This is a genomic window from Promicromonospora sukumoe 327MFSha3.1, from assembly GCF_000385135.1.
GTDB classification, from domain to species: Bacteria; Actinomycetota; Actinomycetes; order Actinomycetales; family Cellulomonadaceae; genus Promicromonospora; species Promicromonospora sukumoe_B.
Map to the genome: position 1 here is coordinate 115343 of NZ_ARQM01000015.1, position 57671 is coordinate 173013.

General features: G+C 71.9%; 50 protein-coding genes (2 of these 50 running past the window's edge). 10 read left to right on the plus strand and 40 right to left on the minus strand.

The features are described 5' to 3' along the window. The 9 genes from nrdE to H291_RS0124240 all read right to left on the minus strand — a co-directional run. Nucleotides 1-489: the start of a class 1b ribonucleoside-diphosphate reductase subunit alpha gene (gene nrdE, locus H291_RS0124195; protein WP_198012581.1), read on the minus strand. Its footprint begins 1617 nt before the window's first position; 489 of the gene's 2106 nt are visible here — the first part of the coding sequence; its start codon is at nucleotides 487-489; the stop codon falls past the left edge of the window. A gap of 38 nt (nucleotides 490-527) precedes the next feature. After that, nucleotides 528-962, minus strand: a complete 435-nt coding sequence (gene nrdI, locus H291_RS0124200; protein ID WP_020017612.1) for a class Ib ribonucleoside-diphosphate reductase assembly flavoprotein NrdI — start codon at nucleotides 960-962, stop codon at nucleotides 528-530. A gap of 35 nt (nucleotides 963-997) precedes the next feature. Then, nucleotides 998-1240 carry a glutaredoxin-like protein NrdH gene (gene nrdH / locus H291_RS0124205; RefSeq protein WP_020017613.1) on the minus strand — a complete coding sequence of 81 codons (243 nt, stop codon included), beginning with the start codon at nucleotides 1238-1240 and terminating at the stop codon, nucleotides 998-1000. A gap of 470 nt (nucleotides 1241-1710) precedes the next feature. Further along, nucleotides 1711-3135 carry a serine hydrolase domain-containing protein gene (locus tag H291_RS0124215; RefSeq protein WP_033327891.1) on the minus strand — a complete coding sequence of 475 codons (1425 nt, stop codon included), beginning with the start codon at nucleotides 3133-3135 and terminating at the stop codon, nucleotides 1711-1713. A 129-nt stretch (nucleotides 3136-3264) separates the two neighbouring features. Further along, entirely contained in the window at nucleotides 3265-4749 is a 1485-nt protein-coding gene (locus H291_RS0124220; RefSeq protein ID WP_051109625.1) for a GH1 family beta-glucosidase, read from the minus strand. Next, nucleotides 4698-6974 carry an alpha-xylosidase gene (gene yicI, locus H291_RS0124225; RefSeq protein ID WP_020017617.1) on the minus strand — a complete coding sequence of 759 codons (2277 nt, stop codon included), beginning with the start codon at nucleotides 6972-6974 and terminating at the stop codon, nucleotides 4698-4700. The genes H291_RS0124220 and yicI overlap by 52 nt, the downstream gene beginning before the upstream one ends. Before the next feature lie 46 nt (nucleotides 6975-7020). Then, on the minus strand, nucleotides 7021-7908 hold the full coding sequence (locus tag H291_RS0124230) for a carbohydrate ABC transporter permease (protein ID WP_020017618.1): 888 nt from the start codon (nucleotides 7906-7908) through the stop codon (nucleotides 7021-7023). A 1-nt stretch (nucleotide 7909) separates the two neighbouring features. Next, a complete protein-coding gene (locus tag H291_RS0124235) occupies nucleotides 7910-8887 on the minus strand; it encodes a carbohydrate ABC transporter permease (RefSeq protein ID WP_084468405.1) in 978 nt (325 codons plus the stop codon). Then, nucleotides 8880-10187, minus strand: coding sequence for an ABC transporter substrate-binding protein (locus H291_RS0124240; RefSeq protein WP_020017620.1), 1308 nt, complete (start codon nucleotides 10185-10187; stop codon nucleotides 8880-8882). The genes H291_RS0124235 and H291_RS0124240 overlap by 8 nt, the downstream gene beginning before the upstream one ends. 233 nt (nucleotides 10188-10420) lie before the next feature. Between H291_RS0124240 and H291_RS0124245 the strand changes: the two genes are divergently transcribed. Then, a complete protein-coding gene (locus H291_RS0124245; protein ID WP_020017621.1) occupies nucleotides 10421-11437 on the plus strand; it encodes a LacI family DNA-binding transcriptional regulator in 1017 nt (338 codons plus the stop codon). A gap of 20 nt (nucleotides 11438-11457) precedes the next feature. On the opposite strand, the gene H291_RS0124250 is transcribed toward H291_RS0124245, so the two are convergent. From H291_RS0124250 to H291_RS0124260, 3 genes are read right to left on the minus strand one after another with little or no spacing between them, the layout of a single operon-like run. Next, a complete protein-coding gene (locus tag H291_RS0124250; RefSeq protein WP_020017622.1) occupies nucleotides 11458-12480 on the minus strand; it encodes a carbohydrate ABC transporter permease in 1023 nt (340 codons plus the stop codon). Beyond that, nucleotides 12477-13430: an ABC transporter permease gene (locus H291_RS0124255; protein ID WP_020017623.1), complete on the minus strand. Its 954-nt coding sequence runs from the start codon at nucleotides 13428-13430 to the stop codon at nucleotides 12477-12479. Before H291_RS0124255 ends, H291_RS0124250 begins: the two co-directional genes overlap by 4 nt. After that, nucleotides 13427-15079 (minus strand): extracellular solute-binding protein, encoded by a 1653-nt coding sequence (locus H291_RS0124260; RefSeq protein ID WP_020017624.1) that lies wholly within the window; start codon nucleotides 15077-15079, stop codon nucleotides 13427-13429. Before H291_RS0124260 ends, H291_RS0124255 begins: the two co-directional genes overlap by 4 nt. A 255-nt stretch (nucleotides 15080-15334) precedes the next feature. Here H291_RS0124260 and H291_RS0124265 point away from each other — a divergent pair, with 255 nt between their 5' ends. Continuing rightward, entirely contained in the window at nucleotides 15335-17785 is a 2451-nt protein-coding gene (locus tag H291_RS0124265; RefSeq protein WP_020017625.1) for a beta-glucosidase family protein, read from the plus strand. Here H291_RS0124265 and H291_RS0124270 read toward each other — a convergent pair. The 24 genes from H291_RS0124270 to secA all read right to left on the minus strand — a co-directional run bounded on the left by H291_RS0124270 (nucleotide 17778) and on the right by secA (nucleotide 42765). Further along, complete coding sequence (locus H291_RS0124270) at nucleotides 17778-18431, minus strand: GNAT family N-acetyltransferase (RefSeq protein ID WP_232216164.1); 654 nt, start codon at nucleotides 18429-18431, stop codon at nucleotides 17778-17780. The two genes, H291_RS0124265 and H291_RS0124270, sit on opposite strands and share 8 nt — an antisense overlap. Nucleotides 18432-18526: 95 nt before the next feature. Beyond that, a complete protein-coding gene (locus tag H291_RS0124275; protein ID WP_033327893.1) occupies nucleotides 18527-19147 on the minus strand; it encodes a DUF402 domain-containing protein in 621 nt (206 codons plus the stop codon). A 24-nt stretch (nucleotides 19148-19171) separates the two neighbouring features. Continuing rightward, nucleotides 19172-20455, minus strand: coding sequence for an N-acetylglucosamine-6-phosphate deacetylase (locus H291_RS0124280; RefSeq protein ID WP_020017628.1), 1284 nt, complete (start codon nucleotides 20453-20455; stop codon nucleotides 19172-19174). Between the two features lie 58 nt (nucleotides 20456-20513). Then, nucleotides 20514-21209, minus strand: a complete 696-nt coding sequence (nucS, locus tag H291_RS0124285) for an endonuclease NucS (protein WP_020017629.1) — start codon at nucleotides 21207-21209, stop codon at nucleotides 20514-20516. Next, nucleotides 21209-21634, minus strand: a complete 426-nt coding sequence (locus tag H291_RS0124290; RefSeq protein ID WP_020017630.1) for a DUF2550 domain-containing protein — start codon at nucleotides 21632-21634, stop codon at nucleotides 21209-21211. The genes nucS and H291_RS0124290 overlap by 1 nt, the downstream gene beginning before the upstream one ends. 12 nt (nucleotides 21635-21646) lie before the next feature. Next, complete coding sequence (locus tag H291_RS0124295) at nucleotides 21647-21907, minus strand: F0F1 ATP synthase subunit epsilon (protein WP_020017631.1); 261 nt, start codon at nucleotides 21905-21907, stop codon at nucleotides 21647-21649. Nucleotides 21908-22011: 104 nt separating this feature from the next. Beyond that, nucleotides 22012-23496, minus strand: coding sequence for a F0F1 ATP synthase subunit beta (atpD, locus tag H291_RS0124300; RefSeq protein WP_026366084.1), 1485 nt, complete (start codon nucleotides 23494-23496; stop codon nucleotides 22012-22014). Between the two features lie 55 nt (nucleotides 23497-23551). Next, complete coding sequence (locus H291_RS0124305; RefSeq protein ID WP_026366085.1) at nucleotides 23552-24448, minus strand: F0F1 ATP synthase subunit gamma; 897 nt, start codon at nucleotides 24446-24448, stop codon at nucleotides 23552-23554. A 3-nt stretch (nucleotides 24449-24451) separates the two neighbouring features. After that, nucleotides 24452-26080, minus strand: coding sequence for a F0F1 ATP synthase subunit alpha (gene atpA / locus H291_RS0124310; protein ID WP_020017634.1), 1629 nt, complete (start codon nucleotides 26078-26080; stop codon nucleotides 24452-24454). A gap of 56 nt (nucleotides 26081-26136) precedes the next feature. After that, on the minus strand, nucleotides 26137-26949 hold the full coding sequence (locus tag H291_RS0124315; protein WP_020017635.1) for a F0F1 ATP synthase subunit delta: 813 nt from the start codon (nucleotides 26947-26949) through the stop codon (nucleotides 26137-26139). Further along, nucleotides 26949-27527, minus strand: coding sequence for a F0F1 ATP synthase subunit B (locus H291_RS0124320; protein WP_020017636.1), 579 nt, complete (start codon nucleotides 27525-27527; stop codon nucleotides 26949-26951). The genes H291_RS0124315 and H291_RS0124320 overlap by 1 nt, the downstream gene beginning before the upstream one ends. Continuing rightward, a complete protein-coding gene (locus tag H291_RS0124325; RefSeq protein WP_020017637.1) occupies nucleotides 27527-27757 on the minus strand; it encodes an ATP synthase F0 subunit C in 231 nt (76 codons plus the stop codon). Before H291_RS0124325 ends, H291_RS0124320 begins: the two co-directional genes overlap by 1 nt. Before the next feature lie 131 nt (nucleotides 27758-27888). After that, complete coding sequence (atpB, locus tag H291_RS0124330) at nucleotides 27889-28728, minus strand: F0F1 ATP synthase subunit A (RefSeq protein WP_332257187.1); 840 nt, start codon at nucleotides 28726-28728, stop codon at nucleotides 27889-27891. A gap of 191 nt (nucleotides 28729-28919) precedes the next feature. Next, nucleotides 28920-29372 carry a hypothetical protein gene (locus H291_RS0124335; protein ID WP_020017639.1) on the minus strand — a complete coding sequence of 151 codons (453 nt, stop codon included), beginning with the start codon at nucleotides 29370-29372 and terminating at the stop codon, nucleotides 28920-28922. Then, nucleotides 29369-30613 (minus strand): MraY family glycosyltransferase, encoded by a 1245-nt coding sequence (locus H291_RS0124340; RefSeq protein WP_157237312.1) that lies wholly within the window; start codon nucleotides 30611-30613, stop codon nucleotides 29369-29371. Before H291_RS0124340 ends, H291_RS0124335 begins: the two co-directional genes overlap by 4 nt. Beyond that, nucleotides 30610-31323 (minus strand): L-threonylcarbamoyladenylate synthase, encoded by a 714-nt coding sequence (locus tag H291_RS0124345; RefSeq protein ID WP_051109627.1) that lies wholly within the window; start codon nucleotides 31321-31323, stop codon nucleotides 30610-30612. The genes H291_RS0124340 and H291_RS0124345 overlap by 4 nt, the downstream gene beginning before the upstream one ends. Nucleotides 31324-31336: 13 nt before the next feature. Continuing rightward, the gene (gene prmC, locus H291_RS0124350) at nucleotides 31337-32320 is read right to left on the minus strand and encodes a peptide chain release factor N(5)-glutamine methyltransferase (protein WP_157237313.1); all 984 of its coding nucleotides are present in this window, start codon (nucleotides 32318-32320) and stop codon (nucleotides 31337-31339) included. 75 nt (nucleotides 32321-32395) lie between these two features. After that, entirely contained in the window at nucleotides 32396-33484 is a 1089-nt protein-coding gene (prfA, locus tag H291_RS0124355; RefSeq protein ID WP_020017643.1) for a peptide chain release factor 1, read from the minus strand. A gap of 115 nt (nucleotides 33485-33599) precedes the next feature. Then, nucleotides 33600-33818: a 50S ribosomal protein L31 gene (rpmE, locus tag H291_RS0124360; protein ID WP_020017644.1), complete on the minus strand. Its 219-nt coding sequence runs from the start codon at nucleotides 33816-33818 to the stop codon at nucleotides 33600-33602. 133 nt (nucleotides 33819-33951) lie between these two features. Beyond that, nucleotides 33952-35796, minus strand: coding sequence for a transcription termination factor Rho (gene rho / locus H291_RS0124365; protein ID WP_020017645.1), 1845 nt, complete (start codon nucleotides 35794-35796; stop codon nucleotides 33952-33954). A 355-nt stretch (nucleotides 35797-36151) separates the two neighbouring features. After that, nucleotides 36152-37168, minus strand: a complete 1017-nt coding sequence (gene thrB, locus H291_RS0124370; protein WP_020017646.1) for a homoserine kinase — start codon at nucleotides 37166-37168, stop codon at nucleotides 36152-36154. After that, nucleotides 37168-38283 carry a threonine synthase gene (thrC, locus tag H291_RS0124375; protein ID WP_020017647.1) on the minus strand — a complete coding sequence of 372 codons (1116 nt, stop codon included), beginning with the start codon at nucleotides 38281-38283 and terminating at the stop codon, nucleotides 37168-37170. Before thrC ends, thrB begins: the two co-directional genes overlap by 1 nt. A gap of 9 nt (nucleotides 38284-38292) precedes the next feature. After that, nucleotides 38293-39585, minus strand: a complete 1293-nt coding sequence (locus H291_RS0124380; RefSeq protein WP_020017648.1) for a homoserine dehydrogenase — start codon at nucleotides 39583-39585, stop codon at nucleotides 38293-38295. A gap of 225 nt (nucleotides 39586-39810) precedes the next feature. Beyond that, nucleotides 39811-42765 carry a preprotein translocase subunit SecA gene (secA, locus tag H291_RS0124385; protein WP_020017649.1) on the minus strand — a complete coding sequence of 985 codons (2955 nt, stop codon included), beginning with the start codon at nucleotides 42763-42765 and terminating at the stop codon, nucleotides 39811-39813. A 309-nt stretch (nucleotides 42766-43074) separates the two neighbouring features. Here secA and H291_RS31535 point away from each other — a divergent pair, with 309 nt between their 5' ends. From H291_RS31535 to mnhG, 6 genes are read left to right on the plus strand one after another with little or no spacing between them, the layout of a single operon-like run. Continuing rightward, nucleotides 43075-46056 carry a Na+/H+ antiporter subunit A gene (locus tag H291_RS31535; protein WP_084468408.1) on the plus strand — a complete coding sequence of 994 codons (2982 nt, stop codon included), beginning with the start codon at nucleotides 43075-43077 and terminating at the stop codon, nucleotides 46054-46056. After that, nucleotides 46053-46565 carry a Na(+)/H(+) antiporter subunit C gene (locus H291_RS0124395; protein ID WP_020017651.1) on the plus strand — a complete coding sequence of 171 codons (513 nt, stop codon included), beginning with the start codon at nucleotides 46053-46055 and terminating at the stop codon, nucleotides 46563-46565. Before H291_RS31535 ends, H291_RS0124395 begins: the two co-directional genes overlap by 4 nt. Then, on the plus strand, nucleotides 46562-48223 hold the full coding sequence (locus H291_RS0124400) for a Na+/H+ antiporter subunit D (RefSeq protein WP_020017652.1): 1662 nt from the start codon (nucleotides 46562-46564) through the stop codon (nucleotides 48221-48223). The genes H291_RS0124395 and H291_RS0124400 overlap by 4 nt, the downstream gene beginning before the upstream one ends. Then, complete coding sequence (locus H291_RS31540) at nucleotides 48220-48834, plus strand: Na+/H+ antiporter subunit E (RefSeq protein WP_232216165.1); 615 nt, start codon at nucleotides 48220-48222, stop codon at nucleotides 48832-48834. The genes H291_RS0124400 and H291_RS31540 overlap by 4 nt, the downstream gene beginning before the upstream one ends. Next, nucleotides 48831-49271, plus strand: coding sequence for a monovalent cation/H+ antiporter complex subunit F (locus tag H291_RS33505; RefSeq protein ID WP_020017654.1), 441 nt, complete (start codon nucleotides 48831-48833; stop codon nucleotides 49269-49271). Before H291_RS31540 ends, H291_RS33505 begins: the two co-directional genes overlap by 4 nt. Further along, complete coding sequence (gene mnhG / locus H291_RS0124415) at nucleotides 49268-49615, plus strand: monovalent cation/H(+) antiporter subunit G (protein ID WP_020017655.1); 348 nt, start codon at nucleotides 49268-49270, stop codon at nucleotides 49613-49615. Before H291_RS33505 ends, mnhG begins: the two co-directional genes overlap by 4 nt. 10 nt (nucleotides 49616-49625) lie before the next feature. On the opposite strand, the gene H291_RS0124420 is transcribed toward mnhG, so the two are convergent. After that, the gene (locus H291_RS0124420) at nucleotides 49626-51299 is read right to left on the minus strand and encodes a cation:proton antiporter family protein (RefSeq protein WP_020017656.1); all 1674 of its coding nucleotides are present in this window, start codon (nucleotides 51297-51299) and stop codon (nucleotides 49626-49628) included. A 25-nt stretch (nucleotides 51300-51324) separates the two neighbouring features. Beyond that, nucleotides 51325-52587, minus strand: a complete 1263-nt coding sequence (locus H291_RS0124425; RefSeq protein WP_020017657.1) for a winged helix-turn-helix domain-containing protein — start codon at nucleotides 52585-52587, stop codon at nucleotides 51325-51327. A gap of 86 nt (nucleotides 52588-52673) precedes the next feature. On the opposite strand from H291_RS0124425, the gene H291_RS0124430 reads away from it, so the two are divergent. Both H291_RS0124430 and hpf read left to right on the plus strand, forming a co-directional pair. Then, entirely contained in the window at nucleotides 52674-53438 is a 765-nt protein-coding gene (locus H291_RS0124430; protein WP_020017658.1) for a ComF family protein, read from the plus strand. Nucleotides 53439-53700: 262 nt separating this feature from the next. After that, complete coding sequence (hpf, locus tag H291_RS0124435; RefSeq protein ID WP_026366089.1) at nucleotides 53701-54369, plus strand: ribosome hibernation-promoting factor, HPF/YfiA family; 669 nt, start codon at nucleotides 53701-53703, stop codon at nucleotides 54367-54369. Between the two features lie 136 nt (nucleotides 54370-54505). Here the strand turns inward: hpf and H291_RS0124440 are convergent, their stop codons facing one another. Next, complete coding sequence (locus tag H291_RS0124440) at nucleotides 54506-56236, minus strand: LpqB family beta-propeller domain-containing protein (RefSeq protein WP_020017660.1); 1731 nt, start codon at nucleotides 56234-56236, stop codon at nucleotides 54506-54508. Continuing rightward, nucleotides 56236-57671, minus strand: partial view of an MtrAB system histidine kinase MtrB gene (gene mtrB, locus H291_RS0124445; protein WP_232216166.1) — the 3' portion only. 337 nt of this gene lie beyond the right edge of the window; the window shows 1436 of its 1773 coding nt (coding positions 338-1773); its start codon lies beyond the right edge, outside the window — the gene reads right to left on this strand; it ends in the stop codon at nucleotides 56236-56238. Before mtrB ends, H291_RS0124440 begins: the two co-directional genes overlap by 1 nt.

The following is a 57671-nucleotide window of genomic DNA, read 5'->3' on the forward strand; positions in this document are numbered from 1 at the left end:
CACGGGCTCGCCGCGCTGCGCCTTGCCGACGTTGAGGAAGGTCGGCGTCGCCGGCTGGAACCGCCCGGAGATGACCTCCTCGACGATGTCGCGGGCCGTCTGCTCCACGCCGTCGGCCAGGCCGAGCGCGACCATGGCGACACGGTCCTCGAAGCGCTCCAGGTACTTCTTGCCGTCGAACGTCTTGAGCGTGTACGACGTGTAGTACTTGAAGGCGCCGAGGAACGTCTCGAAGCGGAACTTCTTCGAGTACGCGAGCTGGAACAGCTCCTTGACGAACGAGCTCGAGTACTTGGCGAGCACGGTCGGGTCGTAGTACTTGGCCTCGACGAGGTGCTCGAGCTTGGCCTCGAGGGTGTCGAACTCGACGGTGTTCGGGTTCACGTGCTGCAGGAAGTACTGGCGGGCCGCCTCGCGGTCCTTCTCGAACTGGATCTTCCCGTCCGGCCCGTACAGGTTCAGCATGGCGTTGAGCGAGTGGTAGTCCATCTGGAGGCTCTCCAGGGGGATCTCGCTCAGGCCTTCGGTCAAGCCGAGAGGCTCAGTGGTTGTTGCTGCCAAAATCGTCCCAATCCGTTGCGGACGCGCGTGACGTCCTGCGCAGTTCCGAGGAGCTCGAAGGCATACAGGTACGGGACATCACACTTAGCGGCGATGATGTCTCCGGTAATGCAGTACGCAGCCCCGAAGTTGGTGTTACCCGCGGCGATGACGCCGCGGATGAGCGACCGGTTGTGTTCGTCGTTGAGGAACTTCCTCACCTGCCGCGGGACGGCCCCGCCCTCGTTGCCGCCACCGTAGGTGGGGGCCATGAGGACGTAGGGCTCGTCCACGCGCAGGAAACCGTCGGCCGGGCGGAGCGGGATCCGGTGCACGGACATCCCCAGCTCTTCGAGAGCGAGCTTCTCGACGAACCTGTGCGTGTTCTCGGACACGCTGGAGAAGTAGACGAGAGAGCCCACGTCACGCCTCCTTGCCGACGTAGCTGTCGTGCAGGTCAGGCCGAAGCGGCCTGAAGCGCGGCGACCGCGCTGATCTGGTCGGGGCGAAAGCCCGACCAGTGGGTGTCACCAGCCACCACGACCGGTGCCTGGAGGTAACCGAGGCCGCGGACCATCTCCAGCGCCTCGGCGTCCTGCGTGATGTCGACGACCGTGTACTCGACACCCTTGCGATCCAGTGCCCGGTACGTCGCGTCGCACTGCACGCATGCCGGCTTGCTGTAGACCGTGACGCTCATGTCCGCCTCCTCTGACCTCGAAGAACACCCGTGAACTTACGTCGGTGTGCTTTGTTCGCGGGTCTGCGTCTCCCGCTGCACCAAACACTACACCTAGGGTCTGACACTCGCTCGGTCACGACATGTAGTGGTTCGGGACGTGGTAGGCCCTACGCCGGGAACGCTCGTGACGCTCATGGACCATGCTGCCACGAGCCTCTGACACCGCCTGGTAGGCCGCGCGCACGGGTTCGCGGGGCGCCGTCGGCGGGGCCGCCGGGACGGCCCGAAAGGGCACCTCGACGGCCTCCCGGGGCCCGAAAAATATCTGAGTCCACGGCGTGTCGCGCCCCTTCGGCGTGTCACCGCGGGCGGAGTTTGTCAGCCTCGCCACACGACGGACGTCCGCCCCCGGGAATACCTCGCCGCCACCCGCACGCGGCGGGCTCGCCGGGCCTGCGTCAGAGCCCGGGCCGCGCCCGCCGGGGCGCCTACCCGACCTGCCCGGGGCGGTGCCAGCCGGCGGCGTCCACGCCCCCGGGCACGGCCGTGCCGGGGTCGTACGGGGCCCGCGTGAAGTGGAAGGTGCCGACGTCGAGCGCGACGGGCGCGCCGCCCGCCTCCACCACCCGCAGCCGCTCCCCCAGCCAGTACCCGCCGTCGACCCCACGGACCTCACCGCGCACGACGTCGAAGAGCGTGCCCCGGCCCCCGCTGTTCTGCGACCGCAGGTCGACCCGCCCCGCCGCGTCGACGCGCACGTCGAACGGGACCGGCCCCCAGTACCAGGTACCGGTGAGCCCGTCGGAGCCCGTCTGCCGCGCCGGACGGGGCTCGTCGGCCACCGGCCCCACCGGCCCGGCCGCAGCCGCCCCATGGCCCTGGAACGCCGCCAGCAGCTCCGTGCCGTCGCCGAACCCGGCCGTGGACGAGCCGCACACCGCGACCACGTCGCCCGTCGTGACGTCCGCCCGCAGGTCGGCGGTGAACCCCGGCACGGAGCCGCCGTGCCCGACCGTGCGGACGGCGCCGTCCTGGCGCACGCGCACCCCCAGGCCGTGCGCGGTGGCCCACGGGCCGCCGGCGGGCCCGGCGTCGTCGACCACCACGCGCGGCACCGCCAGCTGCCGGCGGAGCTCCAGCGGGAGCACGGCCTTGCCGGCGTCCCGGTCCGCCTCGCGGCCGACCAGCCACATCCCGAACCGCACCAGGTCCGACGGCGTGGACCACACCTCGCCCGCCGGGCCCGCCGCGCGGTAGTCGGGGACGGGCTCGTGGTGCACCAGGTCGGCGTCCGGGTGCACGGCGTAGCCGTCGACGTGGGGGCCGACGGGCACCCGGCCGGTGGCCGTCATGCCGAGCGGCTCCCACAGCTCGGCGCGCAGCACCTTGTCCCACGAGCCGCCGCGGACCACCTCGACCAGGCGGCCCAGCACCGCGAACCCGGGGTTGCTGTAGTGGTACTGCTCGCCCGGGTCCCAGAGCTGCTCGACGCCGGAGGCGGCCAGCTCGTCCCACGTCGGCCCGCCGTGCCGCTCCCACCACGGGCCCGGGAACTCGGCCTGCAGGCCGCTCGTGTGCGTCAGCAGGTGCCTGATGGTGGCGTCGGGGGCCGGGGCGTCCGGCAGGTGCCGCCCGATCGGGTCCGCGAGCGCCACGAGGCCCTCGGAGACGAGCCGCAGCACGGCCACGGCGACCATCGGCTTGGTGATCGACCCGATGCGGAAGGCGTGCTCCGCCGTCGGCCGGCCCGCAGGTGTGCCGGCCGCCGTCGTCCCGGCGGTCCACGGGGCCGCGGCCACCTGGGCCCACACCACCTCGCCACCGCGGCCCACGGCCGCGGACAGCGCTGGCACGCGGCGGGCCGCACGGGTCCGCTCCAGCAGGCCGGTCAGGACGTCACCGAGCGAGTTCATGGCCAGAAGGTATACCGCCACGCGCGCCGTCATCGCGACCGCCCGCAGTCGTCAGTACGAACGTAGGGATCGTCGGCGCATACGGGCGCATGCACCGACGATCCCTACGTTCCCTCGATCAAAAGCGCGTCAGGACGGGGAGACCTCCGACGTCGCCGGCAGCGTGTTGGTCGTGGCCAGGCGGCGGTACCAGTGGGCCGAGTCCTTCCACGTGCGCTCCAGCGTGTCGTAGTCCACGCGGATGATGCCGAACCGGCGGTCGTACCCGTAGGCCCACTCGAAGTTGTCGAGCAGCGACCACGCGAAGTACCCGCGCACGTCCACGCCCTGGTCGTGGGCGAGCCCCAGCGCCTCGACGTGGTCGTGCAGGTACGAGACGCGCTCCACGTCGTGCACGCGGGCCACGCCGTCCTCGACCACCACGGTGTCGGCGAACGCCGCACCGTTCTCGGTGACCATGAGCGGCTGGTCCGGGTACGTGTCGCGCAGCGAGACCAGCAGATCCGTGAGGCCTGCGGGCTCGATGTTCCAGCCCATGGCCGTGTACGGGCCGGGCTGCGGCAGGAACTCGACGTCGTCGGCAGCGATCCACGGGGTGCCCGCGGAGTCCTTGTGGCCGTCGGCCTGCTGCCGCTCCCCCTCGCCGGAGAAGTGCCGCACGCGCGCGGTCGAGTAGTAGTTGACGCCCAGCACGTCGAGCGGCTGCTTGGTGATCTCCAGGTCGCCGTCGTGCACGAACGACCAGTCGGTCACCGAGGCGGTGTTCTCCAGCAGGTCCGCGGGGTACACCCCCTCGAGCACGGGCGCGAGGAACGCCCGGTTCGCCAGCGCGTCGACCTGGCGGACGGCGGCCTGGTCGGCCTCGGACGACGGGTCGTCCGGCCGGAAGACGTGCAGGTTCAGCGTGATCGAGGTCTTCGCGGCGTCGCCGAGCACCTCGCGGATCTGCTGCACGGCGAGGCCGTGCGCCAGGTTGAGGTGGTGCACCGCCTGCAGCGCGGCCAGGGACTCGGTGCGACCCGGGGCGTGCACGCCGGAGCCGTAGCCCAGGTACGCCGTGCACCACGGCTCGTTGAGCGTGGTCCAGACGTCGATGCGGTCGCCGAGCTCCTCGGCCATCTTCCGCGCGTACCTCGCGAACGCGTAGGCCGTCTCGCGGTTGGTCCAGCCGCCGGCGTCCTCCAGCTCCTGCGGGAGGTCCCAGTGGTAGAGCGTGACGACGGGCTTGACGCCCGCGGCGATCAGGCCGTCCACGAGGTCCGAGTAGAACCGGATGCCCTCGGCGTTGAACTCGCCGGAGCCGCCCGGCTGCACCCGCGGCCACGCGATCGAGAACCGGTAGGCGCCCAGGCCCAGGTTCTTGATGTGCTCGACGTCCTCTTGCCACCGGTGGAAGTGGTCGTCGGCGACGTCACCCGTGTCGCCGTTCAGCGTCCGGCCCGGCGTGTGCGAGAACGTGTCCCAGATGGACGGGCCGCGCCCGCCCTCGGTCGCACCACCCTCGATCTGGTACGACGCGGTCGCCGATCCCCAGAGGAAATCAGCGGGGAACTTGCGTGCACTCACAGTGCCACCTCTCCCGGGCCGGTGGCCCGAACGGTCTTGCCATCGCATCCGACGCTCCATTCGCCAGGAGCGTCAGCACTGGTCACGTGCACGACGCCGGACTCGTACCGCACACGGAACGTCGCCGGGGCGCCGGTGCCACCGGGGACCAGGATCTCTTCGTCGAACCCTTCGGGCAGACGGGTGCAGCGTAACGTCACGCCCTCGGCCCAGGCGTAGTCGGGCCGGTCGTCGCGCGCCCCGACCGGCAGCACGGTGCCGGGCCGCACGAGCACGGGCAGGGTGTCGAAGCCGTGCTCCTCGGTGACCCAGCGGGAGCCGGAGACGGTCGGGGCCAGGTCGGACGCCGCCACCTCCGGCAGCCGGGTCCACTCCCCCTCGGGCAGGTAGTACTCCGCGCGGGACTCCCCGAACACGGGCGCGACCAGCAGCGACGACCCCAGCATGTACTGCGTGTCCACGGTGGCCGCGGTCCGGTCGGCCGGGAACTCCAGCACCATCGGCCGCATCACGGGAAGCCCCGCCCCGGCGGCCTCGGCACCGGCCCCGCCGAGGTACGGCATGAGCCGCATCTTCAGCCGGGTGAACTTGCGCGTGACGTCGACGGCCTCGTCGTCGAACGCCCACGGCACGCGGTACGAGCTCGACCCGTGCAGGCGGGAGTGCGAGGACAGCAGGCCGAACGCCGTCCACCGCTTGAACACGGCCGGGTCGGGCGTGCCCTCGAAGCCGCCGATGTCGTGGCTCCAGTAGCCGAACCCGGACAGCGACAGCGACAACCCGCCGCGCAGGGACTCGGCCATGGACACGAACGTCGACTCGCAGTCGCCGCCCCAGTGCACCGGGAAGGCCTGGGTGCCCGCCGTGGCGGACCGGGCGAACAGCACGGCCTCGCCCGTGCCGCGCTCCTCCTCGAGCAGGTCGAAGACCGTCTTGTTGTACAGCGAGGCGTAGAAGTTGTGCATCCGCTGCGGGTCCGACCCGTCGTGCCAGACGACGTCGGTGGGGATCCGCTCGCCGAAGTCGGTCTTGAAGCAGTCCACGCCCTGGTCCAGCAGCACGCGCAGCTTGTCCTGGTACCAGGCCGCGGCCTCGGGGTTGGTGAAGTCGACCAGCGCCATGCCGGCCTGCCACTTGTCCCACTGCCAGACGTCGCCGTCGGCCGTGGTGACCAGGTAGCCCTTCTCCGCGCCCTCGGTGAACAGGTGGGAGCGCTGGGCGATGTACGGGTTGATCCACACGCAGACCTTCAGCCCGCGGTCGTGCAGCCGCTCCAGCATGCCCTCGGGGTCCGGGAACGTGGCCGGGTCCCACACGAAGTCGCACCAGTGGAACTGCCGCATCCAGAAGCAGTCGAAGTGGAACACCGACAGCGGGATGTCCCGCTCGGCCATGCCGTCGACGAAGCTCATGACCGTGGACTCGGAGTAGTCCGTGGTGAACGACGTGGACAGCCACAGCCCGTACGACCAGGCGGGGACGACGGCGGGCCGCCCCGTCAGGGCCGTGTACCGGCGCAGGATCTCGGCCGGCGTGGGCCCGTGGATCACGTAGTACTGCAGCGTCTGCCCCGGCACGGAGAACTGCGTGCGGCTGACCACCTCGGAGCCCACCTCGAACGACACCTTCTCCGGGTGGGCCACGAACACGCCGTAGCCGCGGTCGGTCAGGTAGAACGGGACGTTCTTGTAGGCCTGCTCGCTCGCGGTGCCGCCGTCCTCGTTCCAGACGTCGACGCTCTGGCCGTTCTTCACGAACGCGCCGAACCGCTCGCCCAGCCCGTAGACGTGCTCGCCCACGGAGAGCCCGAGCTGCTCGTGCACGAAGTCGCCCTCGGGCGTGCTCGCCAGCCCGACGCTCCGGGCGGACGACGTGGTGAGCACCTCGCCGCCGGCCACGAAGTCGACCTGCCACTCGCCGTCCGTCGACACGCGCGCGGTGAGGCCGCCCGACGTCAGCTCGGCGGGGCCCTCGCCCGGAGCGGCGGGCGTCACGACCTTGACCACGCCCGGCTCCCGGTTGACCGCGAAGTGCGGCCCGGGGTCGCGGCGGCCCTGGTGGTGCTCGATGCGCACGCCGATGACGTCGTCGGCCGGGGCGTCGAACGTGACGGTCACGAGCGGACGGTTCAGGGTGTCGCCGCGCTTGGTGATCGGCGCGGTGGGCGCGTACACGGTCAGGGTCTCGTCGCCCGCCTCGACGGAGTCGATGTCGCGGGGGCGGAGCACCTCGACGCCGGGGCGCAGCTGCCAGTAGCCGTCGGTGAATCTCATGGGTTGGGCCTCACTCGTCTCTGGTTGGCCGTGTGGTGGAACGGGGTCACTTGACCGCCCCGGCGGTCACGCCCCGGGTCAGGGTGCGCTGGAAGATCAGGAAGAAGATGACGGCCGGCACCAGCGACACGAGCGAGCCCGCGTTGATCGTGGGCGCGTCCATCATCCGGTCGCCCTGCAGCGAGGCCAGGGCGATGGGGATGGTCTGGGTGTCGTTGCTGGTGAGCATGACCAGCGGGATGAAGAACTCGTTCCAGGTCCAGATGAAGAAGAAGATCATCAGCACCGAGAGCGTGGGCCGCACGATCGGGAACACGACCTGCCAGAGGATGCGCCAGCGGCTCGCGCCGTCCAGCGCGGCCGCCTCCAGCAGCGCGGGCGGGAACGTGCCGAGCACCGACGAGAGCAGGTAGGTGCCGAACGCCGACTGGATGACGGTGAAGATGATGATCACCGACCACTGCGAGTTCGACAGGCCCACGGACTGCGCCATGGTGAACAGCGGGTAGATCAGGGCCTCCTGCGGCAGCATGTTCGCCAGGAGGAACAGCGCGATGATCCACAGCCGCCCCTTCACCCGGCCGATGCCGATCGCGTACGCGTTCAGCAGCGACAGCAGCGCACCGCCCACGGCCACGAGGGCCGAGATGAACACCGAGTTCCACAGCTTGACCGGGAAGTCGGTGCGCTCCCAGAAGGCGACCACGCCGTCCAGGTAGAGCGACGACGGCCACGACAGCGGCCCGTTCGCCGCGTAGTCCTGCGGCGATTTGAAGGCGTTGAGCAGCATGATCCCGAACGGTGCGAGCACCGCGAGCCCCACGAGGACCGCGGCGGCCAGGACGAGCCAGCGGCCGGCGCCCCGGCGGTACCGGGAGTCGACGGCGGTGGCCCGCACCTGCGCGGGCCGCGGGTCCGTTGCGACGGCGGCCATGTCAGATCCCCTCCCTCTCACGTCGTTCGGCCCGGTTCTGCAGGCCGAGGATGATCAGTGCCACGGCCACGATCACGAGCGTGAGCACGGTGGCGATCGCGGACCCGTAGCCGACCTGGGACTTGTCGAAGAAGTTCAGGTACGAGTAGTAGCTGGGCACCAGCGTCGAGCTCTCGGGCCCGCCCCGGGTGAGCACGTAGATGGGCCCGAACACCTTCAGGGCCGCGACGGTGCAGGTCAGCGTCACCACGAAGGTCTCGGGACGGATCTGGGGCACCGTGATGGCCCGGAACCGGTCCCACCAGCCGGCGCCGTCGAGCTCCGCCGCCTCGTAGAGCTCCGGGTCCACGCGCTGCAGCGCCGCCATGAAGATGACCACGGGGTAGCCCATCTGCACCCAGATCAGCACGAGCATCACCGAGGGCAGGGCCGTGCTGGGGTCACCCAGCCAGTTGGGCGGCGTCTCGACGCCGATCCCGCGCAGGATCACGTTCAGGGCGCCGGTCTGGGAGTTCAGGATCCAGTTCCACAGCACGCCCGCCACGGCGACGGGCAGGATCTGCGGCAGGTAGTAGGTGGCGCGCAGCACCGACGAGACGCGCTCGCCGAACCGCCGCCCGAGGTAGTCGAAGAGCACCGCCGCCAGCACGAGGCCCAGCAGCGTGGGCACGAGCACCATCGCGACGATCATCGCGAGCGAGTTGCCGAACGACGTCCAGAACTTGTCGTCGCCCAGCAGGTCCACGTAGTTGCCCAGCCCGTTCCAGCGCAGCGGCGCCATGCCGCCGCGCCACTTGAACAGGCTGAAGTACACGTTGGTCAGCAGCGGGTAACCGATCACGACGCCGAACGCGACCGCGCCGGGCAGCAAGTAGGACAGGTACCCCACCCACTGCGGCCGACGACGGCGCGTCCCGCGCGACGCTCGCGGGCGGGTGTCCGCCCGCGAGCGCCGTTCGGTCAGGGCGGTGTCAGCCATCGAGCAGGTCGGCCTTGCCCTCGTCGTACGAGCTCTGCAGCCCGTCGAGCACCTCGTCCGGCGTCTTGGACCGGTTGACCAGGGACTGCAGCTCGCTGACGATCACGTCGTAGTAGCCGGCCACGGGCCAGTCGGGGTAGTACGCGAGGCCGTCCTGGTCGAGGATCGCCTGGAAGTTCTCGGTCAGCTCACGGGTGCGCTCGTCCTCGATCACGGACGGGTCGCCCGCCACGGGCAGGCCGCCCTCGGTGGCGAGCACGTTCTGCACCTCGGGGCGCAGCGTGATGTCGATGAACTCCTCGGCCAGGCTCGGGGAGTCGGCGTTCGCAGGGACCACCCAGAGGTTGCCGGACGAGCCGGTGTGCAGCGTGTTGCCGGGGAAGTTGAACTGGCCCCAGTCGGCCTCGGTCTCGGCGGCGAGGCGGCCGAACCACCAGGAGCCGCTGACCATGAGCGGGTAGGTGCCGTCGATGAACGAGACGCCCATGTCCTCGGCCGTCAGCGCCGCGGAGTCGGAGGCGATGTAGCCCTTGTCGATCCACTCGTCGAGCTTTTCGGTGGCCTGCGTCATGGCGTCGTTGTGGAAGTCGACGTCGTTCGCGAAGAGCTGGTAGTCGTCCACGAGCTGGCGGTCGCCGTAGGCGAGCACGAGCTCGTACCAGAGCTGGCCGAGCGGGTACTCGGCGCCGGCCTCGGCCAGGGGCGTGATGCCCTCCTTCTTGAAGGCGGCCAGCACGTCCTCGAACTCGTCGAGGGTGGTCGGCACCTCCAGCCCGAGGTCGGCGAGCATCTCCTTGTTGTAGTAGACGCCCACGAACTCGCCGTAGTTGGGCACGCCGTACCACTCGCCGGAGCCCATCAGGCCCTGCTCGTCGTAGGTGGCCGTGGTCGCGAGCGAGCCGGACAGCTTCTCGTCCCAGCCGCGCTCGGTGGCGGCGTCGGTCAGCGGGGCGAGCAGGCCCTGCGCCGCGAGCTGGCCCGCGGTCGCGTTGCCCTTGTTGAACTCCATGACGTCGGGGACGTCGTCGCCCGTGAGAACGATCTTGGCGTTCTTCTGGATCTGCTCGAACGTCTGCTTCTCGACGTCGACCGTGACGTCGGGGTTCTCCTCCTCGAAGATCTCGATGGCCTTGGCCCAGGCCTTGCCCATCGCCGAGTCCTCGTTCTCGTAGTGCCAGATGGTGAGCGTGCTGTCGTCGGTGTCGCCACCGCCGGTGCCGCCCTGGCCGGTGCAGCCGGCCAGTGCCAGGGCGCCGGCCATCGCCGCCGCAACGGCCGTCATCGTCCGCTTGTGCTTCATTGCATCTCCTTGGTCGCGCCCGGACTCCCGCGTCCGGATCGTCGAAGCGGTTCAACACGCTAGCCCCAGGCCCTCACAGATGTCCAGTGGCATTTCGGGCCGATGGGGCTACTCTTCTGTCGAAGCGCTTCCCCAACATGCGGCACACTGGTGTGCCCGGCACCGCACGACCTGCACCGGGACCAGGAAAACTCACCCGGGCAGATGACCGGTACCGACTCGAATGGAGCACCGTGGCTACGATCGACGACGTCGCGAGGACGGCGGGGGTCTCGACCTCGACCGTGTCGTACGTGCTGTCCGGCAAGCGGCCCATCTCCGCACCGACCCGGGCCCGGGTCGAGCGCGCGATCGAGAAGCTCGGCTACCGGCCGCACGCCGGCGCGCGGGCCCTGGCCTCCGCCCGCACCAACGTCATCGCGCTCATGGCGCCGCTGCGCGTGGGCGTGAGCGTGCCGGTCATCATGCAGTTCGTCGCCGGGGTCGTGACCCGGGCGCGGGACTTCGACCACGACGTGCTGCTGCTCACCCAGGACGACGTGAGCGGCCTGGACCGCGTGACCGGCGGCTCGATGGTGGACGCCCTGGTCATGATGGACATCGAGGCCGACGACCCGCGCGTGCCCCTGGTGGCCGCCGCCAAGCAGCCCACCGTGCTCATCGGTCTGCCGCAGGACCCGGAGGGCCTGAGCTGCGTGGACCTCGACTTCGAGGCCGCGGGCCGGCTCGCCGTACGGCACCTCGCGCAGGCCGGGCACGCCGACGTCGCGCTCATCGGCTCGCCGCCCGAGGTGCTGCGGCGGCACACGTCGTACGCGGAGCGGATGATGCGGGGCCTGCGCGACCAGGCCCGCAGCTCGGGCGTGACGGTCAAGGTGGAGGCCTGCGACTCGTCGCCGGCGGGCGCCGCGACCGCCGTGGACGCGCTGCTGTCCACCGCCCCGGACACCACGGGCATCGTGGTGCACAACGAGGGCGCGCTCCCCCACGTGCTGGCCCGGCTCGCCGAGCGCGGCCTGGTGGTGGGCACCGACATGTCGGTGGTGGCGGTCTGCCCCCGGGACGTGGCGCTGTCCCAGCGCATCCCGATGACCAGCATCGACCTGCCCGCCGAGGACATCGGCAAGGTGGCCGTGGACATGGTGATGGCACGCCTCGAGGGCGAGCAGCCGTCCGAGACGAGGCTGCTCGCCCCCGTGCTGACCGAGCGGGACAGCTCGGCGCCCGGTCCCGCCGCCGACGTCGGCTGACGGCGGGAGCGGGCCGCCGCTCATCCCTTGATGGCCCCGAAGATCACGCCCTTCGTGAAGTGCCGCTGCACCAGCGGGTACACGACCAGGATCGGCACGATCGCCAGCACCATCACGGCCATCTTCACCGGCAGCCCGGTCACGGCGCCGTCGGCGACGTCGACCTGGCCCACGCCGCTGCCGGGCAGCGTCACGCCCTGCAGCACGTAGGACCGCAGCACGAGCTGCAGCGGCCACTTGGCGTTGTCGTTGATGTAGAGCATCGCGTTGAAGAACGCGTTCCAGTAGCCGACGCCGTAGAACAGCGCGACCACCGCCACCACGGCCTTGGACATGGGCAGCACGATCTGCCCCAGGATGCGCCAGTCCCCCGCGCCGTCGATCCGGGCCGCGTCCGTGATGGACCGGTCGATGCCCATGAAGAAAGCCCGCAGGATGAGCACGTTGAACGCGCTCACGGCGCCCGGCAGGATGAGCGACCAGTAGCTGTCGATCAGCCCCAGGTTGCTCACCAGCAGGTACGTCGGGATCATCCCCGCGCCGAAGAACATGGTGATCAGGAAGACGAACAGGATGGGCCGGTGGGCGAAGGAGCCCGGCCGGCTCAGGCCGTACGCCGCCAGCACGGACACCGTGGTCGAGAGCACGGTGCCGACCACGGTGATGCCGATGCTCACGATCGTGGCCCGCGTGACGATCCCGCCGGACAGGATCTGCTCGTAGGCGGCGAACGTCAGGCCGCCCGGCACCGTGACCAGGCCGCCGGACCGGGTGATGTCGGCCTGGGTGGACAGGCTGGTGAGCACCACCGTGTACAGGGGGTAGACCACCGTGGCCACGATGAGCAGCAGCGCCGCCCCCTTGACCAGGAGCCCCAGCGGGTTGGGGTCCTCCTCCCAGACCGGGCGGTTCCGGCCGCGCAGCAGGGCGCGGTACCGGCTCGGGCCGCGCGCGGGCTGCCGCGGCCGGCCGGGCTCGGGTGTCGTGGACGACGGCGCCGGCCGCGTCGTCGTCCCGGTCTTGTTCTCGATGTCGGCACTCATGCGCGCTGATACACCCCCGCCTCGCCCACGAGGTGGGCGAGCTTGTTGGCCCCGAGCACCAGGGCGAGCGAGACCAGGCCCTTGACGAGCCCCGCGGCGGCCGCGAAGGCCCAGTCGCCGTTGACGACGCCCTGGTAGTAGACGAACGTGTCGAGCACCTCCGCGACGTCGGTCCCGACGGCGCCGCGCTGGAGGATGAGCTGCTCGAACCCGACGGTGAGCGCGTCGCCCAGCCGCAGGATCAGCAGCAGGATGATCACCGGGCGCAGGGCCGGGAGCGTGACGTGCCACATCCGCCGCCACCGGCCCGCGCCGTCGACCACCGACGCCTCGTAGAGCTGCGGGTCGACGGTCGCGAGCGCCGCGAGGAAGATGATGATGCCCCAGCCCGCGTCCTTCCAGACCGACTGGGCGGTCAGCAGCAGCAGGAACGTGTCGGGGTTGGTCATCAGGTCGAAGCCTGAGTACCCCGCCTCGCGCAGCCGGGTCGCCACCATCCCGGCCCCGCCGAAGATCTGCTGGAAGATCGTCACGACGATCACCCAGGAGAAGAAGTGCGGCAGGTACACGATCGACTGGATGGTCGTGCGCAGCCCGGGTGACAGCACGCTGTTCAGGAGCAGTGCCAGGACGATCGGCACCGGGAAGAAGAACACGAGCTGGACCGCGGTGATGACCAGCGTGTTCGCCACGGCGTCGAGGAAGAGCGGGTTGGTCAGGACGCGCGCGAAGTTGGCCCACCCGATGAAGGGGCTCTCGCGGATGCCGACGTACGGCGAGTAGTCCTGCCAGGCCACCACGTTGCCGAGCATCGGCACGTAGGCGAACACCGCCAGCAGGAGCACGGCCGGGGCCACCATGATCAGCAGCGAGCGGTCGCGCCGCGCCCGGACGGTCCAGGGGATCCTGCGCCGGGACGGGGCGCCCGGCGGTGAGCTCGTGGCGGTCACTGCTCGTCCAGGATGCCCTGGTAGAACGCCCGCAGCTCCTCACCGCCGGAGCTGGTCCACGTCGCCACGGCCTCGTCGAGGTCCGCGAGGGACTTGCGCCCGCGCGCGATGTCCTTCTCGAGGTCCGCGAAGGGCGTGCTGAGCGACGCGAACTGCGCCGGCTCCGTGATCTGCTTGCCGTAGAAGAGGGGCTCCTCGACGTACTGGGAGGCGTCCGCCATCCAGGTGCAGTAGGCCTCGACGTAGCCGTCGTACTGCACCTGCGCGTTCACCTTGGGCGGGTCCACCAGGAAGATGTACGACGGCGCCACGTCGTCGGCCGCGGCGTCGGTCGCCCGGGGCAGGCCGTCGCCGTCGAGGTCGTAGTGCTCGCCCTCGACGCCGAAGTTGACGAGCTGGAACTCCGTGGTGCCGAACGGCGAGGCGAGGAAGTCCGCGGCGGCGAGCAGCTCCTCGATCTGGGCCTTGTCGTCCCGCTTCTTCAGGAACGAGAACATGTCCGCCGGGGCGCCCTTCCAGACCCGCGGCGTGCCGCCGTCGTGGGCGAACGGGGCGAACGGCCGTGGGTCGAAGTCCGGGTTGCTCGGCAGCACCCGGCCCAGGGACTCGTGCCAGCCGCCCACGCCGTCGTTCACGATGAGGATCTCCCCCGACTCGAAGAGGGGCTTCATCTCCTCGGGCTTGTCGGCCACGGCCGTCGGGTGCACCGCGCCCGACTTGTACAGCCGGGCCTGCCAGTCCAGCGCGGCGCGGTACTCCTCGGACTCGACGCGGTGCACCAGCGAGCCGTCGTCGGCCAGCTTCCAGCCCTTCTCCGGGGGCACCGCGAACATCATGTTCGCCGTGATCCACTGGTCGGCCGAGCCCCAGCGCTTCTTGCCCGGGTCGGTCAGCTCCTTGGCGAGCTCGATGAACTCGTCGGCGGTCCTCGGCTGCTCGGTGATGCCGAGCTCCTCGAGCAGGTCGGCCCGGTAGAACGTCGCCAGGTGGACCAGCTCGCCGGGGAACGGCAGGCCGTAGAGCTTGTCGTTGAAGACGCCGTACCGCCAGGCGTCCGTGGGGATGTTGGCGAGGTTCTTGTACTTCTTGACGTTGTCACCGGACAGGTACGGCGTGAGGTCCTCGAAGAGGGCGTCGACGGCCTGGGCGAACCGCGGCGGGAAGTTCCAGGTGGGCACGCAGACCCAGTCCGGCACGTCCTTGGCCGAGGCGAGCACCGCGGCGAGCTTGTCGCCGTACGTGTTGCCGTCGGAGATCTGGAACTCGACGGTGGTGCCCATCGCCTCGCTCACCGCGTCGAAGTAGGGGTTGCCGGACGTCTTGGGGATGGCGCTCCACAGCGGCGTCATGGCCGAGTAGGTGCCGCCCGACCCGGGCGGCGTCGCGAAGGCCGTGACGAGCTCCTCCGGGATGGACGCGTAGCCGGCGGTGGAGCCGTTCACGGAGGGGAAGTCGGGCTTGACGTACTCGACCGGCACGTAGGTGGGCAGGACGCCGGAGCTCACGGTGCCGCCACCCTGCGCGGTGCTCGCCGGGCCACTGGTACAGGCCGTGAGCAGGGACGGTACGCCGACGACGCCGGCACCGACTGCGAGGAAACCGAGGAACGACCGGCGGCTCAGCCCGCGGGCCAGGTGGGGTGCTGTCATGGCTCTTCACTCCTTTGTGGACAGCGCGGCACGTCTGTGTGCCCGGACACGATGGCGGATCACGCGGTTCTACGTCGAAGCGCTTCGACCTACATCGTTGGCAGAACAGTAGGGCAAACCTTGAACACGAGGCAATGATTCGCCCCAATTGGGCGATTGATCATTGAACCGTTTCGAGGGTTTGGCCTACTCTTCGACCCGACGCCGCAAGCCCGACGCCGCAAGGCCGACCCGACGCCAAGGGAGCACGACGACGTGCCGAACCAGACGCAGCCCCTGTTCCGCGACCCCGCCGCAGCCCTGGCCGACCGGGCCCGCGACCTGCTGGACCGCCTCACCCCCGACGAGCGGCTGAGCCTGCTGCACCAGCACCAGCCCGCGATCGAGCGGCTGGGCCTCGCGGCCTTCCACACCGGCGCCGAGGCCCTGCACGGCGTCGCGTGGCTCGGCCGCGCCACCGTGCTGCCGCAGCCGGTCGGGCTGGGCGCCACGTGGGACGCCGACCTGCTCCGCCGGCTCGGCGACCTGGTCGCCACCGAGCTGCGGGCCAAGCACGCCGCCGACCCGGCGGTCTCCCTGAACGTCTGGGCGCCCGTGGTGAACCCGCTGCGGCACCCGGCCTGGGGCCGCGGCGAGGAGGGGTACACCGAGGAGCCGCGGCTCGTGTCCCACCTCGCGACGGCGTACTGCGCCGGGCTGCGCGGGGACCACCCGACGGTCTGGAAGACGGTCCCGGCCCTCAAGCACTTCCTCGGGTACGGCAACGAGACGGACCGCTCGGCGACGTCGTCCAACCTGTCGGAGCGGACGCTGCACGAGTACGAGCTGCCGGCCTTCCGCGGGCCGATCGAAGCGGGGGTCGCCGGCGCGGTGATGCCGTCGTACAACCTGGTCAACGGGGTTCCCGCGCACACGTCGGGCGACCTGCTGGCCGAGCTGCGCTCCTGGGCGCCCGGTTCGGTGGCGGTGGTGTCCGACGCCGGCGCGCCCACCTTCCTGGTCTCGATCCAGCGGGCGTACGCCTCCCACGCGCAGGCGCACGCGGCGGCCGTGCGCGCGGGCCTGGACTCGTTCACCGACAACGACACCGACCCGACGGTCACGCTGGACCGGCTGCGCGAGGCGCTGGCGGCCGGGCTGCTGACGCAGCACGACGTCGACACCGCCGCACTGCGCATGCTGGAGCTGCGTCTGCGCACGGGCGAGCTGGACGGCGACGCCGACCCGTACGCGGGCATCGGTGCCGACGCGATCGACCTGCCGGAGCACCGGGTCCTGGCCCGCGAGGCGGCGGCGAAGTCCGTGGTGCTGCTGCGCAACGACGGGACGCTGCCGCTGGGCGCGCCCAGGCGCGTCGCCGTCGTCGGGCCGCTGGCCGACCAGGTGCTCACCGACTGGTACTCCGGCACCCCGCCCTACGCCGTCCCGCTCGCGCGCGCGGTCGCGGACCGCTACCCGGACGCCGTCGTGGAGGTCGCCGACGGCGCGGACCGGGTGGCGCTGCGTGCCACGTCGTCCGGCCGGTACGTGAGCGTCACCGATGCGGGCGAGGTGAGCGTGCACGCCGCCGACGCCGGCGTGGCGGCCCACCTCGACGTGACCGACTGGGGCGACGGCGTGCTCACCCTCCGTTCGGTTGCCTCAGGGCGGCTCCTGACGGGCGCGGGCTGGATCGTGCGCGCCGACGCCGAGCGGGTCGGCGGCTGGGTGGTGCAGGAGTCGTTCCGGCGGCACCACCACGCGGACGGCACGTGGTCGCTGCTGCACGTGGCGAGCGGGCGGTGGCTGCGGGTGCAGCTCGGGTCCGAGCTGTTGGTGGCCGAGGCCACGCGCCTGGCGGACGCCGAGCGGTTCGCCTGGCGCACCGTCACCTCGGGGCAGGCCGAGGTGGCGCGCGTCGCGGCGGCCGCGGACGTGGTGCTGGTGGCCGTCGGCAACGACCCGCACCTGGGCGGGCGCGAGACCGAGGACCGGACGTCGCTCGCGCTGCCCGAGCCGATGGCGGAGCTCTGGCGGGTGGCACGCGAGGCGTGCCCGGCGGCGGTGCTGGTGGTGACGTCGTCGTACCCGTACGTGCTGGGGCCGGGGGTGCTGGGGCCGAGCGGGCTCGACGGGTCGCGGGGCGCGCTCGTGTGGGCGGCGCACGGCGGGCAGGAGGCCGGCAACGGTCTGGTGGACGTGCTGTCCGGGGACGCGGAGCCGTACGGCCGGCTCGCCCAGACGTGGCCGGCGGACGAGGCGCAGGCCGGCGACCTGTTCGACTACGACGTGGCCCGCCAGGGCGTCACCTACCGGCACCTGGCGACGGAGCCCGCGTTCTGGTTCGGGCACGGGCTGAGCTACACGGAGGTCCGCTACGAGGGCCTGCGGCTGGTGCGAGCCGCCTCGGACGAGGACGGCGCGGACGGCGGGGCCACGGCCGTCGTCTCGGTGCGGAACACCGGCGAGCGCCCGGTGGACGAGCTCGTCGCCGTGCACGGCCTGTCGCCCGACCTGCCGGTCCCCGCGGCCCGGCGGCAGCTGCTCGGTCACGCGCGGGTGCGGCTCGCCCCGGGCGCGGCGGCCGAGGTGCCGGTCCCGCTGGACCTGGGGGCACTCGCCGTCCGGCACGAGGGCGCGATGGTGCTGCAGCCCGGCACGTACACGGTGGCGTCCGGGCCCTCCGCAGGGGACCTGCGGGTGCGGGCCGAGCTGGTCGTCAGCTGAGCTCGCGCTCCGCGAACTCCCGGTCGAGGATCGCGAACACCAGCTCGGTGGACCACACGCCGTCGCGCACGTCGCTCTCGACCAGGCGGGCCTCCTGCCGCATGCCGAGGCGCTGGGCCACACGGACCGAGCCGAGGTTCTCCTCGTCGATGCGCGCGAACACGCGGTGGAAGCCGTAGGACTCGAACGCGAGCCGGAGCGTGGCCCGGACCGCCTCGGTGGCCAGGCCGTGCCCGCTCACGTCGGGGTGCAGGGCGTAGCCGACCTCGGCCTGCCGGGGCGCGGCCGCCCACTTGAGCATCGTCTCGCCGACCACCTCGCCGTCCGACTCGACGGCGAGCACCTGGACGTCGCCGGCCTCCTCGAACGGGGCGCTGGACCACGTGCGGAGCTTCGTCTGGGCCGTGGCCAGGTCCCACGGCGGCTGGTACATGTACCGCACGACGTCTGGGCTCGACCGCCAGGCGAGGAACGCCTCGGCGTCGTCCGGGGCGACCGGGCGCAGGGTGAGGCGCGCGGTGACCACGGGCCAGCCGGGGTCCGACCGGTAGGCCCGCACCGGCGTGGCGAGCGCGGGCACGGCGTCGGGCGCGGCGTCGGACGTGGAGGGTCTGGGGGCGGAGGCGGGCGGCACGGAAGAGGGCACGATCCGACCGTAGCGCCCAGACCCCGGTATGCCACCGGAATTCGGTCGGTATCGCCCGACAGATCGGCGCGTCCGGCGTGTCCCGGCGGCGGCGCTCAGCGCGCCTCGAACGCCACGCTCTCCCAGCCGGCCGGCACGTCGCGGGGCTCCCACGAGGCGTCGGGCGTCCAGTCCGCCCAGGACTTGTCCCACCAGAGCTTCCCGGCGTCGAGCAGGCCGGCGATCCGGGCGCCCTCCGCGCGGATCTGCGCCATGCGCCCGGGGTACCGCGCGGGGCCGGTCTCCTCGAACTCGGCGACGTCCTTGAACTCGTAGGTCTCGGCGTCGGCCGCCCACCAGACGTCCAGCTCGTGGTCGAGCGTGTCGAACCCCATCGGGGTGCGGCGCGGCGCGTCCTCCAGGTTGAAGTACCAGCCTTGGAACGCGCGCTCGGGGCCGTCCCAGAACAGGAAGAGCGAGTGCTCCACCCCGGTCCAGTGCAGCTCGAGGCGGCCGTGGCCGCGCCACCGCCTGCTGCCGGCGGCCTTCCACGGGTGCTCCCCCACCGGGAACGTGCCGGTGGCCGGGTACGCCAGCGGGGTTCCACCGGGCGTGTAGGTGACCAGCAGGTCGCCGTCGTCCTGCACGCAGACCTGCGGGATCGCGATCCAGGGCTCGCCGCGCATGATCTCGCGGCGCACCACCGTCTGGCCGGGCAGGAAAACTTCAGGCGTCATGCGCGGAACGCTAACAGCGGCGCGTTACGCCCCGGCGACATCCACGTTGACACCGTGGCGCAGCACCCGCAGGGGCCGCAGGTCGGCGTCCGTGACCAGGATGTCGGCGCGCGCGCCGGGCACCAGGGCGCCGACCTCGCCGGTCAGGCCCAGCACCCGGGCCGGCACCGCCGTCGCGGACCGCACGGCGTCGACCAGCGGGACACCGCCTCGCACCGCGCACCGCACCACGTCGACCAGGTGGGCGGTGCCGCCGGCGATCGGCCCCTCCTCCTCGGGCTCGCCCGGCGCGGCCTGGGGCATCGCGATCCGGGCGACGCCCTCGTGCACCACCACCGACATCGGGCCCAGCTCGTAGCTGCCGTCGGCGACGCCGGCCGCTGCCATCGCGTCGGTCACCAGGAGGATCTGGTCCGCGCCGACCATGTCGAACACCGAGCGCACCGTGGCCGGGTCGAGGTGGACGCCGTCGCCGACGAGCTCGACGACCATGTCGCCGCGTGCCGCCGCCGCCAGGCAGGCCGCGATGGGGCCGGGCTGGCGGTGGTGCAGCGGGCGCATGCCGTTGAACAGGTGGGTCGCGGTCATCGGGCCGAGCGGGTGGCGTCCGGTCGTGTGGCCCGCCCCGGCGCCCAGCGCGGTGGTGACCTGCTCGATCAGCGCCTCGGCCTGCTCGGTGGTCCCGTCGGTGTGGCCCAGGGAGGGCAGCACGCCGGCCTCGACCAGCGCCTCGGCGACGCCGCCGGGCCCGGTCACGCCCGGCACCTCGGGGGCGACCGTCATGGTGCGCAGGTACCCGCGGGCGGCCGCGGCCAGGTCCCGCACCAGCTCGACGCTGCCTTCCTGCAGGTCAGCCGGGTTGTGAGCGCCGCGGCGGCGATAGGACAGGAACGGCCCCTCGGCGTGCAGCCCCTCGATCTCGCCGGCCTCGGCAAGCTCGGCCAGCACGCCCGCCCGCTGCACCAGCACCTCGGGCTGGGCCGTCACGAGCGACGCCACCAGGGTGGTCGTGCCGTGCCGGCGGTGCTCCAGCACGCCCGGCAGGGCCTCGGCGGCCGTCGTCACGTCGGGGAACGACGCGCCGCCCCCGCCGTGGTTGTGCAGATCGACGAGGCCCGGCAGCACGTACGTCCCTGGCGCCGGAGCCACCTGCTCCAGCGCGGGGCCGTGACCGGCCTCCAGGGCGTCGACGACGGAGCCGGCGAACTCGACCCGTCCGCCCGAGGCGACCACGACGCCGTCGTCCACCACGGAAGATGCCAGGACCAGCCGACCACGGACGACCACCACTTCGCTCATGCCCGACATCCTGCCATCCACCGGGCAGCGCTCGGCCGGCCGGCCGCTCGGCGGGCCGGGGCCGCGGCTAGAAGAGGCGCGTCGTGGGGTCGTCGACGCCGCGCATGGCGTCGTAGTCCAGCAGGAGCGTGGCGATGCCACGGTCCTTGGCCAGGACCCGGGCCTGCGGCTTGATCTCCTGGGCCGCGTAGACGCCGCGGACCGGGGCCAGCAGCGGGTCGCGGTTCAGCAGCTCCAGGTACCGCGTGAGCTGCTCGACGCCGTCGATGTCTCCGCGGCGCTTGATCTCCACCGCGACGGTGGAGCCGGAGCCGTCCCGCGCGAGGATGTCCACGGGGCCGATCGCCGTGGGGTACTCGCGGCGCACGAGCGTGTGCCCGTCGCCCAGCAGTGCGATCTGCTCGGCGAGCAGCTCCTGCAGGTGCGCCTCGACGCCGTCCTTCACGAGGCCGGGGTCGATGCCCAGGTCGTGGCTGGAGTCGCTGTGCACGGTGAACAGCTCGACCTCGAGCCGGTCGTCCGACTTGGCGTGCTGGACGGTCCACACCTCGGTGACGCCGCGCTCGGCGGCCTCCTCGGAGGGCTCACGCACCGTCAGGGTGCACGGGGGGCTCATCCAGTTGAGCGGCTTGTACGAGCCGCCGTCGGAGTGGATGAGCACGCTGCCGTCAGCCTTGACCACGAGCAGCCGCGTAGCCTGCGGGAGCATCGCGGTCAGGCGGCCCGTGTAGAGGGCGGAGCAGTCTGCCACGACCAGCCGCATCAGAGAACCAGATCCTGTCGTCCGGGAGGGGCGGCCTCGAGCCAGGAGGCGAGGCCGAAGTAGTCGCCGGCAGCGAGGTCGAGCTCGAAGTCGAGCCCGTCGTACCGGCACTGGACGAGGTAGTGGTCGCCCTGACCACGCTCGTCCGGGTCCAGCGGGGTGCGGCTCGTGACGGTGAGCCGCTCCCGGTACCACGTGCGGGCCGGACGGGGTGACAGCGACCAGCACCGCCACCACTCGATCCGGCCCACCGCGTACTGCGCGATGCCCGGCGTCCAGGAACCCTCGGGGTTACCGGTCGCCCGGGCACTGCAGTCGAACGATCCGACCCTCCGGGAGAGGGTCCGCAGCCGGGAGATCCCGGCCGCGATGACGAGCGCGAGCGCCCCCAGTACCGCTATCGCGATCCATACGACGCCGGGCACGCGCGCTCTCCCTCAGACCAGGGAGATCTCGTCGACCACAAGGGTGACGAGGTTGTTGTCCACGGACATGAAGCCGCCGGTGACCGTGGCCTCCACGGCCGGTCCCGACGCCGTGTCCACCTTGATGGTGCCGGGGCGAAGCACTGCCAGCAGCGGCGTGTGGTTCGCCAGGATGCCGATCTGGCCGTCCGCAGACGGCGCGCTCACCTGGGTCGCCGCACCGCTCCAGACCTTGCGGTCCAGGGACACGAGGTCCACGCTCAGCTCTGCCACGAGAGCTCCTTCCGATGTAGCGGGCGTGCTGCCGCCCCTGCCGGGTTGCCCGAGTCTAAGGGGTCCGGCGGGGCGGCATCACGCACGGGGGGAAATACGAGACCTCAGGCCCCGTACTCCTTCTGGATCCGAGCCCAGTTCTCCTCGAGCATCTCGAGGCCACCGATGTTGTAGAAGGCCTGCTCGGCGATGTGGTCGAACTCGCCGGCGCAGATCTTCTTGAACGCCTCGATGGTCTCGGACAGCGGGACCGTCGAGCCCTCGACGTCCGTGAACTTCTTGGCCATGTAGGTGTTCTGGGAGAGGAACTGCTGGATGCGACGCGCGCGCGCCACGACCGTCTTGTCCTCTTCCGAGAGCTCGTCCACACCGAGGATGGCGATGATGTCCTGCAGCTCCTTGTTGCGCTGCAGGATCGACTTCACCTCGGTCGCCACGTCGTAGTGCTCCTGGCCCACGTAACGCGGGTCGAGGATGCGGGACGTCGACGTCAGCGGGTCGATCGCCGGGTACAGACCCTTCGACGCGATCTCACGGGAGAGCTCGGTCGTCGCGTCCAGGTGGGCGAACGTCGTGGCCGGGGCCGGGTCGGTGTAGTCGTCAGCCGGCACGTAGATGGCCTGCAGCGACGTGATGGAGTGACCACGCGTCGAGGTGATGCGCTCCTGGAGGAGGCCCATCTCGTCGGCCAGGTTCGGCTGGTAGCCCACGGCGGACGGCATACGGCCGAGCAGCGTGGAGACCTCGGAACCGGCCTGCGTGAAGCGGAAGATGTTGTCGATGAAGAGCAGCACGTCCTGCTTCTTCACGTCGCGGAAGTACTCCGCCATCGTCAGCGCCGACAGGGCGACGCGCAGACGCGTGCCCGGCGGCTCGTCCATCTGGCCGAAGACGAGGGCGGTCTTGTCGAAGACACCCGCCTCGTCCATCTCGGCGATCAGGTCGTTGCCCTCACGGGTGCGCTCACCGACACCGGCGAACACCGACACACCACCGTGGTCCTGGGCCACACGCTGGATCATCTCCTGGATGAGGACCGTCTTGCCGACGCCCGCACCACCGAAGAGACCGATCTTGCCACCCTGGACGTACGGGGTCAGCAGGTCGATGGACTTGATGCCCGTCTCGAACATCGTGGTCTTCGACTCGAGCTGGTCGAAGGCCGGGGGCTTGCGGTGGATCGGCCAGCGCTCGGTGACCTCGATCTTCTCGCCCTCGGCGAGGTTCAGGACCTCACCGGTGACGTTGAAGACCTTGCCCTTGGTGACGTCGCCGACGGGCACGCTGATGGGCGAGCCGGTGTCGGTGACCAGGGCGCCGCGGACCAGGCCGTCGGTCGGCTTGAGCGCGATCGCGCGCACCAGGGAGTCGCCCAGGTGCTGCTCGACCTCGAGGGTCAGCGTGAACGTGTTCTCGTCCTCGCCCTGGCCCGAGAGGTCGATCTCGACGGTCAGCGCGTTGTAGATGTCGGGGATCGCGTCCTCGGGGAACTCGATGTCCACGACGGGGCCGATCACCCGAGCGACCCGGCCAGTTGCCGGCTCAGTCGGGGCCGCGCCGTGAGGTGATTCCACGGTGGTGGCGGTCATGGTTGCCTCGCTTCGGTGGGCCGGAGGGTCCTCCGGCGGGGAGTCTGTTGGTTGGTCAGGACGCCAGGGCGTCGGCACCGGAGACGATCTCGCTGATCTCCTGGGTGATGTCCGCCTGACGGGCCTGGTTGGCCAGTCGGGTGTACGTGCGGATCAGGTCCTCGGCGTTGTCCGTGGCCGTGTGCATGGCGCGCTGGCGGGCGGCCAGCTCGGACGCGGCGGCGTCGAGCAGGGCCGCGTAGATGCGCTGGTCCACGTACCGCGGCAGCAGTGCGTCCAGCACGGCCTCCGGCGACGGCTCGAAGTCGTAGAGCGGCAGGACCTCGTGCTCGTCCGCCTCCACCACGCCCTCGACGACCTCCAGGGGCAGCATCCGCACCACGTGGGGACGCTGGGTCACCATGTTGACGAACTGCGTGGAGACCACGTGCAGCTCCGAGACGCCGCCCTCGTCCTCGTCCGCGAGGAACTTCTCGAGCAGAGCCTGCCCGATCTCCTCGGCGACCTCGGCCGACGGCCGCTCCGAACCGTACGTCCACGTCCGCACGGCCTCGCGGCCCCGGAACGCGTAGTACGAGACCGCCCGACGACCGGCGACGTAGAGGAGAACCTCCTTGCCCTCGGCCGCGAGCTGCTGGGTCAGCCGCTCCGCCTCACGGACGATCGACGCCGGGTAGGAACCCGCCATGCCGCGGTCCGACGACACCACGAGCACCGCGGCGCGCTTGGCGCCCTCGACCTCCCGCGTGAGCGGGTGATCGATGTCGGTGTGCGTGGCGACCGCCGAGACCGCACGGGTGATCGCCTGCGCGTAGGGTGCCGCAGCCGCCGTCCGCGCACGGGCCTTGCCGATGCGGGACGCGGCGATGAGCTCCTGCGCACGGAACATCTTCTTCAGCGACTGCGTCGACTTGATCCGTGCCTTATAGACGCGCTGGGATCCACCGGCCACGGGTCAGGCCTTCTTCTTGACGACGACCTGTGCCTGCTCGACGTCGACGGGGCCACCCTCGACCTCACCACCGACGAGCGCGGTGCCGTCGGCCCGCTGGAAGCCGGCGCGGAAGTCCTCGACGGCGGCGCTGAGCGCCTCCTCCGTGGCGGGCTCCAGCTTGCCGCTCTCGCGGATCGACGTCAGGACGTCCGTCTTGCGGCGCAGGTGGTCCAGCAGCTCGGACTCGAACCGCTTGACGTCCTCGACCGCGACGTCGTCCAGCTTGCCCTTGGTGCCGGCCCACACGGCCGCGACCTGGTCCTCGACCGCGTACGGCGAGTACTGGGGCTGCTTGAGCAGCTCCGTCAGGACGGCGCCGCGCTGCAGCTGCGCGCGGGAGGCCGCGTCGAGGTCGGACGCGAACATCGCGAACGCCTCGAGCGAGCGGAACTGCGCCAGCTCCAGCTTCAGCGTGCCGGAGACCTTCTTCATCGCCTTGATCTGCGCGTCGCCACCGACTCGGGAGACCGAGATACCGACGTCCACGGCGGGACGCTGGTCGGCGTTGAACAGGTCGGACTGCAGGAAGATCTGGCCGTCCGTGATGGAGATGACGTTGGTCGGGATGTACGCCGAGACGTCGTTCGCCTTGGTCTCGATGATCGGCAGACCGGTCATCGAGCCCGCGCCCAGCTCGTCCGAGAGCTTCGCACAACGCTCGAGCAGACGGGAGTGCAGGTAGAACACGTCACCCGGGTAGGCCTCGCGGCCCGGCGGGCGGCGCAGCAGCAGCGACACGGCACGGTAGGCCTCGGCCTGCTTCGACAGGTCGTCGAAGACGACGAGCACGTGCTTGCCCTGGTACATCCAGTGCTGGCCGATGGCCGAGCCGGTGTACGGGGCGAGGTACTTGAAGCCCGCGGGGTCGGAGGCGGGAGCCGCGACGATCGTCGTGTACTCCAGCGCGCCGGCCTCCTCGAGGGCGCCACGCACGGAGGCGATGGTCGAGCCCTTCTGACCGATCGCGACGTAGATGCAGCGCACCTGCTTGCTGGGGTCGCCGGACTCCCAGTTCGCCTTCTGGTTGATGATCGTGTCGATCGCGATCGCCGTCTTGCCCGTCTGGCGGTCACCGATGATCAGCTGACGCTGACCACGGCCGATCGGGATCATCGAGTCGATCGCCTTGATGCCGGTCTGCAGCGGCTCGTGCACCGACTTGCGCTGCATGACGCCGGGCGCCTGCAGCTCCAGGGCACGGGTGGCCTCGGTGGCGATCTCGCCCAGCCCGTCGATGGGGACACCCAGCGGGTCGACCACGCGGCCGAGGTAGCCCTCGCCCACGGGGACCGAGAGCACCTCACCGGTGCGGCGGACCTCCTGGCCCTCCTCGATGCCGGTGAACTCGCCCAGGACGACCACACCGATCTCACGGACGTCCAGGTTCTGCGCGAGGCCGAGCGTGCCGTCCTCGAAGCGCAGCAGCTCGTTGGCCATCACGCCCGGGAGGCCCTCGACGCGGGCGATGCCGTCCGCGGCGTACGCGACGCGGCCCACCTCCTCGGTGACCGCTTCCTGGGGCTCGTAGGCCTTCACGAAGCTGTCCAGTGCGGCGCGGACCTCGTCCGGCCGGATCGTCAGCTCAGCCATTGATCTTCTCCTGTCGTGGCCGCGAAAGCCGCGGCGGAAGGTTCTTGTTCACGTTTTCAGCCGGCCAGACGACGCTGAGCGTCAGCAAGGCGCGACAGGACGGTGGAGTCGACGACGTCCGCGCCGACCTGGATGCGCAGGCCGCCGACGAGAGTCGGGTCCACGGTGACGTTCAGCTGCACGGGCTTCCCGTACGAGCGCTCGAGGATGGCGCCGAGGCGCTCCTCCTGCTCGCGGGTGAGCACCGTCGCGCTCGTCACGGCGGCCACGAGGCGGTTGCGGCGCTCCGCCGCGACCTCGCCGTACCAGCCGATCGTCTGCACGAACCGGCGGCCACGCAGCGACGAGGTCGCGCGCTGCGCCAGGCGCTGGGTCACGGTGTCGACCTTGCCACCGACCAGTGCGTCCACGAGCGCCACCCGGCGCTCCGGAGCCGTCGAGGCGTCGGAGAGAACCTGCTTGGCCTCCCGCTGGCCGACGAGCGACCGGCCGAGCCGGAACAGCTCGTCCTCGACCGTCTCCAGCGCGCCGCGCGCCTCGGCGGAAGCCAGGACGGCGTCCAGGCCGAGGCGCTCGACGGCGTCCGTGAGGTCGGCGTCGCTCGACCAGCGCGCCCGGGCGAGCCCGGACACGAGGTCGACCACGCGCTCGTCGAAGCCGCCCAGCAGGCCGGCCACCAGGCCCGCCTTGGCCTCGCCCTCGCGGGAGGGGTCGGCGAGCGAGCGGCGCAGCGCGGCGGAGTCGTCGAGCGCCGACACCAGGGTGAGCAGCTGCTCACCCAGGGTCAGCGCGTCCGCACCCGCGGCGCGCAGCACCGGCTCGAAGCGCTCCTGCGCCGCAGTCAGCGATGCACCGCTCGATCCCCGCATCACGCCTCCTTGTTGCTTGCCACGGCCTGGCTCGCCTCGAGCTCGTCGAGGAAGCGGTCCACGACGCGCGACTGACGGGCCGAGTCCTCGAGGGACTCGCCGACGATCTTCGACGCGAGCTCGGTCGCGAGCGTGCCGACCTCGGTACGCAGGGACACGACGGCGGACTGCCGCTCGGCCTCGATCTGACGGTGCGCCGTCTCGGTGATGCGCCCCGCCTCCTCGCTCGCCTTGGCCTTCAGGTCGTTGACGATCGCGGTGCCCTCGGCACGCGCCTCCTCACGGACCTGTGCCGCCTGGGCACGGGCCTCGGCCAGGAGCTCCTGCTGCTGGGCGAGGGCCTCGTCCGCCGCCTTCTGGGCGGCCTCGGCCTTCTCGATGCCGCCCTCGATGAGGGCGGCGCGCTCGTCCAGGATCTTGTTCATCGGCGGCAGGATGAACTTGTAGAACGCGACGGCGATGATCACGAGGACCACCGCCGACCAGAGCAGGTCATATCCGGCGGGCAGGAACAGCTCGATGCCCTGCGGCTCGTCCGTCTGCGCCGCTAGCACGGCGGCGCTCGAGTGCGCCGTCATCACTGGAAGAGGAAGCCGGCGACGAGCCCGAGGAGCGCGAGCACCTCGACGAAGGCGACACCCAGGAACATGGTGGCGCGGAGCTGGCCGGCGACCTCGGGCTGGCGGGCCATGCCCTCGATGGTCTTGCCGATCAGGATGCCGAGGCCGATGCCCGGGCCGGTCGCCGCGAGGCCGTAGCCGATCGCGTTCACGTTGCCGGTGACCTCGGCGAGAGTGGTGACGTCCACTTGCGTCTTCCTTCCGTTGGGCGCCGGACCGGTATTGGTCCGGCGTCGCGTGGTGTGCGAAGGCGCGTGCTGCGCCCGTCGCGGGTTTTCCAGGTGAAGCTATGCAGCGCCGCCCGGAGGAGCGAGCACCGTCAGTGCTCCTCCTCCAGCGACATGTTGATGTAGACCGCGGCCAGCAGCGCGAAGATGTACGCCTGCAGGAACGCGACCAGCAGCTCGAAGAGCGTCATGAAGATGCCGGCCGGCAGCGTCAGGGCGCCGAAGACCATCAGGCCGCTGCCCGCCGAGTCGATCAGGAAGAACTGCGTCGCGGCGAAGCAGAGCACCAGCATGATGTGTCCGGCGACCATGTTGGCCACCAGTCGGACCATCAGCGAGCCCGGCCGGATGATCAGGATCTGCAGCAGCTCGATCGGCGTCAGGATGAAGTAGATCGGCCACGGCACGCCCGGGGGGAACAGGTTCGCCTTGAGGTACCCGCCCAGACCGTGCTTGCGGATGCCGACGGCCCAGTAGGTGACGAACACCCACAGCGCGAGCAGCAGCGGCACGCCGATGCGCGAGGTGGCGGCGAGGTTCAGGCCCGGGATGATGCCGGTGAGGTTGAACGCCAGGATCGTCACGAAGATCGTGGTGAGCATGGGGACGAAACGCTTCGCGTTGTCCTTGCCCAGGATCTCCTCGCCGACCTGCACCCGGACGAAGTCCAGGATGTACTCGACGCCGGCCTGGAAACGGCCCGGCACGACCTTCGCCCGGCGCGCGGCGATCAGGAAGATCGACAGCAGCACGATGGTGGCGATGATCCGGATGATCCAGAGCCGGTCGATCTGGAAGATGGTGCCTTCGAAGAGGATGCCCGACGGGAAGAAGTCGGCGATCGACGGCGTGTGGAAGCCGCCCTCACCCTCGTGGCCTTCAGTGGCGGCGAGGATTACGGACGTCGCATACGTGGACAGGAGGACTCCCAGGTGGTCATTCGGCCCCGCGCGCGTTTCCCGCTGTGTGGCGGAACGGGCGCGCCGTCGGGCCTGGCCGTCATGGATTCGTCGTAAGCCTAACCTATGTCACATGGGGTTTAGGCCGTAGAACCGCATGACGCGGCCCCTTGTGACTTATTGCGCAACCCCGCGTCAGGTCGTGGGTCGCTCATGAGGCTCGGTCAGGGCGTGGTGTCGGTCTCGACGTAGGGCACGCGGCCGTTGCGCACGGCGCGGTAGTCGAGCAGCGCGGAGCCCACGGCCCCGAGCAGCAGCACGACGAACAGGACGACCCGGTCGTAGAAGTCGAACTGCGTGATGATCACCAGGACGACGATCAGCACCACCATCTTGGCGAGCCAGCTGCCCATCACGACGGCACCCATCGTGGTGGCGCCCTTGCCGACGGTGTAGAGCATCGACCACACGGTGGTGGCGCAGAAGAACGCGGCCAGCGCCGCGCCGATCAGGGCGCCCCAGAGGCCGGGCAGGCCCGCGACGAGGAGCCCGACCACGGAGCCCAGCACGGCGAGGCCGCCGACCAGGATCAGGCAGTCACGGAGCGCCGTACGCAGCACCGCCTGCTCGGCAGCGCCCCGCGGGGCGTTGGGGGCATCGGGCAGCTGCTCGGTCATTCGACGGTCTCCTTGGTCTTGACGTGCGCCTTGACGGCGACACGCTCGGTGGCGCTCTCGGTGGCGCTCTGCGGTACGAGGGCGGGCTGCGCCGCGCCGACGGCGGCGGGCACCTTGGGGGTCTGCCCCGACAGCGCCACGTCGTCGTCCAGGAACCGGCCCCGGTGGCGCAGCGGGCCCAGCGTGGCCAGCAGCGCGAGCACCACGAACACGGCGGTCCAGATCAGCACGATCTCCCAGTCCCACCGCACGAGCGCCGCGGCGCTGAAGGCGAACACGGCGGTCCACACGTACAGGATCACGACCGCGCGGCGGTGGGAGTGGCCGAGGGCCAGCATCCGGTGGTGCAGGTGCATGCGGTCCGGCGCCATGGGCGACTTGCCCGCGGCCAGGCGGCGGATCACGGCCAGGCCCATGTCGAGCAGCGGCAGCATGAGCACCGCCACCGGCAGGAGCAGCGGGATGAACGCGGGCAGGGCCTGCGAGCCGGTCATCACGTCGGGCTGTACGTTGCCGGTCACGGTGATGGCCGCGCCGGCCATGACGAGCCCGATCAGCATGGACCCGGCGTCGCCCATGAAGATGCGCGCCGGGTGGAAGTTGTAGGGCAGGAAGCCCACGCACACGCCCACGAGCACGGCCATCATCAGGGACGCCAGGGAGGAGTAGTCCTCCGCCGAGACCTGCTGGGTGAGCCCGTAGGTGTACAGGAAGAAGGCGGCGCCGCCGATGGCGACGATGCCGGCCGCGAGGCCGTCGAGGCCGTCCACGAAGTTAACGGCGTTCATGGCGACCACCACGGCCAGGACCGTGATGACCAGCGAGGTGCGCGACGACGTGATGGTCGTGCCGGCGATCGGCAGCGTGATGAGCTGCACGCCCTGCAGCGCCATGAACCCGGCGGCCAGCACCTGGCCCGCGAGCTTGGTGACCCAGTCGAGGTCCCACTTGTCGTCCGCCCAGCCGAGCCCGCACACGATCGCCGCGCCGCCGACGATGCCCCACGCCTGACGGTCGGAGAAGACGCCGGACAGGAACGGCATCTGGGAGGCCAGCATGACGGAGACGACGATGCCGATCAGCATCGCGAGCCCGCCGAGGCGCGGCGTCGGCACCAGGTGCACGTCGCGCGCCCGGACCGCGGAGATCGCCGAGGTCTTCAGGGCCACCCACCGGGCGAAGGGCGTGGTCAGGAACGTGACCGCGGCGGCCACGAGCATCAGGAGCAGGTACACCCTCACTCGTCGTCCTCCGCGGCAGGGGCGGGGGGCTCGATCGGGTCGTCCTCGGGCGACGCAGCAGGGCCTTCGACGTCGGCGACCTTGCGCAGCTCCGCCAGGCTCACGGCACCCTCGCGGACGATCCGCAGCACGGGGCCGGTCGCGTCCACGATCGTGGAGGCGACGCCGCCGGGAGCCTCGCCGCCGTCCAGGTAGACCGCGACGGACGCGCCGAGCTGGTCGCGCGCGTTCTCCACGTCCTGCGCGGCCGGGCTGCCCGACTTGTTCGCGCTGGACACGGCCAGCGGGCCGGTGCGCTTGAGCAGGGCGAGCGCCGCGGCGTGGTCCGGCATGCGCAGGGCGACGGTGCCGCCCGTGTCGCCGAGGTCCCACTGCAGCGACGGCTGCGCCTGCAGGATGACGGTGAAACCGCCGGGCCAGAAGGCCTCGACGAGCCGGCGGGCCTCGTCGGGCACGTCGGTCGCGAGACCGTCGAGGGTCGCGACGTCACCGACCAGGACCGGCGGGGGCATCTGCCGGCCGCGGCCCTTGGCCGCGAGCAGGGCGGCCACCGCGACCTCGTCGAACGCATCGGCTGCGATGCCGTAGACGGTGTCGGTGGGCATGACCACCAGGGCTCCACGGGAGATCGCGTTCACTGCCTCGTCGATCGCGGGGCCCCAGGTCTGCGGGTCGGTGGCGTCGAGCACGGGCTGCACAGGCACACTCACGCGGACCAGTCTTTCACGCTTCGGGACCCTCCTGATGCCCGAGCCGCCGCGCGACCACCATGCGGGGCCGGCCGGTGAGGTCCTTGCGGGTCTCGGGCTCGCCGAACACGGGCCGTCCGTCGGCGTCGCGCGCGGCCGAGACCATGGCGCGGGCCGCCTCCGCCTGGACCTCGGCGTGCTCCATGACGTAGAGCCCGCCGGGGCGCAGCAGCCTGGCCGCGGCGTCCGTGATGCCGCGCGGCACCTCCAGCCCGTCCGGGCCCAGGCCGTAGAGCGCGACCGCCGGGTCGTGCTCGGCCACCTCCGGGTCGACGGGCACGGCGTCCGACGGCACGTACGGCGGGTTCGAGACGACGACGTCGGCCGTCCCGTCGATCCCGTACAGCGCGGTGCGGGCGTCGCCCTTGACGAGCCGGACGATGCGCTCGGGCGCCTCCTGGGGCCCCGGGGCCGTCTGGTCCGCGACCGTGGCGGGGTCCAGCCCGGCCGCGACGGCGCTCAGGGCGTCCACGTTGCGCGCCGCCCAGGCGTGCGCATCCTTGTCCAGCTCGACGGCGTGCACGCGCGCGCCGGGTACCTCGGTCGCCACGGCCAGCGCGATGGCGCCCGACCCGGTGCACAGGTCGACGACGACCGCGCCCGCGCCGCCGCGTTCGCCGACCACCTTGGCGGCCTCGTCGATCGCCACCTGCGCGACCTCCTCGGTCTCGGGCCGCGGCACGAACACCCCCGGCCCCACGGCCAGCTCCAGGTGCCGGAACGGCGCCACGCCCGTCAGGTGCTGCAGGGGCTCGCGGGCGGCGCGCCGGGCGACCAGCGCCTCGAAGGCGCGCGCGACGTCGTCGGGCACCGGGCGGCCCAGCACGACGAGCCGCCGCAGCTCACCCCGGTCGACCCCCAGCGCGTGCGCCAGCAGCGCCTCGGCGTCGGCCTGCGGCGACCCGACCCCGGCGTCCGCCAGCTCCCCCTGGGCCCACCTCAACAGCTGTGCGCTCACCGCGCTCCTCCGACCACGGCAAAAGCCTGCCCGACCGGGCCCGAAGGCGCCAGGTCCGCCGTGATCCGATACGACTCAGACACCCGAGGCCTCGGCCAGCCGGGCCGCCTCGTCGGCGTCGATCGCGGAGCGCACCACGGGACCAAGGTCGCCGTCCAGCACCTGGTCGAGGTTGTACGCCTTGTACCCCGTGCGGTGGTCGGCGATCCGGTTCTCCGGGAAGTTGTACGTGCGGATGCGCTCGGAGCGGTCGACGGTGCGCACCTGCGAGCGGCGCAGCTCGGCGGACTCGGCCGCGGCCGCCTCCTGCTGGGCGGCGAGCAGGCGGGCCCGCAGCACGCGCATGGCCTGCTCGCGGTTCTGCAGCTGCGACTTCTCGTTCTGCATCGAGACCACGATGCCCGTGGGCACGTGCGTGATGCGCACCGCGGAGTCCGTGGTGTTCACGGACTGCCCGCCCGGCCCGGAGGACCGGTAGACGTCGATGCGCAGGTCGTTCTGGTCGATCTCGAGCTCGCCCGGGTCGTCGACCTCGGGGAACACCAGCACGCCCGCCGCCGAGGTGTGGATGCGGCCCTGCGACTCGGTGACCGGCACCCGCTGCACGCGGTGCACGCCACCCTCGTACTTGAGGCTGTGCCAGACGCCGTCCTCGGGGCCCTGCACGCTCTTGGCCTTGACCGCGACCTGCACGTCCTTGTAGCCGCCCAGGTCGGACGCCGTGGCCTCCAGGAGCTGCGTGGACCAGCCGCGCTGCTCGGCGTAGCGCAGGTACATACGCAGCAGGTCGCCCGCGAACAGCGCGGACTCCTCCCCGCCCTCGCCCGCCTTGATCTCGAGGATCACGTCGCGCCCGTCGTCGGGGTCGCGCGGGACCAGCACGCGGCGCAGCTTCTCCTCCGCGGTCGCCTCGGCGTCCCGCAGCGCGGGCAGCTCCTCGGCGAACGAGGCGTCCTCGGCCGCCAGCTCGGCGGCGGCCTCGGCGTCGTCGTGCGCCTGCTCCCAGGCCTTGTAGGCCCCGACCACCTGGTTGAGCTCCGCGTAGCGGCGGCCCAGCGTGCGGGCGCGACCGGGATCGGCGTGCACGGCGGGGTCCGCCAGCGCCGCCTCGATCTCGGCGTGCTCGCTGAGCAGCGGTCCGACGGCGGCGAACGACTCGGTCACGGTCTCTCCTCGGTACAGGGCCAAACAGGTCTGGGCAAAGCAACAGCGCCGGTGGTCCGGCGCCCGACTGCCCCTGGAGAGGTTGTCGGACCGGACCACCGGCGCTGCGGAGTCGCTACTTGTCGGCGTCCTTCTTGCCGTAGCGCGCCTGGAACCGGGCCACGCGGCCACCGGTGTCCATGATCTTCTGCTTGCCCGTGTAGAACGGGTGGCAGGCGCTGCAGACGTCGGCGGAGATCTTGCCGGACGTCTCGGTGCTACGCGTCGTGAAGGTGTTGCCACAGGTGCAGGTGACCTGCGTGACGACGTACTCGGGGTGGATTCCAGCCCTCATGTTGCTCCTTGGTGAGATGCCGCTGGGTCGCCCTGCAGAACCGCGGGACGTGAACCAGCCAGCCAGCCAATCATTGTGCCACTACCTCGCCCGGATGGGCGAGGCAGTGGGGTGTGACGTGGATCAGGACGAGCTAGACGGTCTCGCCGACGTTCTCGTTCTCCGTCAGACCACCCGGCGTCGTCTTCTGCACGTGCAGCAGGAACTCGACGTTGGTCTTGGTCTTCTTGAGCTGACCGAGCAGCAGCTCGGCGGCCTGCGTCTGGTCGAGCGCGCCCATCACGCGGCGCAGCTTGTAGACGATCGCGAGCTCGTCCTTCGACATGAGGATCTCCTCGCGCCGGGTGCTCGAGCCGTTGACGTCGATCGCCGGGAAGATGCGCTTCTCGGCCAGGGACCGCGACAGGCGCAGCTCCATGTTGCCCGTGCCCTTGAACTCCTCGAAGATCACCTCGTCCATCTTCGAGCCGGTCTCGACCAGAGCCGTCGCGAGGATGGTCAGCGAGCCGCCGTCCTCGATGTTGCGCGCGGCGCCGAAGAACTTCTTGGGCGGGTAGAGCGCGGCGGCGTCCACACCACCGGACAGGATGCGGCCCGACGCCGGGGCGGCCAGGTTGTAGGCGCGCGACAGGCGGGTGATGCCGTCGAGCAGCACCACGACGTCCTGGCCCAGCTCGACGAGACGCTTGGCGCGCTCGATGGCGAGCTCGGCGACCAGCGTGTGGTCCGAGGCGTGCCGGTCGAAGGTCGAGGAGATGACCTCGCCCTTGACCGAGCGCTCGAAGTCGGTGACCTCTTCCGGGCGCTCGTCCACCAGCACGACCATGAGGTGGACCTCAGGGTTGTTCAGCGAGATCGCGTTGGCGATCTGCTGCATCATCAGCGTCTTGCCGGCCTTGGGCGGCGCGACGATGAGGCCACGCTGGCCCTTGCCGATCGGCGCGACGATGTCGATGACGCGCGGCGTCAGCTTGGTCGCCTCGGGGTTCTCCAGGCGCAGGCGCTCCTGCGGGTACAGCGGCGTCAGCTTGGTGAACTCGGGGCGCTCCCGCGCCTCCTCCGGCGTCATGCCGTTCACCGAGTCCAGGCGCACCAGCGCGTTGAACTTGTTGACCTTGGCGTTGCGCCCGGTCGCCTGCTGCGGCGGCTCCTCGCCCTCGCGCGGCTGGCGGACGGCGCCGACGACGGCGTCACCGCGGCGCAGGCCGGCCTTCTTGACCTGGTTCAGCGACACGTAGACGTCGTTGTTGCCCGGCAGGTAGCCCGAGGTCCGCACGAACGCGTAGTTGTCGAGGATGTCGAGGATCCCGGCGACGGGCAGCAGCACGTCGTCCTCGCGCACCTCGACGTTGTCGAGACCCGCGACGTCCGGACCCTGGCGGCCGCGGCCGCGCTTGCGGTCCCGGCCCCGGTCGCGACCCCGGCGGCGGCGCGAGCCGCGCTCGTCGTCGAGGTCGCCGGCGGCGGCGCGGTCGGCGTTCCGGTCCGCGGCACGCTCGGTGCTGCGCTCGGTGCTCCGCTCCGTCGTCCGGGTTCCGGCGCGGTCGGCGGTGCGCTCGTTGCCGCCACGGGTGTTCCGGGCGGTGCCGGACTGGCCGTTGCGGCCCTTGTCGTCGGCGGACTTGTCGGCGGTGCCGTCGGCGGCACCCTGGCCGCGGCCGGAGCGACGTCCGTTCTGCTCGCGCGGCGCCGCGACGGCGTCGGCGAGCTGGGCGAGACGTGCGGCCTTGTCGGCTTCCGTGCTGGCGTCGGCGCGCACGCTCGAGGTGGCGACCTCGGCGGCGGCGACCGGTGCCTCGCTACGGACAGGCTTGTCGGTGGTGGGCTGCTCCGGGGCGGAAGCGGCACGGGCCGGGCGCTTCGTCGCGCCGCCGCCCGTCTTCTCGCGGATCGAGTCCACGAGGTCGCTCTTGCGCATCCTGGAGGTGCCCTTCACGCCCAGGTCTCCGGCGAGTGCCTGGAGCTCGGCGAGGCGCATGCTGCTCAGCGCGCCCGTACCGGCCGCACGGCCGGTGGCTGACTGAGCGTTATCGGTGGTGTCTGTCACGAAGGACCCTTCCCCCTCGAACTGCGGCTGATCGCCTGAGCGCGGGCCGCGGGATAGTGGGCGCCCGGCTCGATGTGGCCAGAACGCGGAAAACCTCGCATCAGTGGTACGACGAAGGGGCTGACGGGGGCGTTGTCTGCCTTCTCGCGAGATGCGGTGGGCCGTGGATCACGGCCTGCTACGGGCACGGCTGAGCGGCTTTGACTGTAGCTGGGTAGGCGGTTGAGGAACCGATGTTGAATCCGTGTTCCCGCCACCATGGCTCAGGACGTGCGATCCCGAAGGTTCACTGCATACTACCACCCCGTACTGCTGGTGATCCTGGTCCGGCATGACTTCTGTCTGCCCCTGACGGACCGGACGATAGCGCACCCGTGTTACCGGTAATTCTCCTGGCCCGCGCGCCCGTCAGATCGATCCCCGGGCTCAGCCTGCGCCAGCCCGCGGTCTCGTCCACCAGGTCCGCCAGGACGGCGTCCCGCGCGGCCCGGTGGCCCGGCCCGGCGAGCACCAGGACGGTCGGCCCGGCACCCGAGACGGTGGCCGGGACGCCCTCGTCCCGCAGTGCCCGGATCAGCTCGCTGGACGCGCCCAGGACACCCGCGCGGTACTGCTGGTGCAGCCGGTCCTCCGTGGCGTCGAACAGCAGCTCCGGACGCCGGGCCAGGGCCTCGACCAGGAGCGCCGCCCGGCCCGCCGTGAACGCGGCGTCGCCGTGCGACACCTGCGCCGGCAGCGCCGCGCGCGCCCGCGCCGTCGCGAGCCGTACGTCGGGCACCAGCACCGTGGCCTCGATGGCCGGGTCGATGTCGAGCCCGACCGCGCGCGGCCCGGCGTCGGTGGTCCACGCGACCGTGGCGCCGCCCTGGATGGCGGGCGCCGCGTTGTCCGGGTGCCCCTCGAACTCGGTCGCCAGCCCCAGCACCGTGGCGGCGTCGATCGCGCGCGGGTCCGCCAGCAGGGCGCGGGCCGCGACGATCCCGGCCACGACCGCGGCCGACGACGAGCCGAGCCCGCGGCCGTGCGGGATCACGTTGTGGCACGTCATGTGGATGCCGGTCGGCACGGCGCCGGCCAGGTCCATCGTGCGCCGCAGCGCACGCACCACCAGGTGGTCCTCCCCGAGGGGGACCTCCCCGGCACCCTCGCCCTCGACCTCCACGACCACGTCGGAGCTCGCCACGAGGCGCACCTCGACCTCGTCGTACAGGGCCAGCGCGAGACCGAGCGAGTCGAAGCCGGGCCCGAGGTTGGCGCTGGTCGCGGGCACCCGGACCCGCACGTGGTCGGCGCCGAGCTGCATCAGAGTGAGAGCGCGTCGGCGATCGAGACGACGTCGGCGGAGACCCGCACGGGCTCCACCTCTCCGCCGTCCGGCGTACGCAGCGCCCAGCCCGGGTCCTTGAGCCCGTGGCCGGTCACCGTGATGGTGATGCGTGCCCCCGCGGGCACCAGGCCGCGCTCGTGGCGGGCCAGCAGGCCCGCGACGCCCGCCGCGGACGCCGGCTCGACGAACACGCCGACCTCGGCCGACAGGATGCGGTGCGCCGCGAGGATCTGCTCGTCCGTCACGGCCTCGATGACGCCGCCGGAGGTGTCCCTGGCCTGCTCGGCGAGCTCCCACGAGGCGGGGTTGCCGATGCGGATGGCGGTGGCGATCGTGTCCGGGTCGTCGACGGGGTGGCCCTTGACGATCGGCGCGGCGCCGGCGGCCTGGAAGCCCCACATGGCCGGGGCGTGGCTCGCGACGCCGGACTCGGCGTACTCGGTGAAGCCCTTCCAGTACGCCGTGATGTTCCCGGCGTTGCCCACGGGCAGCAGGTGGATGTCGGGGGCGTCGCCCAGCGCGTCCACGATCTCGAACGCAGCGGTCTTCTGGCCCTCGATCCGGTCGGGGTTGACCGAGTTCACGAGCTCGACGGGGTGCGTGTCGGCGAGCTTGCGGGCCGCCACCAGGCAGTCGTCGAAGTTGCCGTCGACCTGCAGCAGGCGGGCGCCGTGCGCCACCGCCTGGCTCAGCTTGCCCATGGCGATCTTGCCGTCCGGGACCAGCACCGCGCAGAGCATGCCGGCGCGCGTCGCGTAGGCGGCGGCCGACGCCGACGTGTTGCCTGTCGACGCGCACACCACGGCGCGGGCGCCGCGGCCGGCCGCCGCGGAGATCGCGGCCGTCATGCCGCGGTCCTTGAACGAGCCGGTCGGGTTCATGCCCTCGACCTTGACGTAGACGTCGGCACCCGTGCGCTCGGACAGCGCGGGGGCGGGCACGAGCGGCGTGCCGCCCTCGCCCAGCGTGACGATCTTCTGCTGGAGGTGGGCGGGCAGGTGGTCCGCGTACTCGGTGATCACGCCGCGCCACAGGCGCGAGGTGGGGACGCCGGATCCGGCGGACGGGACGTTCGGTTCAGCGGGCAGCACAGGCACGGTTCAGCCTTCGACTCTCAGGACGGACGTGATCTCGCGGACCGGTTCGAGCGTGCGCACGGCCGCGATGGTGGCGGCCAGCGACGCCTCGCGGGCGGCGTGGGTGGTCAGGAGCAGCTCGGCGGTGCCCTCGGAGGGCCCGGTCTGGCGCACGGTGTCGATCGAGACGCCGTGGTCGCCCACGACGCCCGCGACCTGAGCGAGCACGCCGGGCAGGTCGGCCACCAGCAGACGCACCTGGTAGCGCGTCACCGCGGCGTCCGCCGGGAGCAGCGGGCGCGCCGCGTAGGTGGACTCCTGCGGGCCCTTGCCACCGAGCACGCGGTGGCGCGCCGCCGAGACGACGTCGCCCAGCACCGCGGACGCCGTGGGCCGGCCGCCGGCGCCCTGGCCGTAGAACATGAGCGGACCCGCGGCGTCGGCCTCGACGAAGATCGCGTTGAACGCGCCCTTCACGCCCGCCAGCGGGTGTTCCAGCGGCACCAGCGCCGGGTGCACGCGCACCGCGACGCCCTCGCCGGTCTGCTCGGCGATGGCCAGCAGCTTCACGGCGTGCCCGGTCCGGGCGGCCCACGCGACGTCGTCCGAGGTGACCCCGGTGATGCCCTCGCGCGCGACGTCGTCGGCCGAGACGCGGGTGTGGAAGGCGAGGCTGGCCAGGATCGCGGCCTTGGCGGCGGCGTCGTAGCCCTCGATGTCGGCCGTGGGGTCGGCCTCGGCGTAGCCGAGGTCCTGCGCCTGCTTGACGGCCTCGTCGAGGTCGAGCCCCGTGGTGGCCATCTGGTCCAGCACGTAGTTGGTGGTGCCGTTGACGATGCCCAGGACGCGGCGCACGTGGTCGCCCGCCAGGGACTCGCGCACGGGCCGCACGATCGGGATGGCGCCCGCGACGGCGGCCTCGTAGTAGATGTCGACGCCGGCCGAGTCGGCCGCCTTGTAGAGCGTGGGACCGTCGGCGGCCAGGAGCGCCTTGTTGGCGGTGACGACGGCGGCCCCGCCCTCGATGGCGCGCAGAAGCAGGGCACGGGCCGGCTCGGTGCCGCCCATCACCTCGACGACGATGTCCGCGCCGTCGACGAGCGACTCCGCGTCCTCGGTCAGCAGGTCACGCGGTACGGCGGCGTCGCGGGGGCGGCTCGCGTCGCGCACGGCGATGCCGGCGAGCTCCAGCGGCGCGCCCGCGCGGGCGGCGAGATCAGTGCCCTGCTCCAGCAGCATCCGGGCCACCTCGGTGCCCACGACGCCACAGCCCAGCAGTGCGACACGCAGCCCGCGGGCGGGCTCGGGGACAGGCACAGCGATCCTGCTTTCGTCTTCGGGGGGCGTCCGCTCCCGGTGCGGTTCCGCACGGGTTCGGGACGATGCGACCAGGGTAACCGGAGCGTCCGACATGCGGGCGCTGTGTCTCACGGCAGGTGTTCGCCGAAAGGAGAACGCCTGCCCGGGAACCCGCACCCCTCGGTCGAGGGGCGGTTCCGGACAGGCGTCCTCACTCGGCGGGGCAGGCCCCGCCGGCCGGTCTCAGGCCTCGTTGACCCCGTGGCAGACCTTGTACTTCTTGCCCGAGCCGCACGGGCACTGCGCGTTGCGCGGCGTGCCGGGGAACGTCCGGCCGTCGCTCGTCGCGGCCGTGGCCTCGCCGTGCAGCGACGCCCGGCGACGGGCGCCGTCCGACGACTGCATGAACGCCGAGCCCGAGCCGTCCTCGCTGGGGGCCGAGTACGTCAGCGGCTGCTGGCGGTTCGGCGCGTCCAGGCCCTTGGCGAGCAGGATCGGCTCCGTGGCGGCGCCGGCGGCCCGGCGCTGGCGCGGCGGGGGCGGCTGCTGCCCCTGCTGCGGGGCGGCGGCGGGAGCGACCACCGGGATCTGCGTGGTCGGCGGGGCGTCCGGCTGGCCCGTGCCCAGGCGGCCGCGGGGCGGCACCGGCGCGGCCGCGGGCAGCTCGGAACCGCCGTCCGTGGCCTGCTCGGCGTCGGGCTGCTGGACCGTGACCTCGAGGTTGAACAGGAACCCGACCGACTCCTCCTTGATGGCGTCGGTCATCGCCTGGAAGAGCTGGAAGCCCTCGCGCTGGTACTCGACCAGCGGGTCGCGCTGCGCCATGGCACGCAGCCCGATGCCCTCCTTGAGGTAGTCCATCTCGTAGAGGTGCTCGCGCCACTTGCGGTCCAGCACGGAGAGCACCACGCGGCGCTCGAGCTGCCGCATGGCGGGCGGCGAGAGCTCGTCCTCGCGGGCCTGGTAGGCCACGCGCGCGTCGGACAGGATCTCCTCCAGCAGCATGTCGCTGGTGACGCGGTCCATGCCGTCCGCCTCGGCGGCGATCTCCTCCGGCGTCAGCGACACCGGGTAGACGGCCTTCAGGGCCGTCCACAGGGCGTCCAGGTCCCACTGCTCGGGGCTGCCCTCGGCGGTCGCGTTGGTGACGTACTCCGTGATGGTGTCCGTGAGGAAGTGCTGCACCTGCTCGCGCATGTCCTCGCCCTCGAGCACGCGCAGGCGCTCGGCGTAGATGACGGTGCGCTGGCGGGACAGGACGTCGTCGTACTTGAGGACGTTCTTGCGGATCTCGAAGTTGCGCGCCTCGACCTGGCCCTGCGCGGACATGATGCCGCGCGTGACCATCTTGGACTCGAGCGGCATGTCGTCCGGGAAGCCGGCGCGGTTCATCATCGACTCGGCGAGGCCGGAGTTGAACAGACGCATCAGGTCGTCCTGCATCGACAGGTAGAACCGGGACTCCCCCGGGTCGCCCTGACGGCCGGAACGACCACGGAGCTGGTTGTCGATGCGGCGGGACTCGTGCCGCTCGGTGCCCAGCACGTACAGGCCGCCGGCGGCCTTCACCTCGTCGTGCTCGGTGGCGACGCGGGCCTTGGCCTTCTCCAGCGCCTCGGGCCAGGCGGCCTCGTACTCCTCCGGCGTCTCGACGGGGTCGAGGCCGCGCTCGGCGAGCTCGCCCACGGCGAGGTGCTCGGCGTTGCCGCCGAGCATGATGTCGGTACCGCGGCCGGCCATGTTCGTGGCGACCGTGACGGCGCCCTTGCGGCCCGCCATGGCCACGACGGAGGCCTCGCGCTCGTGCTCCTTGGCGTTGAGCACGTTGTGCGGCACGCCGGCCTTCTTCAGCTTGGCGCTCAGCAGCTCGGACTTCTCGACGCTGGTGGTACCCACCAGGACCGGCTGCCCGTAGGCGTGCCGCTCCACGATGTCCGCGACCACGGCGTTGAACTTGCCGTCCTCGTTCTTGTAGACGAGGTCGGGCTGGTCCAGGCGCTGCGGCGGGTTGTTCGTCGGGATCGGCACCACACCGAGCTTGTAGGTGCCCTGGAACTCGGCGGCCTCGGTCTCGGCCGTACCGGTCATGCCCGAGAGCTTGCCGTACAGGCGGAAGTAGTTCTGGAGGGTGATCGTGGCGAGCGTCTGGTTCTCCGCCTTGATCTCCACACCCTCCTTGGCCTCGATGGCCTGGTGCATGCCCTCGTTGTAGCGGCGGCCGGCGAGGATACGGCCGGTGTGCTCGTCGACGATCATGACCTCGCCGTTCAGCACGACGTAGTCCTTGTCGCGCTTGAACAGCTCCTTGGCCTTGATGGCGTTGTTGAGGAAGCCGATCAGCGGCGTGTTCAGCGACTCGTACAGGTTGTCGATGCCGAGGTAGTCCTCGATCTTCGCGATACCCGGCTCCAGCACGCCGACCGTGCGCTTCTTCTCGTCCACCTCGTAGTCCACCGTCGGGACCAGGCGGAGCACGACCTTCGCGAACTCCGTGTACCAGCGGTTCGCGTCGCCGGCCGCGGGGCCGGAGATGATCAGCGGCGTACGGGCCTCGTCGATGAGGATGGAGTCCACCTCGTCGACGATCGCGAAGTTGTGCCCGCGCTGCACCAGGTCGTCCGTGGACCAGGCCATGTTGTCGCGCAGGTAGTCGAAGCCGAACTCGTTGTTCGTCCCGTAGGTGATGTCGGCGGCGTACATCTCGCGACGCTGCGCCGGCGTCTGGCCCGACAGGATGACACCCGTGGTCAGGCCCATGAACCGGAAGACGCGGCCCATCAGCTCGCCCTGGTACTTGGCCAGGTAGTCGTTGGTGGTGATGACGTGCACGCCGTCGCCCGACAGGGCGTTGAGGTACGCGGCGGTCGTCGCCACCAGCGTCTTGCCCTCACCGGTGCGCATCTCGGCGATGTTGCCGAGGTGCAGCGCCGCACCACCCATGATCTGCACGTCGAAGTGCCGCTGGCCGAGCGTGCGGCGGGCGGCCTCGCGGATCGCCGCGAACGCCTCCGGCATCAGCTCGTCCAGAGTGGCACCGTGCTCGAGACGCTCCCGGAACCGGGCCGTCTCCTCCCGGAGCTCGGTGTCGCTGAGCTCGACGAAGCTGGGCTCCAAGCGATTGACCTGCTCAGCCACATTGTGCAGCTTCTTCAGGACACGTCCTTCGCCGATGCGAAGGACCTTGTCGAGGATGGACACGCGGGTTCTCCCAGGTCGTCGTCGAGTTTTCGCCGTCGCCCATCGTAGGCCGTAAACCTGAGCGGGTGGCCCGAAGCCGACGGCGGACCGGCATGGTTCGCTCTCGGGGTAACGATCACGGGAAGCATGCGGTTCCTGAGCCGCCCTTGGTCTCTCCCTGACGAACCGGAGACCGACACCGGATAGGGTGGTCACATCGCCCACCCGCCCGCGCTCGCGCGGCATGCCGTCCAGTGCTCGACCCGGGTCCCGCGCCCGGCACCCCTGGCACGACGTCCTGTCCACGAGCCCTGACAGGACGGAACGGACGTGCTTCCGGTACTCCTCGCCCACGGCGTCCTGGCCCTTGCCGCGCCCGCACTCTTTGCCCGCCTCGGACGACGCGCCTTCTGGGTGCTGGCCCTCGGTCCCGCCGGGGCCGCTGCGTATGCCCTGTCCCAGACCTCTGCGGTCTTCGCCGGCCGCACGCCCACGGAGCGCGTGGAGTGGATTCCCGCGCTCGGCCTCGCCGTCGACCTGCGGCTCGACTCCCTGTCCTGGCTGATGCTGCTGGTGGTCGGGGCGGTCGGCGCCCTCGTGCTGCTGTACTGCAGCGCCTACTTCGCCCGCGACGCGCGCGGCCTGGGCCGGTTCGGGGGGTTCCTCGTGGCCTTCGCCGGCTCGATGGCCGGCCTCGTCACCGCCGACGACATGCTGCTGCTGTTCGTGTTCTGGGAGCTCACCACGGTGTTCTCCTACCTCCTGATCGGGCACTACGCGGACCGCACGTCGTCGCGCCGGGCGGCCATGCAGGCGCTCGTGGTGACCACCGCGGGCGGCCTCGCGATGCTGGTCGGCGTGGTCGTGCTCGGGGTCACCGCCGGGACCTGGAGCATGTCGGCCGTCATCGCCGACCCGCCGGCCGGGCCCGCGGTGACCATCGCCGTGGTCTGCCTGCTGGCCGGGGCGGCCACCAAGTCCGCCCTGGTGCCCACGCACTTCTGGCTGCCCGCCGCGATGGCCGCGCCCACGCCCGTGTCCGCCTACCTGCACGCGGCCGCCATGGTGAAGGCCGGCATCTACCTGGTGGCGCGGTTCGCCCCCGCGTTCTCGGACCTGACGGCGTGGCGCGTCGTCGTGCTCGTGCTGGGCGGCACCACGCTGCTGCTCGGCGGGTACCGGGCGTTGAAGCAGCACGACCTCAAGCTCGTCCTCGCGTTCGGCACGGTCTCCCAGCTCGGGCTTCTCACGCTGCTGCTCGGCTACGGCACGCGGGCCACCGCGCTGGCGGGCCTGGCGCTGCTCGGCGCGCACGCCATGTTCAAGGCGTCGCTGTTCCTGGTGGTCGGCGTGGTCGACGCCGCGACCGGCACGCGCGACCTGCGCAAGCTCGCCGGCGTCGCACGCCGCCTGCCCGTCACGGCCCTGGCCGCGACGCTGGCGACGGCCTCGATGATCGGCCTGCCACCCTTCGCCGGCTACGTCGCCAAGGAGGCGGCGCTGGTGGCCTGGGAGCACGACGGCGACGTGCTGGGCCGCGTGATGACCGTCGTGGTCGCCGTGGGTTCCGCCCTCACCGTCGCGTACGGGCTGCGCTTCCTGTGGGGCGCGTTCAAGCCCCGCCTGCCGGCCACCGCCGAGCTCCCGGAGCAGGACGCCGCGCCCGGCACCGTGCACCCGCAGCCGTTCTGGATGGTCGCGCCGCCGCTGGTCCTGGGCGTCCTCGGCCTGGTCGTGGCCCTCGTTCCCCAGGTCGGCCAGGAGCTGCTGGCCCCGTACGCGAACACCTACCCGGCCGGCGAGCCCGGCCACCTGGCGCTCTGGGAGGGGTTCACACCCGCCCTCGCGATCACCGTCGCCGTGTTCCTGGCCGGTGGCCTCGCGTTCTGGCAGCGCGCGCGGATCGAGCGGTTCCAGGACTCGCTGTGGTCCCCCGACGGCGCCGACGTGCTCTACCGGCGCTTCATGCGCAAGCTCGACCGCCTGGCCAGCGACGTCACGGCCGGCACGCAGCGCGGTTCCCTGCCCTTCTACCTGGGCGTCATCCTCGTGACGCTCGCGGTGGGGCCCGGGCTCGCGCTCGCGCTCGGCCTGGTCGGCGAGCCGGGCGGCCTGCCCGTCGCGGCCGACGCCGTGGGGCGCGACGGCGTGCTGCACCTCGGCCCGTTCGCGCTGGTGCCCTGGGACCGGCCCGCCCAGCTGGTCATCGTCGCCGTGGTCGTGCTGGCCGCGATCCTGACGGCGCGGGCCCGGCGGCGGCTCAAGGCCGTGATCCTGGCGGGCGTGGCCGGCTACGGCAACGCGGCCCTGTTCCTCCTGCACGGCGCCCCGGACCTGGCCCTGACCCAGGTGCTGTGCGAGACGCTGACGCTGGTGGTCATGGTGCTGGTGCTGCGCCGCCTGCCCCCGTACTTCTCGGACCGGCCGCTCGCGGCGAGCCGCTGGGTGCGGCTGGCGATCGGCGTCGTGACCGGGCTGGTCGTGATGACGTTCGTGGCCGCCGCTCCCCTGGTCCGCGTGCACACCCCGGTGTCGGTGGACTTCCCCGTCGAGGCCGAGACCTTCGGCGGTGGGCGCAACATCGTCAACGTCACGCTCGTCGACATCCGCGCCTGGGACACGGTGGGCGAGATCTCCGTGCTGCTCGTGGCCGCCACCGGCGTCGCGTCGCTCGTCTTCCTGCGCCAGCGCAGCGGCGACGTCCTGCGGCTGGACCGGGCGGCGAACGCCCAGGCCGTCGCCCCCGGGGACCGCGCGGGCAACCAGCCGGCGCGGCGCGGCAAGTGGCTGCTGGCCGGGCCCACGCTCGATCCCGGGCAGCGCTCCATGCTGTTCGAGGTGCTGACCCGCGTGATCTTCCACCCCATGATCCTGTTCGCCCTGTTCCTGCTGTTCAGCGGGCACAACGCGCCCGGCGGCGGGTTCGCGGCGGGCCTCGTGGCCGGCCTGGCCCTCACGGTCAGATACCTGGCCGGCGGCCGGTTCGAGCTGGGCGAGGCCGCGCCGGTGCACCCCGGCCTCGTGCTCGGCACCGGCCTGTTCCTGTCGGCGGGCGTGGGGCTCGTGGCGCTGCTCGCCGGTCAGGAGGTGCTGGAGAGCACCATCCTCGACCTGCACATTCCGGTGCTGGGCGACGTCCACCTCGTCACCAGCCTCTTCTTCGACATCGGAGTGTTCCTCGTGGTCATCGGCCTGGTCATCGACATCCTGCGGAGCTTCGGCGCGGAGCTGGACCGGCAGGCGGAACCGTTCGCCTGGTCGATCGGCGAACGGCGGCGCGTGGAGGTCCGCACCGGGGGTGACCGCGCATGATCGTGCTCGACACCGTGCCCTCGGGCGCCCTGCTCCTGACGGTCGGCGTGCTGTTCGCCGCCGGGGTCTACCTGCTGCTGGAGAGGTCGCTGACCCGCGTGCTGCTCGGCTTCGTGCTGATGGGCAACGGGGCCAACCTCGCGATCCTCGTGGCCGGCGGCCGCGCGGGCGCGCCGCCCATCACCGGCGCCACCTCGGAGCCGATGAGCGATCCGCTGGCCCAGGCGATGGTGCTGACCTCGATCGTCATCACGCTCGCGCTGGTCGCGTTCGTGCTGGCCATGGCCTACCGGTCCTGGCAGCTGCACGGGCACGACGAGGTGCAGGACGACCTGGAGGACACCCGCATCGCCCGGCTCGCCGACGCGGACGCGCCCTCGTACGCCGACAGCGACGCCGAGGAGTCCGGGTCCACGCTCGACGAGGAGGCCGTCGCCGTGCGGGACGAGGTCGCGCTGCCGGACCGTGAGACGCCGTCGGGCAACGCTCGCGGGAGGGAGGACGCATGACCCCGTGGAGCGTGGAGACCCTCGTCCCCCTGCCCGTGCTGGTGCCGCTGTTCGCCGCGGGCCTGGCCCTGGCGCTGCACCGCTACGAGCGGGCGCAGCGGATCATCTCCGTGGTCGCCCTGTCCGTGGTCGTGGCCGCCGCCGCGGGCCTCGTGGTGGCCGCCCAGGCCGGGCCGGTCGTCATCGACGTCGGCGGGTGGGCGGCCCCGGTCGGGGTCAACCTCGTTGCCGACCCGCTGGCCGCCCTGATGCTGCTGGTCAGCAGCGTGGTGCTGCTCTGCGTGCTGCTCTACTCGATGGCGCAGGGCATCGCCGACGGCAACGACCGCACGGCGCCCGCCACCAAGGACACGAAGATCCTGCAGGAGGCTATCCGCGGGCAGGACGCGGACGCCGACGAGGACACCCGCCGCGACGTGCTGCCCGTGGCGATCTTCCACCCGACGTTCCTGATCCTCGCCGCGGGCGTGGCGGACGCGTTCCTGGCCGGCGACCTGTTCAACCTGTACGTCGGCTTCGAGATCCTGCTCGCCGCGTCGTACGTGCTGCTCACGCTGGGCGGCACCGTGGAGCGCATCCGGGCGGGCAGCGTGTACGTGGTGGTCGCGCTGCTCAGCTCGATCGTGTTCCTGGTCGCCGTCGGCCTGGTCTACGCGGCGACGGGCACGGTGAACATGGCGCAGCTCGCCGAGCGCCTGCCCGACATCGACCCGGGCGTGCGGCTCGGCATCCAGGGGCTGCTGCTGCTCGCGTTCGGGATCAAGGCGGCCATCTTCCCGCTGTCCGCGTGGCTCCCCGACTCCTACCCGACGGCGCCCGCCCCGGTCACCGCCGTGTTCGCGGGCCTGCTCACCAAGGTGGGCGTCTACGCGATCCTGCGCACCCAGACGCTGCTGTTCCCGCGGAACGAGGCGCTGGAGGCGGTGCTGCTCGTGCTGGCGCTGGCCACGATGATCGTCGGCATCCTGGGCGCGGTCGCGCAGGACGACGTGAAACGTCTGCTGTCGTTCACGCTGGTCAGCCATATCGGCTACATGATCTTCGGCGTCGCGCTCGCCACCCAGGCGAGCACCGCCGCGGCCATCTTCTACGTGGTGCACCACATCACGGTGCAGACCGCGCTGTTCCTCGTGGTGGGGCTGATCGAACGCCGCACCGGCACCACGTCGCTGGACCGCCTGGGCGGCCTGGCGACCATGGCGCCGGGCCTGGCCGTCCTGTTCTTCGTGCCCGCGATGAACCTCGCGGGCATCCCGCCGCTGTCCGGGTTCCTGGGCAAGGTGGGCCTGCTGGAGGCCGGTGTCGTGGACGGCTCCGGGCTGGCCTGGGTGCTCGTGGTCGGTTCCGTGGTCACCTCGCTGCTCACGCTCTACGCCGTGGTCCGGGCCTGGAACAAGGCGTTCTGGCAGCCCTGCCCGGAGAAGCTGCCCGAGCCGACGCCGCTGCCGTGGGGCATGGTCGGCCCGACGGCGGCCCTGGTCGCCGTCAGCGTCGGGCTGACCGTGGTGGCCGGCCCGCTGTACGCCTACGCGGACCGCGCGGCCGAGTCCGTGATGGACGGGCGCACCTACATCGAGGCCGTGTTCCCCGACGGCGCGCCGCGCGGCACGGGCGAGTCGAACAAGACCACCGACCACACCGAGGAGGTGGAGCCGTGAAGCAGCCCGACCCTGCCCAGGGACCGGGGCGCCGACGTGCGCGCCGGCTCGTGACGCTCTGGCCCACGATGGTGGTGGGCGCCCTGATCTGGGTGCTCCTGTGGGGCGACCTGTCGTGGGCGAACGTCATCTCGGGGGCCGTGCTCGGCGCCCTCGTGGCGCTGGCGTTCCCGCTGCCGCCCATCGGCACGGCCACGACCGTCCGGATCGGCCCGCTGCTGCACCTGCTCGGCCGGTTCGTCGGCGACCTCGTGCTCGCGTCGTTCCAGGTGGCGTGGACCGCGGTGGTGCCCGGCCGCGCGGCCCGCGGCGGCCCGACGCCGCACGGCGCGCTGGTCTCGGTGCCGCTGCGCACCGACTCGGACTTGTTCATCGCCACGACGGCCGGCCTCTCCTCGCTGGTGCCCGGCACGCTCGTGATCGACCTCGACCGGCCGACCCGGACCCTGCGGCTGCACGTGCTGGACATCGCCGCGTCGGGCGGCCCCGACGCCGTCCGGGACGCCACGCTGGACCTGGAGGCCCGGCTGCTGCGCGCGTTCGCGCCGAGCGCCGAGCTGGCCCGCGTGGGGCTCGCTCCATACACCCTGGACAAGGAGGAACGCCGATGATGCTCGCCGTCGGAGTGGTCGCGACCACCCTGCTCGCCGTGGGCGCGCTGCTCGCCGTGGTCCGGATCGAACGCGGCCCCACCATGCTGGACCGAACGGTGGCGTTCGACGTGCTCACCACAGCCCTCGTGGGTGCCATCGCGGTCGAGGCGGCGATCTCGCGCCGCACCGAGTCCGTGCCGATCCTCGTGGTGCTCTCGCTGGTCGGGTTCATCGGGTCGGTGACGATCGCGCGGTTCGCCGCCGTCGAGCCGCCCAAGAACGGCACGGCCGCCCAGCGGTCCGGGCCGCGGCCGGGGGCGGGCGCGGCGGGTGGCGCCGGGCCCTCCGCTCCCGGGTCCGTCGGGTTCGCCGGCCCGAACGCCGGTTCGGGCGGTTCCGGGGTCGAGCCGGGCCCGGATCCCGCGGACGTCACCGGCCGGAAGGAGGAGTCATGACCCTGGTGACCGACGTCGCCGCCGCCGTCTGCCTGCTGCTCGGCGCGTTCTTCTCGTTCTCCGCCGGCGTGGGCGTGGTGCGGTTCGACAACCTGCTCTCGCGGATGCACGTCGTGGCCAAGCCCCAGGTGCTGGGCCTGCTGCTCCTGCTGGCCGGCGTCGCGCTGCGGCTGCAGGACCGGGGCTCGGCGACGATGCTCCTGCTGGTGGCGATCTTCCAGCTCATGACGTCGCCCGTGGCCGCCTACATGGTGGGCCGGTCCGGCCTGCGCACGCGCTGCGTGGACCCGGCCGTCCTGGAGATCGAGGAGGACGAGTTCCCGGCGCGCGAGGCCGGGCGCTGAGCCCCCGGGCTCAGGCCGCGCCGCCGCTGCTGGCGGCGGGCTCGGAGTCCGGCACCGCGGCGGCCCGCCGCTCCGCCTGGGCGTCGCGCAGCTCCTCGGCGGCGTCGTACCCGAGGGCCGCCTCGGCCGCCTCGTCGGCGAGGGCCAGACCGGCGGTGCCGTACAGGTGGAACACCGCGTCGGCACCGTGCCGCTCGAGCTCGGCCACGTCGTCGTCGTACCGGGCGACGGCGGCGACCGTGCCCTCGAAGCCGCTCGCCCGCAGCTGGGACAGCGCGATCAGGTTGGCCGCGTGGAAGGGCATGGCGAGGATGGCGAGGCGGACGGCGCCCGCGCTGCGCACCCGGCCCCAGAACTCGATGTCCGTCGCGTCGGCCTGGACCACGGTGAAGCCCTCGGTGCGCAGGGCGGCGACGCGGGTCGGGTCGTGCTCGACGCCCACGACGTCCATGCCGTAGTCGTCGCGCAGCTGCCGCACGGCGCCGCGGCCGACCCGGCCCATGCCGAGCACGAGCGCCTCCGCCCCGGACACGTCGATGAGCCGCTCCTCGCGGTGCAGCCACTCGTTGGGCTTGGACGGGAAGCGCTTGGCCAGCGACATCGCGAACTCGTTGCCGCGCGTGTTGATCGCGGAGGACAGCACGAAGCTGGCGGCGACCGCGACGGCGAGCACCACGAGCCACTCGTCGTGCAGCAGGCCGGTCTGCGAGCCGACAGCGACCACGATCAGGCCGAACTCGGAGTAGTTGGCCAGCACCAGCCCGGACAGGATCGCCGTACGTTTGCGCAGGCGCATCAGGCGCAGCAGCACGGCCGTGATGATCGCCTGCAGCGGCAGCATGAGGAGCAGGAGCAGCCCGATGATCGCGGCCTGCCAGCTCAGCTCGCCGGAGAAGCCGATCGACACGAAGAAGCCGACGAGCAGCAGCTCCTTGACGGTGAACAGGTTGCGGGACAGCTCGGTGGCCGCGGGGTGGCCGGCCAGGAGCATGCCCATGACGAGCGCGCCCAGGTCGCCCTTGAGCCCGACGGCCTCGAACAGCGCGTAGCCCGGGCCGAGCGCGACGGCCACGCCGAAGAGTGCCTGGAGCTCGCCGTGGCCCACCTTCGACCAGACCTTGCGCAGCAGCCACGCGCCCGGGACCAGCAGCACGAGGGCGAACGCCCACGGGCTCGGCGGGTGGTCGGAGGCCACGGACAGGAAGACGACGGCGATCAGGTCCTGCATGACGAGCACGCCGATCGCGATCCGGCCGTAGAGGGCGGACTGGTCGGACCGGCCGTCGAGCACCTTGACCACGAACACCGTGGAGGAGAACGACAGGGCGAGCCCGAGCAGCGCCAGCACGCCCAGGCCCTCGCCCGCGAGCATCGAGAACCCGACCACACCGAGCAGGCCGAGGAACCCGACCGCGATGGCGACGCTGACCACCAGGTGCGCGACGGTCGTGAACCAGACGTCCCGGCGGAGCAGCGTCTTGACGTCCAGCTTGAGGCCGATGCCGAACAGCAGCAGCGTCACGCCGAGGTCGGCGACGGTCTCCAGGTAGGACGGCTCGGCGATGCCGGCCGCGTGGAGCGCGAACCCGGCCACCAGGAAGCCGACCAGGGGCGGCAGCCGCAGCAGCACCGCCCCGAGCCCGGCCGCGACCGTAGCTACCAGAAAGATCGCTGCCGTCGCCATGGAGAGAGTTTAGTTGTCGTGTGTTTCAGGAAACCGCCGCCGCGGCCCGCAGTGCGGGTGAAAGGGTGCCCCTGTCCTCGACCGCCACGCCCTCCAGGCCGAGCCACCGGGCCATGGTGTGCAGCTCGTGCGCCAGGCGGGCGGGCGTGCTGTCCGTCAGCGTGGGTTCCGCGTGCGCGGACTGCACGCGCAGCACGCCCGCGGCGCGGTCGGCCTTGAGGTCCACCCTGGCGGTGAGCTGGGAGTCCTCCAGGAACGGCAGCACGTAGTAGCCGTCGGTGCGCTGGGCGGCCGGGGTGTAGATGCCGATCCGGTAGCGCATCCCGAACAGCCGCTCGAGGCGCGTGCGCTCCCACACCAGCGGGTCGAACGGGGCGAGCAGGGCCTGCCCCGCCGCGCGCCGCGGGCGGGCCGCGTCGCGGTGCAGGTACCACTTCTCGGAGCCCCCGGCCACGCGCGCGGGCAGCAGCACGCCCTCCTCGACCAGCTCGGCCAGGGCCCGGTCCGCGACCGGTCCCTTGAGCCGGTAGTAGTCCTTGATGCTGCGGGCGTCGCCGATCCCCTGCGCCCGCGCGCCGAGCTCCAGGAGCGCCCGCTTCGCCTCCGCCTCCGGCACGTCCACGAGGGCCGACGGCGGCAGCACCCGCTCCGGCAGGTCGTAGAGCCGCTCGAACTGCGCGTTGCGCCCGGCCGAGACCACCTCGCCGGTGAAGAACAGGTGCTCCACGACGCGCTTCTCGGTGCTCCAGTCCCACCAGGTGCCACGCTTGCGCCGCACCGAGCGGCCCTCGGACACGAACCGGTCGTGGATCTGGGAGGCGGACAGCGGACCCTCGGCCGCCACCAGCTGGTGCACCTCGCGGACCTGCGGCGCGTCGGGCAGGCGCACGCCGTCCAGCTCCTTCCAGTCGTACTCCTGGGCGAACCACTGCCGCCGGAACGCCAGCAGCGGCCACGCGTGCGGCGGCACGTAGGCCGCGACGTGCGCCCAGCTCTCCACCAGACGCCGGTCCGTGGCCGCGGCGCGCCCCGACCGCCGGGCGTGCCGGCCCGACGCCGTGGCCCGGTCCAGCAGGTCGGTGTCGTACGGGCCGAGCCGCGCGAACAGCGGGAGCTGGTGCGCCCGGGCGAGCACGTTCACCGAGTCGATCTGGAACAGGCCGAGGCGGTCGATCACGCCCTGGACGTGCCGCATGGTGCGCGGCCCGTCGGTACGCGGGCGGTGCAGGCCCTGGGCGGCGATGGCCACACGGCGTGCCTGGTCGAGGGACAGCGAGATCGGTTGCACGGACCCATCCTGCCCCGCACCACTGACACTCCCCACGGGGCTGTGGACAAGCGGCACGCGGTCGCGCGGTGGGCCAGGGTCGTGGGATGCGCCCCGTCCGCGAGCTCGCCCGCCTGCTGCTGCCCGTCGCCTGCCCGTGCGGCGAGCTCGACGTGCCGTGGTGCGCCCGCTGCGCGGCCCTCCTGGCGGGCCCGTTCGGGCGGGTCGAGCACGGCGCGCCGCGCCTGGACCGGCTCGACGGCGTCCCACCGGTGCCGGTGTGGGCGCTGACGCCGTACGCGGGCCCGGTGCGCGACGTCGTCGTGCACTGGAAGGACCGCGGGCGCACGGACCTCGACCGGCTGCTCGCCCCGGCGCTGCGGCGGGCGGCCGCGCGCCTCGCCCCGGCGCTGGCCCCTGCCCGCCTCGCCCGGGCGCTCTCCCCCGCCCGGCCCGTCGCCGTCGTGCCCGTGCCCTCCACGGCGGCCGCCCGCCGGGCCCGCGGCCGCGAGCCCGTGGCCGTCCTGGCCCGCGCCGTGGCGGGCGGCCTGCGCGACGGCGGGGTGCCCGCCCGGATGGTGCCGGCCCTCGTCCGCACGGGTCGCGGACGGGACCAGGTGGGCCTCGGCGCCCGCGCCCGCGGGCGCAACCTGACCGGTTCCGTCCGCATGACGAGACGTGGGGCGCGGGCCCTGGGACAAAGATCCATGTGCATTCTTGTGGACGACGTCCTGACGACCGGCGCGACGCTCGCCGCCGTCGAACGGGCCCTCGAAGGCCCCGGTCACGACGTCCTGGGGGCAATCGTGCTGGCAGCGACGCCGGCCCCGGGACGCGCGCCGCGGATCGCCCCGCGCGTGCCCATGGGGTGAAAGCGACGTATCGATCCGAACCTCAAAGTGTGACAGATCTGTGTCGTCCTGTTCACCGTTAGTTGGGACTGTCGTTACTCAGGTGACGGCGTTAGCCTGAACGTCCCACGCAGGATCCGAGGGCCGACGAAGTCGTCGGCCGCACGCGACGGGAGGTGGTTCGTGCCCGGCACCAGCAGGGGGTGCCAGACCCAGTAGAGACGGGCGCGCGCCGCCGGCAAGGGACGGCGTGGCCCAGTGTTCCCGGAGCGGAGATACGCACATGGAAATTGTCGTTGTCGGCAGGCACACGGACGTGGCAGACCGTTTTCGCCAGCACGTGGAGGACAAGCTCGCCAAGGTAGAGCTGCTGTCCCCGTACGTACGCCGGGTGGATGTGGAAGTCACGCACGAGAACAACCCGCGGCTCTCCGAGAACCGCGAGCGCGTCGAGCTCACGCTGCGCGCGAAGGGCCCGGTGATCCGCGCCGAGGCAGCGGCGGACGACCGCTTCGGTGCCCTGGACCTCGCCATCGACAAGCTGAACGAACGACTGCGCCGAGCCCGGGACCGTCGCAAGGACCACCGGAACAACAAGGTGCTCGCACCCGTGGACGTCCGTACCCTCGACGAGATCCTGACCGACGCCGGATCCGAGGACGGACCCGAGCCCCAGATCTCGACCCCGGCAGCGCTGGCCGCGCCGGGTGACTCCGTGGAGACCACGATCGGCGACTCGCCGGTGGTGATCCGGCAGAAGCTGCACCACGCCGACCCGATGACCCTCGACGACGCCGTGTACGAGATGGAGATGGTGGGCCACGACTTCTACCTCTTCATCGACAAGGAGACGTCGCGCCCCTCTGTGCTCTACAAGCGCAAGGGCTGGTCGTTCGGTGTGATCCAGCTCGACAACCCGTGCGGCGGCGCCCCGGTCACCGACCTGGCGTAGCCGAGGCCGGGCCGCGCCGAAGGCCCGGTAGGACGCAAGGGGCGAGGCGGAACCGTACAGCGGTTCCGCCTCGCCCTTGCCGTGCGCCGGGACGGACCGGCGGGCCAGCGGACCGGCGGACCCGCGGGTTTCTGGGTCAGCCCGGGTAGGACGCGAGGTCCACGTCCTCGGCGATCGGCTGCCAGACTCCGGTCTCCTCGTGCTCCAGGTCGCCCTCCCTGGTGACCACGAGGATCCCGTGGTCGTTCACGCCCGCCGCGATCTGCTCGACGTCGGCGAGCCCCGGTACCTGGCGCGACTGGCCGCCGGTGCTGGCCTGACCACCTACACCCGAGGTCCAGACCGTGGTCGTGTCCTCGCTGTCCCGGGTCAGGAGTGCGAGCGTGGTGAGCCCGCCCCAGCGGGCGTCGACGGTGTCGGCCACCGGTGCCGCCACCGTCAGCGCGGGCGCGAGGCTGACCGGGGTGTGCTGGGCGTCGCGCACCACGCCCGCCACCTGCACCTGCCGGCCGGACGGCGTCTCGCTGACGACCGCGATGCGCGCGCCCTCCGGCGACACGGACACGCTGACCACGCGGCGGCCGCTGAGCCACTCGGGCTCGATCTTGACCACGTCGAGCGTGTCCGTCGAGACCTGCAGCTCGCCCTGCCCGCCGCTGGTCCAGGTGTTGCCGAACTTGTCCACCGACGGCGCCGCCAGGTCCGTGCCCTCCAGGATCGGCACGGGACCCTCGCCCTCGTCGAGGGACAGGTTAACGATCTGGTCGGTGCCGTCGCGCACCACGGTCGGCGTCGTCGAGGGGCTGACGGCGAGCGCGGTCGGGTCGATCCCCGACAGGTCGACGGACATGTCGTGCTCCACGAGCCGGCCGTCCTCCACCCGGTACAGGTCGCCGTCCTTCAGCACGATCGCCTGGGCGATCGTCGCCGGCAGGTCGACCTCGGCGGCGTCGACGGACAACCTGCTCTGGTCGCTGTACAGCTCGACCTGGATCACGCGGCCCGCACCCTCGGACAGGGTGGCGGAGAACTGGGCGGCGATCACCGCGCGCTGGGCGGCCTGCACGGAGCTGATCTGCTCGCTGAGCCGGATCGCGACGCTGTCGGCGTCGTTCCGGCCCGGCACCGACGGCGACTGGAGCCGGGTGCCCTCCGGCACCAGGGTCTGCGTGGCGCCCTGGAGCCATTCGGGCGGCCCGGCCAGGATCTCCTTCACGGCCACCGTCTGCCACGCGCGGCGCGGGAACCAGCGCAGGTCGGGCACCAGGGTCTTGATGTCGCTCGCGCTCGGGAAGTAGAGGCGCGTCGCCCGGTACGAGCTCGAGAACAGGTTCGCGGGCACGAGCACGCCGTTGTCGAGGGCCGAGATCCGCCATTCGTCGCCGACCTTCACGACGGTGAACTTGTAGGGGGCCTCTCGCGGGCTGCCGGCCTCGGTGTACGCGCCCACGCTGTCGACGGTCGCGATGGTCGTCGCCCGGACGACGATCTCGACCGTGTCGGTGCTCCCGAGCTCGATCTCGTCCTCGAAGGGTTCCGGCATCGGCTCCTCGCGCACGACGCGCACCGCCTCCTCCGGCTCCCAGGTCTGCGCGACGTCGGTGGTCAGGAACTCCTTGGCCGTCTGGAACTCCTTGGGCGACGTCGCGGCCGCGGCCGTGGCCTGCAGGAAGCCCGACACGAGCGTCTGCGGGTCGGTGCCGGGCACGGGGCCCTGCGGCAGCAACGCGATGTCGACCTGCGTCTCGACGGGCGCGTTGCCCACCCGGACCGGCCCCGACGTCGGGATCTGCGCGCAGGCGCCCAGCCCGAGGACACCGACCAGCGCGACGACGGCGGCGGCCGCCGCGTTTCCGGGCCTGCGCATCAGTGCACCTCCAGGTCGTTCGGCACCGGTCTCGGTCCGGCCTCCGGACCGTGCTCGTCCGGCTCCGCGTGCTCGTCCGGCTCCGCGTGCTCGTCCGGCTCGCTGTACAGGTCGGGGATCTGCGTCGGCGTCGGGCCCGCGGACGGGTGCACCACCGGGATCTGGCCGGTGCGGACGCCCGGCTCGTGGGACGCGGGCGCCATCGTCACCGGCGGCTCCCCCACCTGCACGCCGGCGCTGCGCGGCAGCGTGAGGCGGAAGCTCGCGCCCTGCCCGGGCCGGCCCCACGCGTCGAGGCGGCCCGCGTGCAGGTGCGCGTCCTCGAGCGCGATCGCCAGGCCCAGCCCCGAGCCGCCCGTGGTGCGGGCGCGCGCCGGGTCGGCCCGCCAGAAGCGGTCGAAGACGTGCTCGACCTCCTGCTTGGTCATGCCGACGCCGTAGTCCCGCACGACGACCGCGACCGCGCGGTCGTCCTGCGCGACGGTCACCTCGACCGGGCGCTCCTCGGCGTGCTCGATGGCGTTGACCACGAGGTTGCGCAGGATGCGCTCGATCCGGCGCGGGTCGAAGTCGGCCGAGGCGTCGGCGTCGGGCAGGCGCACCGAGACCCGGACGTCCTTGGTCTCCGCGAGCGGGGCGGCCTGCTCCACCACGGACATGACCAGGTCGCGCAGGTCGCGGCGCTCGGCGTCGAGCACGGCGGCACCGGCGTCGAAGCGGCTGATCTCCAGCAGGTCCGCCAGGAGCGACTCGAACCGGTCGATCTGGCCCAGGAGCAGCTCGGCGGAGCGGCTGGTGTCCGGGTCCATCTGGTCGCGTGACTCGTGGATGATCTCGCTCGCCATCCGGATGGTCGTCAGCGGCGTGCGCAGCTCGTGCGAGACGTCGGAGACGAACCGGCGCTGCATGGCGGAGAGCTCCTCCATGCGCCGGATCTGGTCCTGCAGGCTCTCGGCCATCTCGTTGAACGACCGCGCCAGGCTCGCCATCTCGTCGGCGCCGCGCGCGCCCGGCATCCGCTCCGAGAGGTGCCCCTCGGCGAGCCGCTCGGCCACGGTGGCGGCCCGGGTCACCGGGGTCACCGTCTGCCGGGCCATGGTCCAGGTCACGACGCCGAGCAGCGCCAGCATGCCGAACCCGCCCGCGAGCAGCACGCGGTGCACGAACGACAGGGTCTCCTGCTCCGGCTCCAGCGAGTAGAGGTAGTAGATCTCGAAGCGCGAGTCCGGCGCGGCCTGCACGGTCGAGCCCACGATCACGCCGGGCCGGACCACGGCGGGATCGACGGCCGACGGGATGCCGACCGCCTGCAGCACCTGGTCGTCCTCCGAGGCGACGTTCGCCTGGCGCAGCTCGTCGGTGATGACGACGTCCGTCAGGTCACCCCGGGACACGACGTCGGACACCTGCGCGGTGCCGCCCGGCTCCTGCAGCA

Excerpts from the sequence above, each read along its gene's own strand:
- nrdH (WP_020017613.1), bottom strand. The coding sequence starts at position 1,240 with ATGAGCGTCACGGTCTACAGCAAGCCGGCATGCGTGCAGTGCGACGCG.
- H291_RS0124215 (WP_033327891.1), bottom strand. The coding sequence starts at position 3,135 with ATGAACTCGCTCGGTGACGTCCTGACCGGCCTGCTGGAGCGGACCCGT.
- H291_RS0124220 (WP_051109625.1), bottom strand. The coding sequence starts at position 4,749 with ATGCGATGGCAAGACCGTTCGGGCCACCGGCCCGGGAGAGGTGGCACT.
- yicI (WP_020017617.1), bottom strand. The coding sequence starts at position 6,974 with ATGAGATTCACCGACGGCTACTGGCAGCTGCGCCCCGGCGTCGAGGTG.
- H291_RS0124230 (WP_020017618.1), bottom strand. The coding sequence starts at position 7,908 with ATGGCCGCCGTCGCAACGGACCCGCGGCCCGCGCAGGTGCGGGCCACC.
- H291_RS0124235 (WP_084468405.1), bottom strand. The coding sequence starts at position 8,887 with ATGGCTGACACCGCCCTGACCGAACGGCGCTCGCGGGCGGACACCCGC.
- H291_RS0124240 (WP_020017620.1), bottom strand. The coding sequence starts at position 10,187 with ATGAAGCACAAGCGGACGATGACGGCCGTTGCGGCGGCGATGGCCGGC.
- H291_RS0124250 (WP_020017622.1), bottom strand. The coding sequence starts at position 12,480 with ATGAGTGCCGACATCGAGAACAAGACCGGGACGACGACGCGGCCGGCG.
- H291_RS0124260 (WP_020017624.1), bottom strand. The coding sequence starts at position 15,079 with ATGACAGCACCCCACCTGGCCCGCGGGCTGAGCCGCCGGTCGTTCCTC.
- H291_RS0124275 (WP_033327893.1), bottom strand. The coding sequence starts at position 19,147 with ATGACGCCTGAAGTTTTCCTGCCCGGCCAGACGGTGGTGCGCCGCGAG.
- H291_RS0124280 (WP_020017628.1), bottom strand. The coding sequence starts at position 20,455 with ATGTCGGGCATGAGCGAAGTGGTGGTCGTCCGTGGTCGGCTGGTCCTG.
- nucS (WP_020017629.1), bottom strand. The coding sequence starts at position 21,209 with ATGCGGCTGGTCGTGGCAGACTGCTCCGCCCTCTACACGGGCCGCCTG.
- atpD (WP_026366084.1), bottom strand. The coding sequence starts at position 23,496 with ATGACCGCCACCACCGTGGAATCACCTCACGGCGCGGCCCCGACTGAG.
- atpA (WP_020017634.1), bottom strand. The coding sequence starts at position 26,080 with ATGGCTGAGCTGACGATCCGGCCGGACGAGGTCCGCGCCGCACTGGAC.
- H291_RS0124315 (WP_020017635.1), bottom strand. The coding sequence starts at position 26,949 with ATGCGGGGATCGAGCGGTGCATCGCTGACTGCGGCGCAGGAGCGCTTC.
- H291_RS0124320 (WP_020017636.1), bottom strand. The coding sequence starts at position 27,527 with ATGACGGCGCACTCGAGCGCCGCCGTGCTAGCGGCGCAGACGGACGAG.
- H291_RS0124335 (WP_020017639.1), bottom strand. The coding sequence starts at position 29,372 with ATGACCGAGCAGCTGCCCGATGCCCCCAACGCCCCGCGGGGCGCTGCC.
- rpmE (WP_020017644.1), bottom strand. The coding sequence starts at position 33,818 with ATGAGGGCTGGAATCCACCCCGAGTACGTCGTCACGCAGGTCACCTGC.
- rho (WP_020017645.1), bottom strand. The coding sequence starts at position 35,796 with ATGCGCCTCGCCGAGCTCCAGGCACTCGCCGGAGACCTGGGCGTGAAG.
- thrB (WP_020017646.1), bottom strand. The coding sequence starts at position 37,168 with ATGCAGCTCGGCGCCGACCACGTGCGGGTCCGGGTGCCCGCGACCAGC.
- H291_RS0124395 (WP_020017651.1), top strand. The coding sequence starts at position 46,053 with ATGATCGTGCTCGACACCGTGCCCTCGGGCGCCCTGCTCCTGACGGTC.
- H291_RS0124400 (WP_020017652.1), top strand. The coding sequence starts at position 46,562 with ATGACCCCGTGGAGCGTGGAGACCCTCGTCCCCCTGCCCGTGCTGGTG.
- H291_RS33505 (WP_020017654.1), top strand. The coding sequence starts at position 48,831 with ATGATGCTCGCCGTCGGAGTGGTCGCGACCACCCTGCTCGCCGTGGGC.
- mnhG (WP_020017655.1), top strand. The coding sequence starts at position 49,268 with ATGACCCTGGTGACCGACGTCGCCGCCGCCGTCTGCCTGCTGCTCGGC.
- H291_RS0124420 (WP_020017656.1), bottom strand. The coding sequence starts at position 51,299 with ATGGCGACGGCAGCGATCTTTCTGGTAGCTACGGTCGCGGCCGGGCTC.
- H291_RS0124430 (WP_020017658.1), top strand. The coding sequence starts at position 52,674 with ATGCGCCCCGTCCGCGAGCTCGCCCGCCTGCTGCTGCCCGTCGCCTGC.
- hpf (WP_026366089.1), top strand. The coding sequence starts at position 53,701 with ATGGAAATTGTCGTTGTCGGCAGGCACACGGACGTGGCAGACCGTTTT.
- H291_RS0124440 (WP_020017660.1), bottom strand. The coding sequence starts at position 56,236 with ATGCGCAGGCCCGGAAACGCGGCGGCCGCCGCCGTCGTCGCGCTGGTC.